Genomic DNA, 54612 nt, shown 5'->3' with positions numbered 1-54612 from the left:
GCGGCGCGGTAGGTCGGGATGCCGTCGCGGTCGGCGATCTCGTAGATGCGGGTCAGGTTGTGGTAGATCGTGCGCATCATGCGCATGGCGCGCTCGCGGTTGTAGCCGTCGAGCTCCAGCGCCACGTTCATCACGCCGCCCGCGTTCACCGCGTAGTCCGGCGCGTACAGGATGCCGCGCTTGACCACTTCGTCACCGATCTCGTTGTTGGCCAGCTGGTTGTTGGCCGAACCGCAGATCACCTTGAACTTGAAGCGCGGCAGGGTCTGCTCGTTCACGGTGCCGCCCAGCGCGCAGGGCGAATACACGTCGGCCGGCACGTCGTAGATCTCGTCCAGGCCCACTGCCTCGGCGCCGTACTCGGTCACCGCCTTGTCCACCAGCGCCTGGTTGATGTCGGTGACGAAGATCTTGGCGCCGCGTTCCTTCAGCAGCTTCACGTATTCCATGCCCACGTGGCCCAGGCCCTGCACGGCGTAGGAATACTTGCCCACGTCCTCGTCGCCGAACTTGCGGTTCAGGGTGGCCATCAGGCCCTGCAGGCTGCCGTAGGCGGTGAACGGCGACGGGTCGCCCGAGCCGCCGTGGACCTGGTGCACGCCGGTCACGTACTCGGTTTCGCGGTACACGTATTCCATGTCGTTGACGTCGATGCCGACGTCCTCGGCGGTGATGTAGCGGCCGCCCAGCGATTCCACGAACTGGCCGAACGCGCGGAACAGCGCCTCGGACTTGTCGGTGGCCGGGTTGCCGATGATCACCGCCTTGCCGCCGCCGATGTTCAGGCCGGCCACGGCGTTCTTGTAGGTCATGCCGCGCGACAGGCGCAGCACGTCGTTCAGCGCTTCCGCCTCGCTCTTGTACGGCCACATGCGGGTGCCGCCCAGGGCGGGGCCCAGCACGGTGTTGTGGATGGCGATGATCGCCTTCAGGCCAGCGTCCTTGTTGTGGCAGAACACGACCTGCTCGTGGCCGTAGATGTCGAGCGTTTCGAAGATCATTGCAAAAACTCCGGCCGGGGCCGCCGCACGCAGCGGAACCAGTGGCAGTAGGAAGGGAACGGGATTGGACTGCGGCCGGCCACGGCCGCCGCAGCCGGTCATTTTAGGCCATTCCTCCGGACGGGGCCTGCATACGCGGGGGTACGGCCGGGGTGATCCCCGTTCAGCCGGATGACGCCGGCGCCTTGAACCCCGCGCACGGGTCGGGCCGCGTGGTGGCCGGAATGCGTTGCACGGCGTCGAACGCGGCCGCCTCGGAGGTCGGTTCCAGGAAGCCCACCGCGCGCGGCGCCAGGCCGTCGCGCCGCAGCCAATAGGGCACCGCGATGTCGCCGCGCACGTGGCCGTTGCCGGCGACCAGCACCACGCCGCGGGCGGCGTGGGTGCGCAGGGTCTCGGCCATCACCACGTCGCGGGCGATCTGCGCCTTCGCCATCGGCGACACCAGTGATTCCGGCAGTGCGCCGCAGTGGCTGTCACGCACTTCCGTTTCCTGCGCGGCCAGCACCGCCGCCGGCAGCGCGTCCAACTGGTAGCGCGCGATGAGCGCCGCCGGCAGCGCGGCTGCGAAGCCGTCCTTCACCACTTTCGAAGCGTCCGCGCGCGACAGGTTGGCGGCCAGCAGGGGCAGCCTGTATTCCAGCGCCAGCGCGATCACCGGCTGGTAGAAATCCCAGTTCCAACCCGACTTCCCCGTCACCACGCGTGCCACCACGCAGGCTGCATCGCCGCATTCGGCCATCGCCGCGTCCAGCGCCGCCTGCTGGGCGGTGTCGAACTGCTCCATCGCGATCGCCGGCCGCCAGCCCGCCTCCAACTCCTTGCGCAGCAGCGCGGCGCGCGCGGCGTGGCCGGCGGCGCTGTCGTGGACCTCGCCCAGCAGCAGCAACCGCGAGGTCGCCGCCGCGGAGGGGGGCGGCGCGTGCTGGCAGGCGCCCAAGACAATGGTGAGGGCGAGGGCGGCGGGCAGCAGTGGCAGGCGAGGGCGCATGGGCAGGGCATCCGGTGGCGTTCTGGCCATCCTAACCCGCGCGTTACAATCGGGAATTGCCATTGAATATGTGGATGCAGCCCCATGAGCACCCCGGCCGAAACCCTTCCGCAGCAGCAGCCTGACGCCACCCCGCTGCGCTTCGTCACCGCGGCCAGCCTGTTCGACGGCCACGACGCCGCGATCAACATCATGCGCCGGCTGATCCAGGCGCAGGGCGCGGAAGTGGTGCACCTGGGCCATAACCGCAGCGTCGAGGACGTGGTGCGCGCGGCGTTGCAGGAAGACGCCGACGCCATCGCGCTGTCGTCCTATCAGGGCGGCCACGTCGAATACCTGAAGTACATGGTGGACATGCTGAAGGAGCGCGACGCTGCCCACATCCGCGTGTTCGCCGGCGGCGGCGGCACCATCACGCCCGAGGAAATCCGCGAGCTGGAAGCCTACGGCGTCGAGCGCATCTACCACCCCAACGACGGCATGCACATGGGGTTGGTGGCGATGATCGAGGACGTGGTCAAGCGCGCCGGGGCCGCGCGCCTGCCCGTCGACAAGCCGCACAAGGTTGAATTCGACAACGAGATCGAGATCGGCCGGATGCTCAGCGCCATCGAGGAGCAGGCGCTGGACGAGGCCGAGCTGGCCCACCTGCGCAAGGAATGGCAGCTGGCCGGCGGCAAGACCCCGGTGGTGGGCATCACCGGCACCGGCGGCGCCGGCAAGTCGTCGGTCACCGATGAGCTGCTGAACCGCTTCCTGGCCCACTTCCCGGACATGCACATCGCCGTGGTCAGCGTGGACCCCACCCGCCGCCGCACCGGCGGCGCGCTGCTGGGCGACCGCATCCGCATGAACTCGCTGCGTTCGCCGCGCGTGTTCATGCGCTCCATGGCCACCCGCCGCCAGCACGCGGCCACCAACGTGGTGCTGAAGGACTGCATCGCCTTCCTGAAGTCGCTGGGCTACGACCTCGTCATCGTGGAAACCGCCGGCATCGGCCAGAGCGACTCGGAGATCGTGGACCTGGTCGATTTCCCGATGTATGTGATGACCAGCGACTTCGGCGCGCCCAGCCAGCTCGAGAAGATCGACATGCTGGACTACGCGGAACTCGTGGTGCTCAACAAGTTCGACAAGCGCGGCGCCGAGGACGCCCTGCGCGACGTGCGCAAGCAGTGGAAGCGCAACCGCGTGGCGTTCCAGACCAAGGACGAGGACGTCCCGGTCTATCCCACCATCGCCAGCCAGTTCAACGACCCCGGCCTGAACTGGATGTTCGCCAACCTGTGCCGCCTGCTGCGCGAGAAGCTGTCGCTGCCGGCCGACGCCCTGCAGCCGGCCATCGACACCGCGCTGAAGGAACCCCGCGCCACCGTCCTCATCCCCGGCAACCGCGTCCGCTACCTGGCGGAGATCGCCGAGCAGGGCCGCAACATCAACGCCCGCATCGAATCGCAGGCGGAGATCGCCGACCGCGCGCAGTCGCTGTGGGACGCATTGAAGGAACTGGATGACGCGGCGCTGCCCAAGGCACTGGACCTGTACCCGGCCGAAGCCCTCGCCGACGGCGACGACCGCAGCCTGAAGACCCTACGCCAGCGCTACAACGACGCCATCCAGTCGCTGGATTCCGAGGCGCTGAAGCTGCTGCGCGACTGGCCGGCCCGCCTGAAATCCATCACCGAGCCGGTGAACGAATACCAGGTACGCGACAAGACCATCCGGGTGGAGAACTACCGCGAGTCGCTCAGCCACCAGCAGATCCCCAAGATCGCCGCGCCCACCTACAAGGCCTGGGGCGAGCTGCTGGTGTTCCTGCAGAAGGAAAACCTGCCCGGCTACTACCCCTACACCGGCGGCGTGTACCCGTACCGCCGCACCGGCGAGGACCCCATCCGCATGTTCGCGGGCGAGGGCACGCCGGAGCGCACCAACCGCCGCTTCCACTACCTCAGCCTGGGCCAGCCGGCCGCGCGCCTGTCCACCGCCTTCGACAGCGTGACCCTGTACGGCGAAGACCCGGCGCCGCGCCCGGATATCTACGGCAAGATCGGCAACTCCGGCGTCAACGTGCCCACGCTGGACGACATGAAGAAGCTGTATTCCGGCTTCGACCTGTGCGCGCCCACCACCAGCGTGTCGATGACCATCAACGGCCCGGCGCCGATCATCCTGGCGATGTTCATGAACACCGCCATCGACCAGCAGGTGGAGCAATACCTGAAGGCCGACCCGGCGCGCTGGGCCGATGCCCAGAAGAAGATCGACGCGCTGTTCGAAGGCAAGCCGCGCCCGCGCTACGAAGGCGAGCTGCCGCAGGGCAACAATGGCCTGGGCCTGGCGCTGCTGGGCGTGACCGGCGACCAGCTGGTGGACGCCGAGACCTACGCCCGCATCAAGGCGCAGACGCTGAAGACCGTGCGCGGCACCGTGCAGGCCGACATCCTGAAGGAAGACCAGGCGCAGAACACCTGCATCTTCAGCACCGAGTTCGCCCTGCGCATGATGGGCGACATCCAGCAGTACTTCGTGGACCACGCCGTCCGCAACTTCTACTCGGTGTCCATCTCCGGCTACCACATCGCCGAAGCCGGGGCGAACCCGATCAGCCAGTTGGCCTTCACCCTGAGCAACGGCTTCACCATCGTGGAGTACTACCTGGCGCGCGGGATGAAGATCGACGACTTCGCGCCCAACCTGAGCTTCTTCTTCAGCAACGGCATGGACCCGGAGTACACCGTCATCGGCCGCGTGGCCCGCCGCATCTGGGCCCGCGCCATGCGCGAGCGCTACGGCGCCAGCGCGCGCAGCCAGATGATGAAGTACCACATCCAGACCAGCGGGCGTTCATTGCACGCGCAGGAAATCCAGTTCAACGACATCCGCACCACGCTGCAGGCGCTGTACGCGCTGTTCGACAACTGCAACAGCCTGCACACCAACGCCTACGACGAGGCCATCACCACGCCCACGGAAGAGTCCGTGCGCCGCGCGGTGGCCATCCAGATGATCATCAACAAGGAGCTGGGGCTGAACTTCTGCGAGAACCCGTGGCAGGGCAGCTTCATCGTGGACAAGCTCACCGACATCGTGGAAGAGGCGGTGTACAAGGAGTTCGAGGCCATCAGCGAGCGCGGCGGCGTGCTCGGCGCGATGGACACCATGTACCAGCGCGGCAAGATCCAGGAAGAAAGCCTGTACTACGAGCACAAGAAGCACGATGGCAGCTTGCCGCTGGTGGGGGTCAACACCTTTCTGCCCAAGGAACACGGCGGCGACATCGTCACCGAGATCGAGCTGATCCGCTCCACGGAAGCGGAGAAGGGGCAGCAGATCGCGAACGTGGCGGGCTACCAGGGCAACCGGAATGGGTTTGCGTCAGACGGGCTGAAGGGCCTGCAGGCGACCGCGCGGGAACGGCGAAATGTGTTTGCCAGCCTGATGGAGGCGGTGAAGACGCACAGCCTCGGGCAGATCAGCCATGCGTTGTACGATGTGGGTGGGGAGTACAGGCGGAATATGTGACAGCAGGGGAGGGGGATGAAGAGCATCAAGGATCTGATCTCAACAATAGAAAAATTCAAGCCCGGAGCGCCGCTTCAGAAATATATCGGAAGCATTCGTTTTCCCAACTTTAAAAACATCGAGCCGGGGACGACGGTCGACTTTCCTTTCCCCCTAACAGTGCTTGTTGGCGCCAATGGAAGCGGGAAGAGCTCTATTCTTCATGCACTCTACGGCGCGCCGGACAAATACTCCCTAAAGGATTTCTGGTTCTCGACCGAGTTGGACCCGATTGTCGAAGGGAAGGGGCTCGGCGTGTCGCGCTTTATCTACGCCCACTGGAATTCGCACATTGGGGAGTTTGTTGAAACACGAAAGGCGCGCGTCCGAAGCGGGACGCGACTGGACTACTGGGAGCCAACGAAGATCGTCGTTGGCGATGGCATGAAGCCTCTCCCTGCCGGTGCTCCCGTCGGAGCCGCGTCTGATCGCTGGCTTCCGGTGGAGCGCGCTGTCGTACACATAAACTTTAAAGCTGAAATCAGCGCTTTCGATCGGTTCTTCTATTTCGAGACTGGGCAAAGTAAGGAAGAAAAGCACATTGCGATGCTGCGTGAGGCGCGGCGTCTGAAGTGTGTAATTGAGAAGGGGTACTCAACCTATCCCTTGTGGAATCGCGAGCGAGTTTTTGAGAATCGCGTGCTAACCCCTCAGGAGCTAGAGTGTGTTAAGCACATTCTGGGGCACCAATACATTTCCGCGACGATCGTACGACACACACTCTACCCCGGGTATCGGGGTCAGGACATTAGTGTTCTCTTTGAACGGCCGTCTCTCAAATACTCTGAGGCTTTCGCCGGCAGTGGTGAGGTGGCTGTCGTTAGTTCTGTCGTCAAGTTGCTAGCTGCCGATGCAGGTACTCTCGTGCTTCTAGACGAGCCCGAGACCTCGCTCCACCCTGGGGCGCAGCGGCGCTTTCTCCAATTTCTTCTTGACTGTATTGTCCAAAAAAAGATGCAGGTGGTTATCTCCACTCACTCACCAGAGTTCGTGGACGAGCTGCCAGATCGTGCGATTAAGGTGCTCGATCTCACCCCGAGCGGTCGGGTAACGGTCGTCAACAGTTCCTCTTCCTTGGTCGCGTTCAACAGGTTGGGCGCAAAAGCCCCGGGACGAATTCGCGTCATCGTCGAAGACGAGCTCGCATGCAAAGTCGTCGATATCGCCAAACGGGCACTACCCGCAGGCGAGCGCGAGCTTATCGATGCAGTCGTGGTTCCAGGCGGAGCGCCCATGATCTTGGCTCACTACATCCCATCCGCTATTGCGGGTAAGGACGCGACGTTTGCCCTATTGGACGGGGACCAAACGTTTAAGGCTCCTCTCCCCGACGTGGCGTCGGTCGCGCCTGCTGATGAAGGCTTGCTAGGCGACCGAATCCGAGCCTCGACGGGCGTAGATCCGTCGCTTTATCTGACCGGTGGGAATGACGCCGGGCTCCAAGCCAAAAAAATCGCGGCGCAAAAGGAATACATAACCTGGGTAACTGATCGCGTGCGATTTCTACCGCGGACTGTGCCGGAAGAGATTGTTGTACGCGCGGCGTTCCCGACGCTCGTACCTAGCTTGGACGGTACGGGCGACAAAGCGAAGATTCTGTTGTATGGCCAGATTGCAAACGATGTCCCAGACGCGTCAGCATCGCAGGTGATTGAGATCTCAGGTTATGAGCTATCCAAGCACGCGTCCGCTACCAATGACGTCCATGAAGTCAGCCAAATTCTTGCGGGATTCGTGGCGAAGTGGCGGGCTGAACATGGGTGACACTCGACCTTCGGCGATCGATCTGTTTTCCGGCTGTGGCGGCCTATCGCTCGGGCTTCGCTTAGCTGGATATCGTGTAGTGGCGGCGGTAGAGATTGATAGAAAGGCTGCGCAGACCTATCGCTTAAACCATCCAGACGTCGTTCTGATGGAGCAAGACATTACTAGGCTCGAGCCGCGTGAGCTGATGGAGCGCTGCGGCATCCGCCCTGGACAACTGAACCTGCTCGCAGGGTGTCCACCATGCCAAGGCTTCTCGAGAATTCGAACTCGCAACGGATCTTCAAGCAATGCGGATCCTCGAAATAACCTGGCAATGAGCTTTCTTGATTTCGCTGTAGCCCTGAAGCCCCGGCATTTGTTGCTGGAGAACGTTCCGGGGCTTCGCGCCCAGCCCCTATGGACCAAGCTGAAGCGCGAGTTGTCTGCTGCGGGCTATCGACTAGTTGAAGATGTTGTCGATGCGCACGACTTCGGTGTCCCGCAGCGAAGGAAGAGACTTCTTCTGCTTGGGACGTTCGGACGTCAGCCAAACGTTCCTGCGCGATGTGACAATCGACTTACGGTTGGTGATGCGCTTGCGCACGTCCCTGAAGACGATGAGTTGCACCGGCTGCGTGTCAACCATTCTGAGGCGGCGCTGCGCATCATCCGTGCTATTCCAAAAAATGGCGGTAGTCGTGGCCAGTTGCCGGATATGCTGAAGCTCGCCTGTCATGGGAAGACGAATGGATTTAGCGATGTATACGGAAGGATGAGTTGGGACCGGCCGGCGCCAACAATTACGAGTGGATGCCACAATCCATCTAAGGGACGGTTCCTACATCCTTTCGAAGACCGAGCGATCTCGCTACGAGAAGCTGCGTTGTTGCAAGGTTTTCCTCCGGACTACCAATTTGTTCTAGAGCACGGCAAGGAATCCATTGCGTTGATGATAGGAAACGCTTTGCCGCCGCCAATGATTCGCATACATGCGGAAGCACTTGTATCTTCGACGTAAACAGAAAAAAAGGTGTCAGGGACAATTTCTGCGCTCTGATTCCTCTTGCGCTCCACTCACTGCGACTTGCGGATATCCAACAGCTCGACCTGAAAACAGGGGTCAGAGTCGACTTTTTGAGAAAACGGGGTTGAGAAAACGGGGTCAGGTTCACTTATCCCGTTTCGGTGGTTGGAGCGGTCTTGTCCGCGGCGGCCTGACCAGCAGGTGCGTAAAACGGCTAAAACGGTAAAACGGGGTCAGGTTCACTTATCCCGTTTCAGTGATTGACTTGGTCTTGGCCGGTCGATGCGCGGGGCGCACGCCGGCGAAGCGTTGGGTCTTGGCTTCCACCATCGCGCGGAAGGCGTCGCGGCCGTAGGCGCGTTGTTGTTGCAGATAGAGGCGGAGGGTGGCGAGGTCGTCCTCGCTCAGGGCTTCGGCCAGCAGCGCCTGGTAGCCCTCGGCGCCCAGGGCGCGTTGCACGGTATGCGGCGCCAGCAGCGGGTCGTCGCGCAGGCCGCAAAGGCCGGGGCAGCTGGACCAGGCGAACGCGGTGGGGTCGTCGGTCATGCGGGCGCGCACCGGATTGAGGTCGATGTAGCGGGCGCAGCGCAGCAGGTACTCGGTGGTGTCGACCAGGCAGGCCTTGTAGCGGCCTTCCCACAGCGTGCCGGTGCGGCCGTGGCGGGCGTTGAACTGCCCGACGTACTGGCGGCCAAGGCGCTGCATCAGCTGGCCGATGGCGCCAGCGCGGGGCGGGGTCACCAGCAGGTGCACGTGGTTGTCCATCAGCACGTAGGCGTGCAGCCGGCAGTCGATGGCCAGCAGGGCTTCGCGCAAAAGTTGGCGATAGCGGGCGCGGTCCTCGTCGTCCAGGAAGCAGGGCAGGCGGTTGTTGCCGCGCTGCACGACGTGCTGCGGGATGCCGGGGAGGTCGATGCGGGGCAGGCGCGCCATGTCGGAAGCCTCGCCCGGGCGGCGCCCGTCGCCCATCGGCGAACGCAGGCGCTGCGGGTCGGCGAATGCGCCGCGTCCGTGTCAGAAGTGAACCTGACCCCGTTCTTAACCCCGTTCTTAACCGTGAGCCAACACCGTCTCGCGCAGCAGCTGGCGGCAGCGTGCAGGATCCTCGTCGTCCAGGAGGCATGAGAGGCGGTCAGGCGCTGAGATCGAGCTCTTCAAATTTCTCGTAGAGCACCGAGAGGCGTTGTCGAGGTATCCGGAATTGACTGCGCGCTTTGACTTTCGGGCGTGCCGTCGCGATTCCGTCGATCTTTGACCCGGGATCGAATACGACATGCCCCGCAACGAGGGCGCTGAGATACTTCGAGAAATCTGTCCGTTCTCCCAGCAGAACGGGATTCCGATAGCAGTAGGATGGATCGGCTCCGCTTTGCAGCTTGTATGGCACATACGCAGCCGAGGCGTGCTTGCGGTTCCAGTGCGTCAGCAGGTTGCTGTATGTCCACGTTGCAGCTTCATTGCCGCCCTGGTCCAGCAGGACGATGCTGCCACTTGCATCCGTGATGACACCTTTCGCATTGTCGAAGCCTGTCAGTCCAAGCGTCATGGCGGTTGTGGCGTCCGGTTTGCCGTAGTGGTGTCGGCCAGTGAAGTACATCTGGTCCTTGCCGGCGACGTGCCGGCCATAGCGCCGGACGAAAGCGCCGACGCCGTTGGCGCCGTAATAGCCTCCGTTCGGTTCCGGCGTCATCAGCGTGATATAGCTACCGCTGTACGCCTTGATCTCCCATCCGAGGTAGTCGGGTGCGGCGTCACCGTTCGGCGTTATCCCCAGCAACGCTTCCAGCGTGTAACCGCCACCGTTGAGCGCCTTGTAGGGAATGCGCTCGCCGTTCCTGTTGAGTCGCATTGAGGGAACGGGCCCGAGCTGCTGGATCTCGCGTAGGCGCATGAGCACCAGGGACTTCGAATTGCCCGCGGGTGTGCCGGGGACGGCCAGCTCCTTGAAGAGCCCCGCATCGATATGTGGCGCCAGCGCCGCCTCGAGCGCCAAGGACGATCCGCCCGGTGCCAAGTGGGCGAGTGTGAGGCCGTCCGCTGTGGTTCCGAAGAAAAGCAACCGGCCATCGACGCCGCGTCGCAGGTCTTTCGGGGTCGGCCGCAAGTGTTCATTGGGTGCGGTCCTGCAGCCGCGCAGGAAGCCTGAAAGTCTCACTTCGGGATAGCGTGAGTAAAGGATGAGCTGTGCGCCTGGAGCCTTTTCCCGGCTTGTCGGGCCGATCCAAAAAAAGTCGAGAGGTGCCTTGAAAGTCGGGTCTTTCAGCCCCGGCTCGGCTTGGACTTCTCCATACGGGAAGTAGGTCAGAACCTCGAAACTACCGCCGAGATACACCTGCTGCTTGCTGTTGTCGTTCTCGCTGAGGGGTTTGAAGAAGATGCGCGTGGCGCCAAGTTCGCGGAAACGGGCCACGAGGGCCTTAAGATCTTCGAAGGAATCCACGGTGTGCTCGCTGGACCGGACATGACGAGATTAGCATTGCCCTGTATCAGGGCTGCCGAGGCGAATGGGCCCTGATCCGCTCGCCCAAGGCGCTGATGGAACGAGATTTCTCCTCCGCCGTTGCGCCACGGAGTTGGCACTCCCAGATCGTTTCGACGTTCCATCCGAGTGCGCGCAATTCGGCCTCCTTGCGAGCGTCGCGCGCCCGATTGGTATCGATTTTCGTCTTCCAGAAGCCGGCACGGGTCTTCGGCAGTCGGAATAGAGGGCAGCCATGTCCGTGCCAGAAGCAGCCGTGTATGAAGACAGCCGTCTGATACTTCGGCAGCACAATATCCGGCCGGCCGGGCAGCCCTGCGCCGCCGAGTCGATAGCGGAATCCGAGACGATGCAGGCCCTTGCGTACCTGCACCTCGATGCCTGTGTCCTTGCCGCGTATCCGCGACATCAGCGCGGAGCGGCGCTCCGGGCTGATGATGTCCATCTCAGGCGGCCTTGGCTTTGCGAACCGGCTTCGCACCGATCGCATCAAGGTGGGGAACCATGATGCGTGCGACTTCGGCGATGACCGGCACGACCACGGAGTTGCCGAACTGCTTGTAGGCGCGTGTATCTGAAACCGGAATCAGGAAGGTGTCGTCGAAGCCCATGAGGCGGGCGCACTCGCGTGGTGTCAGGCGGCGCGGATTCCTGTGCGGGCCCTGATCAACCAGGATTTCGGAGCCATCCTTGTAGTAGCGGGCCGACAGTGTGCGCGCGGTATCCTTCTTTCCGACGAGGCCGAACCCGAAGCCGTTTCCCTTCTCCCGGTGTTTGGCCGCGTAGTCCTTGAGAAAGCTCCAGAGCTTGTCGGAGAGCGTGTATTTGTCGGACACCTTGCCGCGCTTGCCTTCGAGCCAGCGGGTGTCCAGCGGCTCGGTGCCATCCTGACGGTGAAGGATGCTGCCGAGCTTCGGGCCCTCGGCGATGGGCGGCAGCTCCAGGTCATCCCAGGAAAACGGGACCGGCTCGCGGAACCCGACAATGATGATGCGTTCGCGGTGCTGCGGCACGAAGTGCTTGCCGTTGATGACCTTTGTGTGGACGTCGTAGCCGAGGTCGTTGCGCAGCACCTCCAAGATGGTGGCGAAGGTGCGCCCCTTGTCGTGGTTCACCAGGTTCTTCACGTTTTCCAGCAGGAAGGCCTTTGGCTGTTTGGCTTCGATGATGCGTGCAACGTCGAAGAACAACGTGCCCTGCGTTTTGTCCAGGAAGCCGTGTGGCCGGCCCAGCGCGTTCTTCTTCGATACACCGGCAATCGAGAAAGGCTGGCAGGGGAATCCGGCCAGCAGAACGTCGTGATCCGGAACGTCCTGCGCATCCACCTCGGTGATGTCACTGGCAAAAACATGACCGCTGAGGTCAGGAAAGTTCGCAGCATAGGTCTTGCGTGCGTACTCGTCCCATTCGCTGGTGAACACGCAACGACCACCGTGCGCCTCGAAGGCTTTGCGGATCCCGCCGATCCCGGCGAACAGGTCGATGAATCGGAATGCTGCCGGCGCCGGTTCGCCGTCGGGGAACTTCAGCAGCCTCTGGCGGATCGCATCCGAGACGTAGGACGGCGGTTCGGTTTCCCGCGTGTGCCAGCGGCGGACGGTGCGGGCGTCAACGCCAAGGGCCAGACCGACTTCCTTCGGGCTGTAACGTTGAAGGGCAAGCTCGATTAGCGTCTGCGTATCCATGCGTTCTCTTCTGCTCAGGCGGGACGCCTGCGGACAGTATGTCCGAAAAAGTCCCGTGGGTGGTTGGCTGGCTGTGATTGAAGCAGAACCATGAATCACAGGCTGAGACTCGCCAGCACAACGGATCACGTCTACATGAGTGGGCAGGCGGTTGTTGCCGCGCTGCACGACGTGCTGCGGGATGCCGGGGAGGTTGATGCGGGGGTGTTGGGCCATGGCGGCAGTCTCGCCCGGGCGGCGCCGGTGGCCCATCGGTCAACGCAGGCGTGATGGGTCGGTGGGTATGCCGCAGTCGTGTGGGAAGTGAACCTGACCCCGTTCCCTCACTGGGCTTGGGCTTACACTGCACAGCATGATGCCTTCTCGCCGTGTCTTTGCCTTGTTGTTGATGCTGTGTGTGCCCGCTGTCTGGGCTGCGGAGCCAGTTTCCGAAGTGCCACCTCCGCACCAGTCGGTCGTGCTTGATTCGGCGGTGATGAAGGAGCAACGGAGAATCAATGTCTACCTGCCTTCAACGCTCCAGGAAGAGCGTCGCTACCCGGTGATCTACATGCCGGACGGTGGAGTGGCCGAGGACTTCCCGCATGTCGCCAACACCATTGATGCGGCGATCCGCGAAGGCCGGATGGCGCCGGTGATCCTGGTGGGGATCGAGAACACCCAGCGCCGCCGCGACATGACCGGGCCAACCACGGTGAAGAAGGATCGCAAGATCGCGCCGGTCGTGGGTGGGGCTGCCGAGTTCCGTAAGTTCATCGCCACCGAGCTGGTGCCGTGGGTGGAAGCGAACCATCCGGCAAGCGAGCGTCGCGGCATCATTGGCGAATCCGCGGCGGGGCTGTTCATCGTTGAAACGTTCTTCGAGATGCCGGGGTTGTTCGAGACCAGCATCGCCCTGGATCCCAGCCTGTGGTGGAACGCCGGCAAGCTGGCTAAGGACGCGGGAACCTGGTTTGTGGCGCACCCGGAGACGCGGGGGCGATTGTTCGTGGCGTGGGCGGAGCCGGAGACCATTGGCCCGAACGTGCGCATCCTGGAGGATGCATTGAAGCAGGCTGCGCCGAGCCAGTTGGAATGGAAGGTCGTTGCGCGACCGGATCTCAGTCACGGCACCATCTATCGCGCATTGGCACCGGTGGTGTTGCCGATGATGTATCCGCCGGAATGAAGCAGCTAAAGATGCGTCAAAGGCGTGTAACTGCGGAAGTTGCATGCTGAGGACGGGTAGATAATCGACTGCATTGGGAGGCGTATGTCCAGTTCACGAGCACGAGCAAGGCGTACGCTGCCTGGTGCATTTCTACTGGCGGCGACTGCCTTGACTGCGATGCCTGCATCGGCGCCTTAGAAAAAGGGGTCAGGTACATTTTCCCCCGGTTGCCCATGCGGCAGGAGCGCGCGTTGGGTTCGCCTGCGTTCGGGTCGATGGTGGCTAGGGCGCTGAATAGACCGGTGCAGGTGCGGCGTCAACGGCGGCCGCGCCGCAGTTCACGCGCAAATGTTCTCCGCCCCCTTTGGAGCGCCTAGAATCAGGAAATGCTCCCCCTCTCGATCCTCGATCTCGCGCCCGTTGCCGAGGGCAGCGCGCCCGCCGACACCTTCGCGCACATGCTTGACCTGGCCCGGCTGGGTGAAGCGCTGGGTTACCGCCGCTATTGGCTGGCCGAGCACCACAACATGCCGGGCATCGCCAGTGCGGCCACGGCGGTACTGATCGCGCACGTGGCCGCGGCCACGCGCACCATCCGCGTCGGCGCGGGCGGGGTGATGCTGCCCAACCATGCGCCGCTGCAGGTGGCCGAGCAGTTCGGCACGCTGGGCACCCTGCATCCGGGGCGCATCGACCTGGGGCTCGGCCGCGCGCCGGGCACCGACCAGGCCGCCACGCGGGCGCTGCGGCGCTACTACGCCGCGGCCGACGAATTCCCGGCTGACGTGGTCGAGCTGCTGTCGTATTTCCAACCGGTGCAGCCCGGCCAAGCCGTGCAGGCGGTGCCCGGTCCCGGCGTGGAACTGGAGGTCTGGATCCTGGGGTCTAGCCTGTTCGGGGCGCAATTGGCCGCCCGCCTGGGCTTGCCGTACGCCTTCGCCTCGCATTTCGCGCCCGCGCTACTGGAGCCGGCGGTGGCGGCGTACCGCGCCGGATTCCGGCCGTCTGCCCGCTTGGCGCAGCCGCGGGTGATGCTGGCGGTGAACGCGGTGGTGGCGGACACGGATGCGGACGCCGCGCGCCTGTTCACCACCCAGCAGCAGGCCTTCGCGAACCTGCGCAGCGGGCGGCCGGGCCTGGTGCCCCCGCCGCTGGCCTCCGCGGAGGCGTTGCGGTCCCGCTACGCGCCGCAGGTGCTGGCGGGCGTCGACGAGGCGCTGGCGTGCGCGGCGGTGGGATCGGTTGCCACTGTGCGCGCGCGGCTGTCGGATTTCGTGGCCCGCCACCGCCCGGACGAGTTGATCCTGACCGCGAACATCCACGATCCCGGCGCGCGCCTGCGTTCGTTTGAGCTCGCGATGGAGGCGGCGGGCGGAATGTAGGAAAAGGGGTCAGGTACATTTTTCCCCTGCCTCGGGGCGCCCGCGCGGACGGATGGTGTGCCCGGCACCGGGAACTGACACCATTTCGCGCGCGTGTAGTATTTCCGGATACTTTCCCGAGCCGCTAGAACATGCGTCCATCTTTCCTCGTGCTGGCGGTGGCAGTGGCAGCGGCCGTGGGCGGCTGCGGCGGCGATCGCAAGACGGCCGCCGAGGCTGCACGCGCAACCCCTGAGGCCGCAGCCGCGGGTGCGGATGCTGCGATTCCCGCCGGCGCCGCGGAGGTGATCGCAACGCCTGCGGCCGTTCCCGTCGCGCTTCCCGGATGGTTCCCGGCGGACGTCTACCTGCCCGCGGACCATGTGGTTGCCGAGGTCAATGAAGACGAGGGCGCGCATGCGGTCGAACTGCGGACCCGCGGCGAGGTGCTGAATCTTGCCGGGCAGGCGCAGGCCGCGATGCTGGCCGCAGGCTGGACAGAGATCCACTATTCGCCGGTCGACACGCGCGGAGGCGCGAGCATGTACTACCGCAAGGGCGACCGCAGCGCGACCCTGGCAATGGCCTGGGCCGGCGACGGCCAGGTCCGGCTGATGTACAACTTCGCCACCGTGGGCGGGGCGCAGAAGCAGGGTTCGGAAACAGGGCGGGATTCAGCGGCCCGATAGCGCCGGGTGACGGCGACAGACCAGAAGGGTCAGAGCGCATTTCCGTTTGAACGCGCTGCGTCTTGCGCATCCGTCGGGGCAGTACTTTCTGACTTCTTGATTCAGGCGGCTCACTGCTTGTCGGTGAACAAGGGGTGATCCCGCCGGAGGTGCGCTGCAGCCCGCGCTGCGGGCGGGGATCAGCGGAGTCGCGGGGTTCCCACGACGGCCGCGGTCATTTGCGGACGTCCAGCAGCTCCACCTCGAACACCAGCGAAGCGCCCGGCGGGATGACGCCGCCCGCGCCGTCCCGGCCATAGCCTAGGTCTGCGGGGATGCGGAGCTCGCGCTTGCCGCCCACCCGCATGCCGGCCACGCCTTCGTCCCAGCCGCGGATGACGCGCCCCGCGCCCAGCAGGAACACGAACGGCTGGCCCCGGTCGCGGGAGCTGTCGAACTTCTGGCCGCGCTTGTCGGCCGCGTTCTGGTCGTAGAGCCAACCGGTGTAGTGCACGCTGACCTCGTCACCGGCCGCGGCGACAGCGCCCTGTCCCATCGCCACGTCGATGCGCTGCAGGTCGGCGACGTCGCCACCGGTGTAGGGCAGCGGCTGGCTGCAGGCGGCAAGCAGCAGGACGGACAGCGTTGCGGTCAGGCGAAGTGCGGGAGAGGCCATGGCAGGGGTGCGGTGGACGGCGGGACAGCATACGTCGCAGGACAAGCAGAACAAAAACAAAAGCAAAAGGTGTCAGGGACAATTTCCCACGCGCGTTTGCGCAAGGCGCTGATCGACTGATGTCCCGATGGCGGGAGGTTGTGGCTGCCGCGCCGCGATGTGGCCGGCATCCGCCAGCACCCGGTGGTGGAGCGGGGCAACAATCGGTTGCCCGGCGTGATCGACTGGTCGGCCGCTTTCGCCAACGCGCGGCTTCACCTTCCTGACCCGGCGTGATCGGGCGCACGCATTCGGCATTCGGGGCGCCGCGGCCTTCATCCGCCGGCCCGGCGGCCGTTACCCTGGGGGACCGGGTTGCTTCCCATGCGGGCCATTCGCCTATGACGACACACGCATCCCGCCCAGCGCCGCTGACCGTTCCGTTCGGCGATCCGCTGGCGCTAGGGGCGATGCTGGAAGCACTGCTGCAATCTCCTTCGCTGCCTGCGCTGGCGAAAGGGATTGCCCACGCGCTGGCCGAGGCCGGCGCGGCGCCGGCGACGGTGGCATGGTGGATGGCGGATGGCACCAGCGGCACCGTGCCGGCCGGGCTGGCGCCGGCCGCGGATGCAGCGCTGCTGGCGATGCTGCAGGCCGGTGGCGACCCGGTTGCCGACGGCGCCGATGGCGGTCGGGGCGTGCGGTTGCTGGCGCGCGATGCCACCGGCGGCATCGCGCTCCTGCTGCCCGCCCATGCGGACGCGGCGTTGCTGGACCGCGCCTGCGCGCTGCTGGCGCCGGTGGCGGATGCGGTGCTGGAGCGCCGCCACCTCACCGGCTCGCTGCAGGCGCTGGCGCGATCCGAGCAGCTGCAGGCGGCGCTGTTCCAGATTGCCGACATGGCCAGCTCCGGCATGGACCTGAACGCGATGCTGCGAGAACTGCATGCCATCGTCGGGAGGTTCATGTATGCCGAGAACTTCTACATCGCCCTGTACGAAGAGAGCAGCGACGCGCTGCGCTTCATCTACCTGGTCGATACCGTCGATCCGGTCATCCGCAACGCCAACGAATTCATCTCGATGTCGGTGATGGAGCGCGGCCTGACCTGGTACTGCATCCGCGACCGGCGCCCGCTGATGGGCGCGCTGGACCAACTGCGCGCGCAGGTGTCCGGGCCCATGCGCGACATCGGCGAGGAATGCTTCGACTGGCTGGGCGTGCCGATCCTGGTGGGCGAGGCGGTGCGCGGCGTGCTGGTGGTGCAGAGCTACATCGAGCGGCCCCGTTACACCACCTCCGACCAGGCGCTGCTGTCCTACGTTGGCAGCCACATCCTCAATGCCGTGGACCGCAAGCTGCAGCAGGAGGAGTTGGAGCGGCGGGTGGCCGAGCGTACCCAGGCGCTCACCCTGGAAGTGCAGGAGCGGCAGCGGTCGGAACGCATCCAGGAGGCGCTGTACCGCATCGCCGAGCTGTCGCACACCGCCACCGATCCCGACGGGTTCTACCAGGCGGTGCACGGGATCGTCGGGCAGTTCCTGGATGCGCGCAATTTCTACATCGCGCTGCTCTCGGACGATGGCGAATGGCTGCACTTCCCGTACTACGTGGATGAAACCGGCGGCACCGCGGAAAGCCGGCGGGTGGGGCACGGCATCAGCGAATACGTGATCCGCCGGGGCAAGCCGCTGCTGGTGGACATGGAGGATCCGGCGGTCCGGGCGCAGTTCGAGGCGCTGCAGGCGTCCGGCGAGCTGGACGTGGTCGGGCAGCAGTCGATGGCGTGGCTGGGCGTGCCGCTGGTGGCGGGCGAACGCGTGCTGGGCCTGCTGGCGGTGCAGAACTACACCAGCGGCCACTGCTACAGCGCCAGCGAACGCGATCTGCTCACCTTCATCAGCTACCAGATCGCCAGCGGCCTGGAACGCCAGCGCGCCGCCGCGGAGCTGAAGGACGCCAACGCCGAACTGGAGCAGCGGGTGGAGGCGCGCACCGCCGAGCTGTCGGAGCAGATCCGCGTGCGCGAGGACGTGGAGCGCCAGCTCAAGTACCAGGTGCTGCACGATTCGCTCACCGGCCTGCCCAACCGCGCCTACCTGCGCGACCAGCTCCAGCGCGCGCTGGCGCACGGGCAGCGCGAGCAGGGCTACGGCTTCGCGGTCTTGTTCATGGACCTGGACCGGTTCAAGGTCATCAACGATTCGGTGGGGCACCTGGTCGGCGACGCGCTGCTCCAGGAAGTGGCGGCGCGCTTTTCGCGCTGCGTGCGCAGCGGCCGCGACATGGTGGCACGGTTGGGCGGCGACGAGTTCGCGATCCTGATGGAGGTGAACGGGCCCGACGCGGCGCTGCGCATGGGCCAACGCATCGTGAAGGCGATGGAGGCGCCGGTGCGGGTGCAGGGCAAGGAGCTGTACAGCAGCGTGAGCGTCGGCATCGCCCTGAGCGCGCCGCACTACACCCAGCCGGAAGAGCTGCTGCGCGATGCCGATATCGCGATGTACCGCGCCAAGGCGGGCGGACGCGACCGCATCGAAGTCTTCGACGAGGCGCTGCATGCGCGCGCGCTGCAGCTGCTGGAGGTGGAAAGCGACCTGCGGCGGGCGATGGAGCGCTGCGAACTGGTGCCGTGGTTCCAGCCCATCGTGCGGCTGTCCGACGGCGGGGTGGTGGGTTACGAGGCGCTGGCGCGCTGGCACCACCCGCATCGCGGGGTGCTCGCGCCCGCGGCGTTCCTGCCGGTGGCGGAGGGCAACGGCAGCCTGGAGGCGCTGGATTGGGCGGTGTTCACGCGCACGCTGGAGCTGCTGCCTTCGCTGCTGCGGCCGGAGCAGTACGTGAACGTCAACTTCTCGCCGCGGCATTTCGGCGCGCCGGGCCTGGTGGCGCGGCTGATGGCCCTGCTGCGGGCGCACCGCATCGCGCCTTCGCAGGTCCGCATCGAGGTGACCGAAGGCGCGCTGCTGGAGAACGCGGAAAAGATCGGCGAGGTGTTCCGCCAGCTCGCCGACTGCGGGGTGATGGTGGCGCTGGACGATTTCGGCACCGGCTATTCCTCGCTGAGCTACCTGCACCGTTTCCGGATGCACACCCTCAAGATCGACCGTTCGTTCATCTGCGACCTGTCGCCCGACGACGAAAGCGGCAGTACCGCGGTGGTGCGGGCGATCCTGGCGCTGTCGCGGGCGCAGCGCATGGAAGTGGTGGCCGAGGGCATCGAAACCGAGGCCCAGCGCCAGGCGCTGCTGGCGTTGGGCTGCGAGCTGGGGCAGGGCTATCTGTTTGCGCGGCCGGCGCCGTTGGGGGCGGGACCGGCGGACCGGTGACGCAAGGGGCGGGGCCGCGCGCCTGTGACCGCAGCCGGCGACTACGAAGCAGCGCCGCGCCGTTTGCGCTTGTCCTGGTACATCGCCTGGTCCGCGCGGGCCAGCTCCGTTTCCGCATCGCCTTCGCCAGCGCGGATCACGCCGATGCTGGGGCCGCTGTAGGCGATGCTGGCGCTGCCCAGCTCGAACTGCCCGCTGCAGGCCGCGCGCAGCCGCGCTTCCAGGGCCTGTTGGCAAGTGTCCGAGGCCGAGCAGACCGTGCCGATCACCACGAATTCGTCGCCCGCCAGGCGCCCGCAGAAATCGTCGGCGCGCATGCAGCCGGCCAGGGCGTGGCCGATGGCCGCGAGGAAACGGTCGCCGGCGTCGTGGCCGTGCACGTCGTTGATCCGCTTGAAGCCGTCGAGATCGATGAAGGCGATCAGCACCTCGGTGCCGGTGCGCTTGCGCAGCTGCAGGCGCCGCTGCAACTCCTCCATCAGCGCGCGGCGGTTGGCGAGGCCGGTCACCAGGTCCGTCATCGCGTTCCGATGCAGCTGCGCGTTGGTGGCCTTGAGGAGGTTGAGCAGGGCCTCGCGCTCGACCTGCTGGCTGATCAGGTGGGCGAACAGGCGCATGACCCGTTCGGCGTCGTCCTGGAGCGGCTGGCGCTGCCCGCTGGCAGCGCACAGGGTGCCGTAGAGGGCGCCTTCGGCGCCGTGGATGGGCACGCTGGCGTAGGTGGCGATGCCCAGCGCGCGCGCGGCATCGGAATCGCCCCAGCAACCTTCCACGTCGTCCGTGTAGTTGCGGCCCTCCTCGAGCGCGCGCTTGCACAGGGTGTCGTTCCAGGGCACCGACAGCCCTTCCGGAATCTGCAGGCGGTCCGAATTGCGGGCGAACAGGATGTGCTGGACGCCGGCCTGTTCGTCGATGGTGGTCATGTAGGTCGATTCCAGGCCGGTGGTCGCTTCCAGCAGTTCCAGCAGCGGCCTGACCAGCTCCTCGAGTGACCTGGCGTTCTCCAGCGACTCCGCAAGCGTTCCGATGAGGGTGCCTGGCGACAGCGTCGGGATGCGATCCATACGGCAATCCTTCTACAAAATGCGCCGCGGCGCCACCCGGTGCCCGGACACGCGCTGCCGGCGCTCCCGACCCGGCGCGGATGCCTCTGGCAAAATCGTGCCGGTCGACGTTCGACTTTGGAGCCCCGATGTCCCCGCTTGCCCACCACGTTCCCGCGCCCGCACAGGCGCCCGCCGGCACCACGCTGACCATCGCGCGCCCCGACGACTGGCACCTGCACCTGCGCGACGGCGTGCTGCTGGGGGCGGTGCTGCCGCACACGGCGGCGCAGTTCCGGCGCGCCATCGTGATGCCGAACCTGCGGCCGCCGGTGACCACCACCGCGCTGGCGGCGGCGTACCGGGAGCGGATCCTGGCGGCGCGGCCGGCGGGCTCGGACTTCGAGCCGCTGATGGCGCTGTACCTCACCGACAACACGCCGGCCGGGGAGATCCGCGCGGCCAGGGCCAGCGGCTTCGTGCACGCGGTGAAGCTGTACCCGGCGGGGGCGACCACCAATTCCGATTCCGGCGTCACCGACCTGCGCCACGCCCGCGGGGCGCTGGAGGCGATGCAGGAGACGGGCATGGTGCTGGCCATCCACGGCGAGGTGACCGACCGCGACATCGACGTGTTCGACCGCGAGAAGGTGTTCATCGAGGACATCCTCGTCCCGCTGCGCCGCGACTTCCCGGGCCTGCGCGTGGTGCTGGAGCACATCACCACCAAGGACGCGGCGGACTACGTGCGCGACGCCGGGGGCGAGATCGCCGCCACCATCACCGCGCACCACCTGCTGTACAACCGCAACGCGATCTTCAGCGGCGGCCTGCGCCCGCACTACTACTGCCTGCCGGTGCTGAAGCGCGAGGTCCACCGCCGGGCGCTGCTGGACGCCGCCACCGGCGGCAGCCCGCGCTTCTTCCTGGGCACCGATTCGGCCCCGCACGCGCGCGGCGACAAGGAAGCCGACTGCGGCTGCGCCGGCTGCTACACCGGCCTGCACGCGCTGGAGCTGTACGCCACCGCGTTCGAGGCCGCGGGCCGGCTGGACCGGCTGGAGGGCTTCGCCAGCCACTTCGGCGCCGACTTCTACCGGCTGCCGCGCAACCAAGGCACGGTGACGCTGCGCAAGCAGGAATGGGTCATCCCGGCCGAGCTGGCCTACGGCGAGCGCACCCTGGTGCCGCTGGCGCAGGGTGAAACGCTGGGCTGGCGCCTGGTCGGATAGGGCGCTTGCCGCCGCCGCTGCCGCGCGGGCCGGCATGCGCGCATGCAGGTGGCCCGGCGGACGGCGCGACGGCATCGGCTGGCCGCGAACATCGCGGCGGGGTGCCGAGTGGGCTGGCAGGAATTCCCGGCTGCCTGTCGCGGGCGGGTGGGCTCCGCGGTCGTTCGGTTACCGCGCCAGCCACAGCCGCAGGCGCAGCCCGTACTCGCTGGTCCAGCCGCTGGTGGCCAGGCGCATGCGGCCGTCGGAGACGATCGCGATGGTCGGGGTGACGCCCACGCCCAGTGCCTGGCTGATCGCGCCGTCGGGATCGTTGACCACCGGGAAGGTGAGCCCGTGCCGGCGCATGGTGGCGTGCACCTGCGCATCGTTGCCGGACTGCATGGCCACCGACACCACGCGGTGGCCGCTGCGGTGCAGGCGTTCGATGGCCGGCGAGGTGTGCCGGCAGTAGCCGCACCATTCCGCCCACACGTAAAGCACGGTCGGTTGGCGCTGCGCCTGGAAGTCCACCGGCGCGCCCTGGGTGGTGGCGAGGCGGGTCGCTGCCACCGCGCGCGCATCCGGTGCGCGATACCAGTCCAGCGCGGCAATCAGCGCCAGCAGCAACAGCAGGTTGATGGCCAGGCTGCGCAAGCGCGCGGGCCAGCGGCGTTCGGGTGGGGTGTTCATGCGGCGCAGTATCGGCGAACGCTGGGGTACAGCGGCGATCGCACCGGCGCTATCCAGGTGCCCGATGCCGGGTGCTCAACAGGTTCACGCAGGACGCCCGTGGCCGGTTTGGCGTGGCGGGGCGCGCGCTGGCATCGAAAACCGACGGGAATCCCCTTTTTGCGCTGGACTGGGCATTCGGGTTTCGGTGACCATGACCGTACATGCCCGCCCACGCCACGCCGCCCGGCCACCTGCTGCAGCTGCTGCCCGAGGCGGTGGTGCAGACCGACGCGCTTTGGGAGATCACCTATCTGAATCCGGCCTGGGCGAGGCTGACCGGGCATGCGGTGGCGGCGGCGCTTGGCCAGTCCCTGCTGGACTTCGTGCATGCCGACGACGTCGGCACCTTGCGCGCGGGCATGCCAGTGTTCCGCCTGCGTTTCGCCGATGCGGACTATCGCTGGGTGCGCCTGCAGCTGCATCCGGAAACGGATGCGGCGGGCAGGGTGATCAGCCGCCAGGGCGTGCTGATCGAGGTCACCGAGGTCACCGAGCAGATCCTGGTGGAAGTGCGCCAGCGTTTCCTGCGCCTGCTGGAAACCATCGACGGCGTGGTCTGGGAGGCCGAGCATGGCATCGGCAATACCTTCCTCAGCCCGCAGGTCGAGCGGTTGTTCGGCTACAGCGTGGAGGAGTGGCGCGCCGATCCGGGGTTCTGGCGGGCGCATGTGCATCCCGACGATCTGCCGGAGGCGCTGGCGATCGACGATGCCGCCTACAACGCCACCCACAGCTATGCCTATGAAATGAGTTACCGGCTGATCGCCAAGTCCGGCAAGGTGGTGTGGGTGCGGGATCTGTGCCGCGCCGTGGTCGAGCCCGGGCGACCGAACCGCATGATCGGCCTGATGATCGACGTGACCCGGCAGAAGCAGACGGAACTGGAGCTGCTGCGCTCCGACGACCGCTATGCGCTGGCCACCCGCGGTTCCAACGACGGCATCTGGGACTGGGACCTGCGCACGGATGTGCTGCACGTGTCGGAGCGCTTCCACGCAATCCTCGGGCTGGAGGAGGCCCCGCATGTGCATGACGGCGGCTGGCGCTTCCTGCAGCAGCGCATCGACCCCGACGATCGCGCCCGCGTGCAGGCAGCGTATCGCAGGCACCTGGCTGCGGAGACGCCGAATTTTTCGGTGGATTTCCGGGCGTTCCACGGATCGGGCCGGCTGGTATGGGTCAACTGGCGTGGGGTGGCCCAGTTCGAAGGTGGCGCGGCCGTGCGCATGGCCGGTTCGCTCAGCGATCTGGCGGAGCGCGGCAGTTCCTATGACACGCTCACGGACCTGCCGGGCCGGCCGCTGTTCCGCGAGCGCCTGGCGCATGCCATCGCGGCCTGTCGCCACAAGGCGGCAGCGGAGGACGGGGCGCCGGCACCGGGCGGTGCCCAGACGTTCGCCGTGCTGCTGCTGGACCTCAACCGCTTCAAGGCCGTCAACGATACCCTGGGGCACCATGCCGGCGACCAGCTGTTGCAGCAGGTGGCGCGCCGGCTGGAAACCTGCGTGCGCACCGGCGACCTGGTGGCACGCATGAGCGGCGACGAGTTCAACGTGCTGCTCGAAGCCATCGAGCCTGCCGAGGCGCTGCAGCGCGCCCGCGAGATTGCGGCCGTGCTTGGAGTGCCCTACGACATCGGCGGACACAGCGTGACCAGCGGCGCAAGCATCGGGCTGGTGACCAGCGTGCCCGGCCTCGCCACCGTCGACGATTACCTGCGCGCCGCGGACGCCGCCATGTATGAGGCCAAGAGCCGGGCGTCGGGGGTGTGCGTTTTTCCTGCCGGAGGAAGCGGGGGAACGCGGCCGGGTTGAAGGACTGCGTTCGATCGACGGGCGTTGCCGACGCGGGCGTTTCGGTCGAGGCGTTTCAGCCTTCGGCGTAGCGCCCGCCCATCAGTTCGCAGCTGGACTTCACGTCCGGCAGATCCTGCACGGGGCGCTTGTAGTAATAGGCCGTGAGCTTGGAGCCGTTCATGTGCACGCAGCGGCCCTGCGGGGCGGCCGGACAGCTGGCCAGCCAAGTGGTTTTGGGGGCCGGAATGCCCATGCCGGTGGCCATCTTCGAAATGGTGTCGCAGGCCTCCACCAGATTGGCGTGCGAGGCGCCGTCGTTCTGGATGCAGTCGGAGATGTCCATTTTCTGACCCATGAACTCGAACTTGCCTTCCATCAGGCAGGCGCGGGGCGCTGCTGCGGGCTTGGTCTGGGCGGAGGGCGAGAGCGGGACGGCAAGCAATCCGAAGGACAGCAGCAGGGCCAGCGGATATTCCATGGGCGTACTCCGATGCGTTGAAAGTCCCGGACAAGCGTAGGCAAGCGGGCGAGGGATGTCGAATGGATCGGAGTATCGCTCAGGCCGTCGAGGCCCCGGCGCCGCGTGTCCGCAACTGGCGTGCCAGGTCCAGTGCCAGGATGGCGAGCAAGGGCAGCGCAAAGGCCGCCGCCAGCAGCAACCCCGGCGGCCGCACGAAGCCGAACAATCCGGCCACCGCCGGATGCAGGATCGTCAGCGCCAGTACCGTGCCGGCGGCAACCGCCACGATCCAGAACGCGGCGTTGGGCGTGCGCAGTGCCCGCCAGATCGAGCCACCCGAACGGTGCAGCAGGATCAGGAACAGGTTGCCGGTCACGATCGCGGTGAACGACAGGGCCGCCAGCTGTGCATCCGCCAGCTCCGCGCGCATGCCCAGCAGGTAGGTCAGGGCGACCGCAAGGAACATCGCCAGCCCCTGGCCGAGCGAGGCGAGCAGGGTGGCCCGGTCGAGCAGCGGGTGATCGGCGGGGCGCGGTGGCCGCCGCATGATGTCGTCGGGCGGCGGCTCGCGCTCCAGCACCACCGAGCAGGCCGGGTCGATGATGAGTTCCAGCATCACCACGTGCAGCGGCATCAGCATCGGCGCGGAGCCGGTGAGCAGCGGCAGCAGCGCCATGCCGGTGATCGGCACGTGCACCGCCAGGATATAGCGCGCGGCGCGGGCGATGTTCTCGTAGATCGTGCGGCCCATCCGGATGGCGCGGACCACGCTGACGAAGTTGTCGTCCAGCAGCACGATGGACGCCGCCTCGCGGGCCACGTCGGTGCCGCGGCCGCCCATCGCGATGCCGACGTGCGCCGCCATCAGCGCGGGCGCGTCGTTGACCCCGTCGCCGGTCATCGCCACCACGCCGCCGCGCGCCTTCAACGCCTCCACCAGCCGCAGCTTGTGTTCCGGCCGCACCCGCGCGAACACGCTGGAGGAGGCGAGGCGTTCGGCCAGGGTGGCGTCGTCGCAGGCGTCCAGCGTGTCGCCGCGCACCACGCCCGCGTCGGTGTCGATGCCGATGCCCGCCTGCCGCGCGATCGCGCGGGCGGTGCCGGCGTGGTCGCCGGTCATCATGATCACGCGCACGCCGGCCGCGCGCGCCTCGGCCACGGCGTCGGGCACGGCGGCGCGCAGGGGATCGGCGAAACCGACCAGGCCCTGCCACTCCAGCGGGAACGTCGTCGGGTCCTCCGGCAGCGGCTCGCTGGCTGCATCGGGGATACGCGCAGCGGCAATCGCCAGTACCCGCAGGCCGCGCTGCGTCATCGCGGCCAGGTGCTGTTCCAGTTCCGCCTGCGTGGGCGCCGAGCCCTTGCACATCGCCGCGATGGTTTCCGGCGCGCCCTTGGCGGCGATGAAGAATTCACCTGCGTGCGTGCGCCATGTCTGGATGAAGGCCGGGCGCTGGCTGCTCAGCGGATAGTCGCGCAGGCGCTGCCAGCCGGGCGGCGACGCCGGCATCTGCCGTTGCGCGGCCGCATCCGCCAGTGCGCGGTCCATCGGGTCATGCGACAGCGGCGGGCAGGCCAGTCGCCCCGTTTCCAGCGCGCGGGCGGGATCCGCGGCGTCCAGTTCCGCCACCGCCATCCGGTTTTCGGTGAGGGTGCCGGTCTTGTCGGTGCAGAGGATGCCGATCGCGCCCAGCGCCTCGATCGCGGGCGCGCGCCGGACCAGCGCGTTGTGCCGCGCCATCCGCCATCCGCCCAGCGCCAGGAACACGCTGAGCACAACCGGAAACTCCTCGGGGATGTTGGCCATCGCCAGCGTGATGCCGGCCAGCACCCCTTCCAGCCAGTTGCCGCGGAGCAGGCCGTACAGGATCACGACCAGCAGGCAGGTGACGAAGCTGATGACCGCGAAGATCGTCACGATCCGGCGCATCTCGCGCTGCAGCGGCGTGCGCTCGCTGACAATCGACTGCAGCGAGTGGCCGATGCGGCCTACCGCGGTCTCCGCGCCCACCGCGATCACTTCGGCTGTGCCGCGCCCGCGCACCACCAGCGTGCTGGCGCGGACGATGCCGGCGTCGTCTTCGGCGCCGGCATGGCGCGCCACCGCGACGGACTCGCCGGTGAGCAGGGATTCGTCGACATGCAGGTCGGCGGCCTCCAGCACGCGCGCGTCGGCGGCCACGCGGTCGCCTTCCTCCAGCAGCAGCACGTCGCCAACCACCAGTTCCTGCGAGGCCACCACCGTTGCGGCGCCGTCGCGCAGCACGCGCGCGCGCGGGCTGCCGAGGTCGCGCAGCGCCTGCAGGGCGCGCTCGGACTTGTATTCCTGGTACAGCGTCAGGCCGATGACCAGCGCTACAGATGCAAGCAGCAGGGCCGCCTCGCCTGAGTCGCCCAGCAGCAGGTACACCAGCGCCGCGGCCAGCAGCAGCAACAGCATCGGTTCGCGCAGCACCTGGCCGGCAAGCGCCAGGCCGCCCTTCCGCCCCGGCTCCGGCAACACGTTGGGCCCGTTACGCGCCAGGCGCGCCGCGGCTTCGGCAGAGGTCAGTCCGGGCATGCGAGCCCCCTCGTCAGTTCGCGCGAGTATGCGGACAAAAGCGGGCCGGGCGCATGTCGACGGCGGGCGGAAGGCTTGGCCCCGCCGCGCCTGCCGCGCGCGCCTGCTTGCCGGCGACGTCGGCTGTCCGGCGCGCGCTCGCGGCTGCGCCAGCGCGCCCGTTGCTACCCTTGGCCCGGTTTCCGCAACGGGTTCAAGCATGGACAGAAGGCGATTCCTCGGCACCGCCGCGCTGACAGGCGCGATGTTGCCCCTGCTTGGCATGGGCAGGGCGACGGCGGCCACGCCCCGGCAGCTGCTGGCTGCGGGCCTGCGCAAGGGCGATACGGTGGGGCTGGTCAGTCCGTCGTCGGCGGTGAGCGAGCGGCTGGCGCTGCAGCTGGCGCAGGAGGCGATGGAGGCGTTGGGCCTGCGGGTCCGGACCGGCGCGCATTACGACGGCCGCTACGGGCACTTGGCGGGAACCGATGCCGAGCGCGCGGGCGACCTGAACGCGATGTTCGGCGACCGCGAGGTCAAGGCCATCGTGTGCGTGCGCGGCGGTTCCGGCGCGGCGCGGCTGCTGCCTCTGCTGGACTACGCGCTGATCCGCCGCAACCCCAAGGTGCTGCTGGGCTATTCGGACATCACCGCGTTGCACTGCGCGATCCACGCCAAGACCGGCCTGGTGACCTTCCACGGCCCGGTGGGGACGGGCAGCTGGAACCGCTTCAACGTCGACCAGTTCGAGCGGCTGTTCTTCCGGCGCGAGCTGATGCAGTACCAGAACAGCCGCGACGCCGGCGACGAGCTGGTGCCGCGCCGAAACCGCATCCAGACGCTGCGCGGCGGCAAGGCGCAGGGCGAACTGGTGGGCGGCAACCTGACCGTGCTCACCGCGCTGGCGGGCTCGTCCTACCTGCCGGATTTCAGCGGCAAGATCCTGTTCCTGGAGGATGTGGGCGAAGCGCCCTACCGCATCGACCGCATGTTCAGCACGCTGAAGCTGATGGGTGCGCTGGACAGGATCGCGGGCTTCGTCTTCGGCGACTGCAGCGACTGCAACCCGGGCGACGGCTATGGTTCGCTGACCCTGGACCAGATCTTCGACGACTACATCCTGCCGCTGAAGATCCCGGCCTACCGCGGCGCGATGATCGGCCACATCCGCGAGCAGTTCATCGTGCCGGTGGGCGGCAAGGTGGAGATGGACGCCGATGCGGGCAGCTTCCGCCTGCTGGCGCCGGTGCTGACCGGCGCGTGACCGATCGCCGCGCGGCCGCAGCGGCCGCGACGGCGTTCAGATCCCCGGCGCTTGGGTCACATCCGCGTGGCCGCCGGCAGCGCCTGGCCGCGGCGGCGCACCGGCAGCCGGGCGGCGGCGCCCGTAGCGTCCGGGCGCATCTGCAGGGTGGGGCGTACACCGCGACGGACGAGTGGGCGCCCGGATGCGGCAGGCGGCTTCTCTGGGTGCTTCGCCTTTCCTTTGCGGCGGCTTGCGTTATCTTCCGGTCCGGAGAGAAGCAGGTACCCCATGTGAAAGCCACCGTCGTCGGACTTGTTACCCCGCATGTTCTGCGCGTCCTGGATCTGGCCAAGATGGCCGAGACCGGCGTCAACGTGGACTGGCATCTCCGCGATGCCGTGACGAAGACCGTCGATGAGCTCGGCCAGCAGTTCAACGCACGTGACCTGTTGCAGGCCTATGTCGATGGCCTGCAGACCTTGGCTCGCGACATGGGGCAGGGCCGCAGGCTCTACGCCGGCATGCTGCAGGATGCGGTGGCCATGGCCACGCGGGAGCTTCAAAAGCTCGACTGAGCCGCCGCCGCAGTGCTTGCGACCTTCGCGGAGGGAAGCCCGCCGCAGCGGTTGCGCTGTTCGGCGCGGAGCTGCAGGGCGGGCAACACGCATGCGGTGCCGTGCGGCAGCGGACGTTGCGGTGCAACGGAGCAACGGCGGAAGGGTCTCCGCCGGGGCCGCCTCAGGTCGGTGCGAACGCCTTGGTCGCCTTCTTTTCCCTCTTCTCGGCCTTCTTTTCCTTCATCGTCTTGGCGGGCTTCTTCTTTTCTTGCTTCTTCTGGTCCATGCCCTTGCTCACGTGCCTCTCCTTGACGTTGCGGTTGCGCGGCTGCGGTTGCAGCCGGTCGCCGGAGTATGTACCCATGGGCGGAGCAGGCGACAAGCCGATCGACGTGCGGCGGATCGATGTGCCGCGGACCGATGTGCCGCCCTGGGGGACGGTCTAGAACCGCTCGCCCACCGGCAGGTAGCGCCACGTCCCCGCCGGCATCTTCGCCAGCGAGACCCTGCCGATCCGCAGGCGGCGGATCGACACCACTTCCAGTCCCACCTGCGCGCACATGTCGCGCAGCTGCCCACCCTGCACGCCCTTGAGCGCAAAGCGCAGGCGGACTTCGTTCTGCCAGCTGACCTTGCACGGCGGCAGCGGGCGGCCGTTGTAGTGCAGGCCGTGGTTGAGCTTGCGCAGGCCGTAGGGGGCAAGCTCGCCGCCGACTTCGACCACGAATTCCTGCTCGATCTCGTCGCCATCCTCGGTGAGCCGGCGCCACACCCGGCCGTCCTGGGTCAGCACCATCAGGCCGCTGGCGTCGGCATCCAGCGGGACCAGCGGGGTCAGGCGGTGGAAATGGCGGGCCAGCAGGCGCACGCCGGAAGGGTCTTCGGGCCAGCGGGTGTCCGGCTGCACCAGCGCTGCCGCCGGGTTGCGGCCGCTGATGGTGTCGTAGCCGGCCGGCTTGTGCAGCAGGATGGTGGCGGGCTCCACGGCTTCCAGCCGCGCCGCTTCATCCAGCGTCACCTCCTCGCCGGACACCGGCTGCGCAGGATCCTCGACCACCCGCCCATCCACCTGCACCCAGCCGTTCTTGATGTAGTGCTCGGCATCGCTGCGCGAGCAGGCGGCGAGCTCGGCCACGCGTTTGGCCAGTCGAATCGGGTCGGACATGCATCACTGCCGTGCAAGCGGGACAGCAGTGTAGCGATCAGGCACTCTGTCGGGCCGGATTTCCGCAAGCGGCGGCGCATCGTTGCCGCGCGACTCCCTCTCCCCTTCGAGATGACATGAAAACCCCCCCGGGCCTGCAGCCCCTGATCGACGACGGCGTGATCGACGAGGTGATGCGGCCGCTGAAGAGCGGCAAGGAAGCCGCCGTCTACGTGGTGCGCGCGGGCAACGAGGTCCGCTGCGCCAAGGTCTACAAGGACATGGCGCAGCGCAGCTTCCAGCAGCGCGTGCAGTACCAGGAAGGCCGCAAGGTGCGCGGCAGCCGCGAGGCGCGGGCGATCGGCAAGGCGACGAAGTACGGCCGCAAGCAGCAGGAAACCGCGTGGAAGAACACCGAGGTCGATGCGCTGTACCAGCTGCGCGATGCCGGCGTACGCGTGCCGGAGCCGTACGGCTACTTCCACGGCGTGCTGGTGATGGAGCTGGTGGTGGATGGCGACGGCCACTCCGCGCCGCGGCTGGGCGAAGTGGAGCTGTCGCCGGAGCAGGCCCGCGGCTTCCACCGTTTCCTCGTGCGTCAGGTGGTGAAGATGCTCTGCGTCGGCCTGATCCACGGCGACCTGTCCGAGTACAACGTGCTGGTCGCGCCCGATGGCCCGGTGATCATCGATTTCCCGCAGGTGGTCAGCGCCGCCGGCAACAACGCCGCGCGCGCCATGCTGCTGCGCGACGTCAACAACTTCACCGCCAGCCTCGGCGCGTGGGCCCCGGAGCTGCTGGACACCTGGTACGGCGAGGAGATGTGGGCGCTGTTCGAAGCGGGGGAGCTGCGCCCCGACAGCGAACTCACCGGCGTGTTCGACCACGACGAATCGGCGCCCGACCTCGACGGCGTGCGCCACGCCATCAACGACGCACGCGAGGAAGCGCTGATCCGCCAGCAGGGTCGCGAGGCGGCGGCCGAGCCGGATTAGCCGCGTAGCGCACCATCCAGCCTTCACGCCGCACCCGGCATGGTGAGAGGGTGTTCCAGCCACGGGCCATGCATGCCGAAGCGACGCAACCCCGGCAAGTCCCCAGCTTCGCCTGCCAAACGCGCGGTCAGGAAAGCCGCGACGCCTGCGAAACCAGGCAAGGTGGTGGAGAAGCTCGACCCCACCCAGCCCACGGCCTCGCGCGAGCGCAGCGGTGTTTCGACCCGCCGGCCCGCGGTGGAGGCATTCATCCGCAAGGCACGCGGCAGCCTGCCGATGGCGCTGCTGCGGCGCTTCATCGATGCCGACCTGATGTCGCAGGCGGCGGCGCTGGCGCTGTACGCGTTGCTGTCGCTGGCGCCGCTGCTGCTGATCCTGGTCTGGCTCACCACCTCGATCCTGCCGATCGCGCAGGAGGCGGTGATGCAGCAGATCGCGCTGCTGGTGGGCGCCGATGCGGAGCGGGTGGCGCGCACCATCGTCGCCAATGCCCGCGACCGGCCCGATACCGGCTCCATTGCCGGGTGGTGGAGCCTGGGCTTGCTGTTCGTCGGCGCCACCGCGGTGTTCGCGCAGCTGCAGGACGTGCTGAACAAGGTGTTCCGCACCGACGCGACCGCGCTGTCCGGCCCATTGGCGTGGCTGCGCAAGCGCGTGTTCTCGCTGGGACTGGTGCTGGCGCTGGGGTTCCTGCTGGTGGTGTCGCTGACCCTGAACACCGTGCTGGAACTGATGTTCGCGCGGGTGGACTGGGTGTTGCCGCTGATGGCGCAGGTGGCCGCGTGGCTGGTGTACATGCTCGCGTTCGCGCTGATGTACCACTATCTGCCGGATCGCCGGGTCGGCTGGAAGCGTGCCGTCGGCGGTGGTGCGGCCACCGCGGTGATGTTCCTGGTCGGGCGCGCGGCCATCGGTTGGTACCTGGGCCGCGCGGATCCCGGCTCGGCCTATGGCGCGATGGGCACGCTTGTGCTCGCCCTGGTGTGGATCTACTACGCCGCGCTGATCATCTTCGTCGGTGCGCTGTTCACCGCGGTGGTGGACGAGCGCGCCAGGGCCCGGGCGAAGGCGCGGGCGGCGAAAAAGCGCAGCGGCGGCAGCGGGGCGGTTTCCGGCGCAAAGACAGGCGGCGCCGCTACCGGTGGCCGGTAGCCGGCGGTTCCGCTATGGTCGGTGGCGGATCCCGCCATCGACACGAGACCTGCCATGCGCCTGCTTGCGATCTGACTGCTGTCCACCGCCGCGTGGTTCGCGCACGCCGGTTCCCTGTCCATCTATGGCAAACCGTTCGCCGACGGCGTGGCGGTGCCGGTATCGCGGGCCGTCGACGCGTTCGATGCCCATGCCGGCAAGCCCGGCCGCTTCAGCGGCCGGATCACAGAAGTCTGCCAGGCCAAGGGCTGCTGGATGGTGCTGGAACACGAGGGCCGGACGGCGCGGGTGATGTTCGGCAACGACGCCTTCTTCCTGCCCAGGGACGCCAGCGGCAGCGCGGTGGTCCACGGGGTGCTGGCGCGCAAGCAGCTGACCCCCGCGCAGGCCAGGCACCTCGGCGAGGATGGCGGCAAGGGCCTGCCGGTCGATCCGGTTGAATACCGGATCGTCGCGGACGGTGTGCGCGTGGTCGGCGCCCCCTAGCCGCCGCGCTGGCGCCTCCGAGGCGCCGGGAGGCGAGGCGGCGTGGCTTCCTGCTCGACCAGCGCGCGCAGGTGCTGGCCTGGATCGTGGACGGCGCCCGGGCCCGCACCGTGGGGGCTGAGGTGCTTTGCGTGGCGGACGGCGTCGGCGGGCGTGGCTGCTATCCTCGCGCCATGTCGAAACTGCTGATGAATCTGCGCAACGTGCCCGACGACGAGGCGGACGAAGTGCGTTCGCTGCTCGACCAGCACCGGATCGAATACTACGAAACCAAGCCCAGCCGCTGGGGAATCTCCTTCGGTGGGATCTGGCTTCGCGACGCGGCCGGCTACGCGGACGCGAAACAGCTGTTGGCCGACTACCAGCAGGCGCGCCAGCTGCGTGCCCGCGCCGAGCGCGAGGCCGCGGAGCGCGACGGCACCGCCGAGACGTTCTGGTCGGTGCTGCGCGCGGAGCCGGGGCGGGTGGCCCTGGTGGTCGCGGGCATCCTGCTCACGCTGGCCCTGTTCGCGCTGCCGATGCTCCTCCTGCGCGGCTGAGGCCGCGCCGGGCGCAGGCCCGGCCGGCACGGTCGATCAGCCGCGACGGGCGGCTTCGATCGCGGCGACGCCGATCTTCCGCATCGCCGTCAGCGCCTCGAATACGCGCGCCGCGACGGCAGGACCCGGGTCGGCGATGGCGTCCAGCCGCGGGCCAGCGGCGATCTGCCAGGCGATGCCCCATTTGTCCCGCCCCCATCCGCAGGCGCTTTCCTCGCCCGGTCTGGCGAGACGGAGGCCAGACCATGTAACATGGCCGGGTCATTGGGGAGTAGCCGCTCTTCGTCGCGAAGAGGCCCACGTCAACACACTTGGCCCAACGGCCATGGCGCGGGCAGTTTCCATGCCTGGCAAGACCTTTGACCACTGCGCCTCCGAGATGGCCGGGGATGCGCGGTGGTCATTCGTCCGTTGTCCGGCCTGGAACATCCATGGAATCACTGCTCGTCTCCACCGGGGTGGTCGCGCTCGCCGAAATCGGCGACAAGACCCAGCTCCTCGCCTTCATCCTCGCCGCGCGCTTCAAGAAGCCGCTGCCGATCATCCTCGGCATCCTGGTCGCCACCCTCTTCAACCACGGCCTGGCCGGCGCGCTGGGCGCCTGGATCACCGCCACGCTGACGCCCGAGGTGCTGCGCTGGGTGCTGGGCCTGTCGTTCATCGGCATGGCGATCTGGACCCTGATCCCCGACAAGATCGAGGAAGAGGAAACCCGCATCGCCGGCAGGTTCGGCGTGTTCGGCGCCACCCTGGTGACCTTCTTCCTGGCCGAAATGGGCGACAAGACCCAGGTCGCCACCGTGGCGATGGCCGCGCACTACGCCACGCCGCTGCTGGTCGTCATCGGCACCACCCTGGGCATGCTGATCGCGGACGTGCCGGCGGTGTTCGTCGGCGACAAGCTGGCGAACCGCATCCCGATGAAGCTGGTGCATTCGATCGCCGCGGGCATCTTTGCGCTGCTCGGCATCGCCACGCTGCTGGGGGCGGGCGCGAAGCTCGGGTTCTAGGTCGCTCGCTTGATCCTAGGGGCGGCGCGCATCGGCCTCGATCCGCCCGTCCACCAGGGTGATGGTGCGGTCGCAGGTCTCGGCCAGGCGCGGGTCGTGGGTGACCACCAGCACCGCGCAGCCGAACTGTTCGTTGAAGCGGCGCAGCAGGGCGAACACGTCGGCGGCGGTTTTCGTGTCGAGGTTGCCGGTGGGCTCGTCCGCCAGCAGCAGGGCCGGCCGCGTGACCAGCGCGCGCGCGATGGCCACACGCTGCTGCTGGCCGCCGGAGAGCTGGTCGGGCTTGCGGTCGGCCAGCGTCTCCAGCCCGACGTCGGCCAGCAGGCCGCGGGCGCGCTCCAGCGCCTCGCGGTCGGGCTTGCCGTGGGCCACCATCAGCGGCATCAGCACGTTTTCCAGCGCGGTGAACGCGCCGATCAGGTGGTGGAACTGGAATACGAAGCCGATGTGCTGGCCGCGCGCGGCGGTGCGCGCCTCGTCGTCCATGCTGCGGGTGGGCTGGCCCAGCAGGTACAGCTCGCCGGCGGTCGGCGAATCGAGCAGGCCGATCTGGTTGAGCAGGGTGCTCTTGCCGGAGCCCGAGGGGCCCACCAGCGCGGCGAAGTCGGCGCTGTCCAGCCGCAGGTCGAGGCCGTGCAGCACCTCCACCTCGTTCGGTTGGCCGATGTTGTAGGACTTGCGCAGGCCTTCCAGCCGCAGCACCTCGCGCAGCTCAGGCATGGCGGATGGCCTCCACCGGATCCAGCCTGGCCGCGCGCGAGGCTGGCACGGCCGCGGCCACCACGCCGGCGACCGTGGCCAGCGCCATCGCCGCCGGGATCAGCGCCGGCGGCAGCGGGATATAAAACAGCTTCGGGCCGAAGGTGTTGAACGCGCCCACCAGGCCGAGGCCCGCCAGCGCGCCGATCAGCGAGCCCACCAGGCCGAGCACCGCGCCCTGCACCAGGAACACGCGCAGCATCTGGCCGCGCCGCGTGCCCATCGCGCGCAGAATGCCGATCTCGCGGGTGCGCTGGGTCACGCTGACCGCGAGCACGCTGGCGATGCCCAGCGCCACCGACATCGCCACGAACACGCTGATCATCCGGGTGGACATGCTCTGCGAGCTCAGCGCGTTCATCAGCTGCGCGTTGGTCTCCATCCAGCTTTCCGCCTTCAGCCCGGTCAGCCCGCGGATGCGCGCGGCACTGCGGTCGGCGCCGAACAGGTCGGCCACGGTCACGTCGATGACGGTGATCCCGCCGGGCAGGGCCAGCAGCGATTGCGCCTGCTTGAGGTCGAGGTAGACGTAGCGCGCGTCCAGTTCGCGCACGCCCAGTTCGAAGATGCCGGCGATATTGACGATCGCCTCGCGGCCCTTGCCGGCGTCGATGCGCAGCTTGCCGCCGGTGCGCAGCCCGAGGTCCCTGGCCAGCTGGCGGCCGATCACCGCGTTGCCGGCGCCCAGGTCCAGGCGGCCTTCCACCATGTTGCGGTCCAGCGGAATCACCCGCAGGTAGCGCGACAGGTCGACGCCCACCAGCGCGACGGACTCCACTGCTTCGCCGCGGCGGCCGAACGCCGGGCCGGACGCCACCGGAGACACCGCTGTGATGCCGGGCAGGCGGTCCAGCACGTCGCCCACCTGCGGCCAGTTGACGATGGTACGCAGCACCTGCGCGCGGCGGTCCTCCAGCACCAGTTGCAGGGTGCCGGGCGGGGCGGGTGCGATGCGGTTCACTTCATCCGGCGCCTCCACCCGGATGTGCGCCTGCGTGCCCAGCGTACGCTCGATGATGTTGGACTGCAGGCCGGAAATCAGCGCGGTGACGAACACGATCACCGATACGCCCACGGCGATGCCGAACAGGATCAGCAGCGATTGCCCGCGCCCCTGGCGCAGGAACCGCATGGCGATGGTGGTCTCGATCCACATCGCTCAGTCGAACTTCACCGGCAGCTCGCGGCGGGTGGCGGAATCCGCGGCCGGCGGCGGCTGGGCCTCGATGCGCACGCGGTCGCCGTCGGCCGGCAGCGCGTCGGCGGCCAGGCCGCTGGCGGCCAGTACATGGTCGCCGGCGCGCAGGCCCGCGGTGACTTCGCTCATCGCCAGCCCGCGCAGGCCCAGCGTCACCACGGTGCGGCGCACGCGGCCGTCGCGCACGACGAGCACCGTGGCGCGGTCGCTGCCGTCGCGGGCTTCCAGCAGGGCATCGTTCGGCACCGCCAGCGCGCGCTCGCGCTGGCCGGTCAGCACGGTGGCGGTAACGGTCATGTCCTGGCGGACGAAGTCGGCCTGCGGGTCGATGCGCAGGCGCACGTCCACGGTGCCGCGCGCGGGGTCCACGCCCGGCGCGATGTGGTGCACGGTGGCGGCGAACGGCCGGCCGGGGAAGGCGTCGGCGATGCAGGCGGCGGATTGGCCCACGCGCAGGCGGGCGATGTTCTTTTCGTCCACCGGCAGCAGGATCTCGCCCGGTGCGTCGGCGGCGATTTCCAGCAGCACGTCGCCGGGGCGCACGGTGTCGCCGGGTTCCACGCCGCGGGTCAGCACGGTGCCGGCCACGGTGGCGCGGATCACCGCGCGCGCCAGCGCGGCGTCGGCGGCAGCCAGCTCCTCGCGCGCCTGCGCCTCGCGGGCACCGCCGCCGGCCAGCGCGTCCACCGCCAGCCGCGCCTGTTCGGCCGCGGCGCGCGCGGCGACCACGGCCTGCGCCGCCTGCTCCACGCTTTCGCGCGCCACCAGCTGGCGCTCGCCCAGGTCGCGCCGGCGCGCGTAATCGCGTTCGGCCTGGGCCAGCTGCGCCCGCGCCTGGCGCAGGCGGGCTTCGGCGTCGGGGCGTTCGGCCTGGCGCAGCGCGGCCAGCGCGGCGCGGGCCTGGTCGCGACGGGCTTCGAGGTCGCGTGCACGCAGCACCACCAGCACGTCGCCCGGCGCCACCCGGTCGCCGTCCATCACCCGGCGCTCCAGCACCAGCCCGGTGATCTCAGGGCCAACCTGCACCCGCGACGGCGCGGCCACGCGGCCGGTGGCCACCACGTTCTGCACCAGCGGGCCGGCCTGCACTGCGTAGCCGGGGAGCACGGGGCCGCGCAATTCCATCACGCCCCACAGTGCCACCAGCCCGATCGCGGCCACCGCAGCGGCGAGCCATCCGAGGCGGCGGGGCAGCGCGTGGGGCATGGCGGTCATCCGGTGGGCGGAAGCCGCCATTCTTGCCGAGGTGGGCAAGGGTGTCGATGGATCGCCCCGTTGTGCGCGCGTGCGGAGAGGCAGCAACGCTCCCGCGCGCCGCGCCGCGCGCCCAGCCGTGGAACCTGCGGGAGCGGGCTGCGAGCGGGCGCGTGCCGTGCAGGGTAGCGCCGGCGCGGAATGCATTCGCGGATGGCGGCCAAAGCGATGCTCACTGGCCCCGTCGGGCGTTGGCAGGCGGGCGGCCGCGGCCCCCGCGCGGAGAGGGAGCAAGGGCGGCTCGGGCCTGCAACGAAGAAGGGAACCGTCGATGCGGTTCCCTTCGGAAGATGCCGGGCTCAGCGCGCGGCGCGGGTCGTGGGTGGCGGTGTCGGGGGCTTGCGCTGGGCCGCGTTGGAGCGGAACGAGGTTGGCGTGTACTTGCGCAGCGGGGTGTTGCCGAGGACCTGGATGCGGCCGCCGCGGCGGCGGAACTCGGCGATATCGGCGGCGATGCTCTGGTGGGTGGCCTCTCGGGCGTCGACAGCGGGGGGCGTTGGCTTGCGCGCCATGCTTCTCCTTCTGTGGGGCGAGTGTCCGATAATTATATTCAAAATCAATGATTTAGTCAATTATCATGATGTCGGCCGCAAGGGCGGGCGGCGTGGCAGGGGCGCGCCCAGCCCAAGTTCCGGCATGCCCGGGGCCCGCCGCCGGGGAAGGCGCGCTGCCAAACCTGCCGGCCCGACCGGGGGCGTCGCGCTCAAAGCAGCGAGCCCGGGGCGGGGGCCTGGGCTTCGCTGGCGCGGTCGCGACCGGCCTTCTTCGCGGCGAAAAGCAGGCTGTCGGCCCGGCCGATCAGCGATTCAGGGGTGTCGCCCGGGTGGGCGCCGGCGATGCCGATGCTGACGGTCACCGGCCGATGCGGCCACTCGCGGGCGTGGAAGGCATCCAGCAGGCGTTGCGCCGCGCGGCGCGCGCCAAGCGCCCCGGTGTCCGGCAGCAGCACCGCGAACTCCTCGCCGCCGAACCGCGCCGCGATGTCCTGCGGCCGCAGGACCGCGGTCAGGATTTCGCCGGTGGCCTGCAGCGCGCGATCGCCCGCCAGGTGGCCGAAGTCGTCGTTGTAGTGCTTGAAGTGGTCGAGGTCGACCATCAGCAGCGAGAACGCGCGGTCCGACTCCCGGTGTCCCTGCAGGAACCGGTGGAGGGCCTCGTCGAAGCCGCGCCGGTTCACCAGTCCGGTCAGCGCATCGGTGTAGGCGGCGTCGTGGAACTGTTCGGATTCGCGGCGCTGGCGGTCCAGGTTGTGCAGCAGCCAGGCCATCGAAACCACCATGGTGAGCGCCCCCAGGCCGCTCAGATAGGCGACCGCGGCGATCACCTCGTCGTGGCTCCAGCCCAGTGCGGAGACGGGTGGAGTGCGGATTATGCGGGTTCACCCTGCCGGCAACGACCGCCGCGGCGGTCCGCCGGTGCGGGGATCCCCCGGGTCAGCGCCATCCCACGACGATGTTCAGGTGATCGGCCTCCCGCGCCAGGCGCAGCGGGCGCAGGGCGATCACCAGATCCTTGATGGCGAAGCCCAGCGCCAGCACGACGGCGACCAGCAGGCTCCAGCCCCAGTCCGGCATCGCCATCCGCCAGGCCTGTCCGCTGCCGAGGAAGACCAGCCCGGCCAGCACACCAGTGGCGCCCAGGGCCGATTCCAGGCACAGGCAGGGCATCCGCCGCGGCTGCGCCTCCGCGGCCAGGGCCCGGCGCCGCCACAGCAACCAGAGATCGCGCAGCAGACCCTGCAGCAGCAACAGCACCGCGCCCGCCAACAGCAGATCGCCAAGGCCGGGGGCGTCCGGCAGGCGCGCGGCCACGCCCCAGGCCGCCGCGGCGGCCAGCGGGATCAGTGCGAGTTCCAGGCGTTCGGCGCGGGTCATGGCTTCTTGTACGCAGGCGGCGGCCGGCAGGATGCAGGGCGCGGCCGCTCAGGGGTTGCAGTGGTCGCAATGGGCAGGATCCGCCTGCGTCCGCTTCGCCGGTTGCTCCGCTTCGTGCCCGCAGCCGTCGCAGCGCATGCGGTGGGCGCGCGGCAGCGCGGTGGGGCGCAGGCACCAACCGCACGGGAGGCCCGGCACCGCCACGGCCGGCACGAAGCCAGGCCGGCCGCAGGCCAAGCAGCGGCTTAGGCAGGCGCGGGCCAGCGCCAGCGCGGCGCGACGGATCCGGCGCATCCGCGGCGGGCAGCGGTGCGCGCGCAGGTCGGTTTCCAGCCACGCCTCGCCGCGCGCGGCCAGTTCATGGGCCACCGCCGCGTCCAGCGCCGTCGGGGTGTCGAGCGCCTTGTGCAGGCCGTGCCGCGGGGCCGGCGCGCCGTCGGCCATCGCCAATGCGATCAGCCTCTGTGCCGGAAATCCCATCCGCGCCGCAAGCGCATGTGCGGCTTCCAGCGACGTCACCCGCTCGCCGCGGGCATACGGTGCCGGCGCGCGATGCCAGCCGGCCAGCTCCAGCCCGTGCGTCCGATCGACCAGCAGCACCAGCTCGGTGCCCAGCGGCACGAACGGCAGCGCCGGATGCGGGCCGAAGCTGCCTTCGCTGGCAAGCCCGACGGTGGCGTCGGGCCGGCAGGCGAAGCCGGCGGCGATCTTGGCGCGTGCGGCGTCCAGCGCGCTGCCGGTGCGCGGTATGTCGCGGCTGAAGGTGCCGAAGCGGTCGCTGTCGAAGTCGTCGGGCACGACCACTTGCAGGCCGGTGAAGCGCGCCAGCACCGGCGCGATCGCGGCCTCCTTGCCGTGCATGGTGGCGAGCACCGCGGTGCGGCCGGCCCATGCGTCCGGTGGGGGCGACGACATGCGGGGGCGATCAATCGGTCGGGACGCTGCCCTGTCCGGCGGCGCGCAGCAGGCGGTCGCGCAGTGCTTCGGCGGGGCCGCCGCCTTCCGGCAGCTCCGCCACCACCACCTCGACGCCCAGGGCGTCAGCTTCGCGCAGCAGCCCGTACAGCCGCTGCATGCGGGCGTCGGGCGTATCGCCTGCCGCCAGCCAGACCAGCGATGGATGCGGTTGCGCGGGCGGCGCGGCCGACAGCTGCGCGGTCCGAAGGCCCGCTGCCAGATGGGCCGCGACCCGATCCGCCAGCGCGGCGGGCGCCGCGCATTCCACCCGCGCGCGCGGGCTGTAGTGGCGTTTCATCAGGCCGGGCGCGCGGGTGCCGGCGGCGGGGCGCAGGTCCACGGCGCGCTGCAGGCAGTCCGCGATCTGCGCGGCGCTGATCGCACCGGGGCGCAGCACGCGCGGCGTGCCGGTGGACAGGTCCACGATGGTGGATTCGATGCCGACCGTGCAGGCCCCCCCGTCCAGCACCAGCGGTAGCGCGTCGCCGAATTCCTCGCGCACGTGGGCGGCCGTGGTGGGGCTGACCCGCAGGTGGCGGTTGGCCGACGGCGCGGCGAGCCCGCGGCCGAGGCGGCGCAGCAGCGCCAGCGCCACCGGGTGCGCCGGCATCCGCAGGGCCACCGTGTCCAGTCCGCCGGTGACCACGCGCGGCACGTCGGGGCGGGCCGGCAGCACCATGGTCAGGGGGCCCGGCCAGAATGCGCGGGCCAGCGCCAGCGCGGCGGGCGGCACCTCGGCCGCCCAGGCCTGCAGTTCCTCCAGCGTGCCGATGTGGACGATCAGCGGATGGTCGGCGGGCCGCTGCTTGAGCGCGAAGATGGCCTGCACCGCGTCGGGGTTGCGGGCGTCGGCGGCCAGACCATAGACGGTTTCGGTGGGCAGGCCGACCAGGCGGCCCTGCATGAGCAGGGCCGCGGCGGCAGCGAGGTCGGCCTCGACGGAGGCGGGCAAGACAGGATCCATGCCCGCCATGGTGCCATCCGCCGGGCTCATTCGCCCTGTGCGACGGAGTAGCCGGGCTGGCCGTCGAAGCGGTACAGGTTTTCGGTTTTCACCGCCGGCAGGCCGGCTTCCAGCAGCCGCACCAGCAGCTCCGGCACCCCTTCTGGCGCCAGCGTGCCCGCCACCGCCTTGAAGCGGCAGCGCCAGTGGTCGGTGCAGAAGGTGTCCGGGTGGCCCTCCGGCCAGACCTTCACGCCGCGGTTGGTGACCACCGTGAGGCGCAGGCCTGCGGGTGCGGCGGCCTGCAGGCGGCGGGCCAGGGTGTTCGGGTCGCGGCCGGCCTCGTCCCAGTCGAGGAACACGTCCACGCCTTCCAGCACCTTGTCCTGGCGGGCGCGCGGCGCGGCGTCTTGCGGCGCCTGCACCGGGGTGGCCGGGGCCTGCCGGTAGTCCACCGCGGGCAGGTGCTGCGGCACCTGGCCGAGCCGCTCCACCACCGCGTGGGCGAACTCGCGGGTGCCCAGGCAGCGGCGGCTGGTGCGCTCGTTGAACAGGTCGCGGGTGTGCAGGCCTTCCTCCAGCGTGCGCAGCCACGCGTTGTGGATGTCGCGGGCGGCGTCGGCTTCGCCGATGTGCAGCAGCATCTGCACCGCGGCCAGCAGCAGCCCGGACGGGTTGGCGATGTTCTTGCCCGCGATGTCCGGGGCCGAGCCGTGCACCGCTTCGAACATCGCACCGTGCAAGCCGAGCCCGTGCGCCATCGCGTATTCGAACGCGTAGCGGACGATGCGCTCGCAGCCCGGGCGGGTGATCAGCTTGAGGCACTGCATGACCTCGTCGGTCTGGCGGTGCTCGATGCCGCCGTAGGTGTCCTCCTCGTTCTCGCGCACGATCACCACGTCCATGCCGGGATGCAGGGCGTCCACATAGGGGTGGTAGGCCACGCAGGGGCGCACGTTGGCGAACAGCCCCAGCGTCTTGCGCAGGGTCACGTCGATGCTCTTGTAGCCGCCGCCCTGCGGGGTGGTTATCGGGCCCTTCAGCAGCACCGGATGCTGGGCCAGCGCGTCCCAGGTCTGTGGGAGAATCCCGTTCATGTGGCCGCTGCGGCACCCCAACGAGGCGCACTGCACGGTGGGCATGCTGATCGCACGGTGGTCGGCAGCGAGTGAGGGAGGGAGGCCCTGCCGCGCCGTCGCAGTGCCCGGACAGCGGATAGCTGCCTTCGACTCCCGCACGAATGCGGAGGAAAAGGGGAGCGTGCCCTGCTGGCGGATGCCGGCGGGCGAGGCTAACTATCGCAGCTGCATCGCCAGTCTGAGGCATGCCCGCTGACCGACGGTCCGGCCGTCGTCGCCAACCGTCGCAGGTCCGGCCAGCGTGCGGCGAGCCCAAGGACTGATGCCCACCGCAGTGCCCGGGCGCGCCGGCCGCGGGCGGATTTCCATGGCTGCTGGAGCCGGCCACCGATGAACCGCCGGACCCGGCCCAGCGCGATGCGCGGAACCGCGTCTGTGATAATTCCGCCATGTCTCCCCCCGCATCCCCGTGGACCGGCCGCGCGCTGGTGCTCGCCGGCATCCTGTTGTCCGCCCTCAACCTGCGCACCGCGGTCACCTCGCTGACGCCGCTGCTGGACCTGCTGGGCAGCCGCTTCGGCTTCGGACCGGCCGTGGTCGGACTGTTCGGGATGCTGCCCACCGCCGCATTCGCCGCGTTCGGCGTGGCCACGCCGCGCATCGCCCATCGGATCGGGCTGGAGCAGGCGGCGCTGCTGTCGATGGGGCTTGCCGCGGCCGGGCTGGCGTCGCGTGCCTTCGCCGGCGGGGCGATCTCGCTGGCCGCCGGCTGCATCGTCGCGCTGGCCGGCATGGGCATGGGCAACGTGGTGCTGCCGCCGCTGGTGAAACGCTATTTCCCCCAGCGGGTGGGCACCGTCAGCACGCTGTACCTGACCGTGCTGCAGGTGGGCACCATCACGCCGGCGCTGCTGGCGGTGCCGCTGGCCGATGCCGCCGGCTGGCAGGTCTCGCTGGGCGTGTGGGCGCTGCCGGCGGTGGCCGCGGGACTGGTCTGGTGGGGCGTGCTGTGGCGCGAGCGGCGGGGCGATCCGGTGCTGGCGCCCCTGCATGACAACGCCGTGCGCGCGGGGGACGCGGCGCCGGAACTGGCGTCTCCCGATCTGCGCCTGCGGCCGTGGCGCTCGCCGCTGGCCTGGGGCATGGCGCTGATGTTCGGCATGACCTCGCTGATCACCTATTCGATGTTCACCTGGCTGCCCAAGCTGATGACCGAGGCTGGGGCGAGCCCGGCGTTCGGCGGCAGCATGGTCGCGCTGTTCGCGGCGCTGGGGCTGGGCAGCGCGCTCACCATGCCGGCGGTGGCGGTGCGCATGCGCAATCCGTTCCCGCTGGTGCTGGCCTGCACGCTGGCCTATGCGGTGGCGTTTCCCGGCCTGCTGTGGGCGCCGCTGGCCGCGCCGGTGCTTTGGGTGGTGCTGCTGGGCATCGGCCCGAGCACCTTCCCGCTGGCGCTGACCCTGATCAACCTGCGCACCCGCACGCCCGCCGGCTCGGCCAAGCTGTCCGGCTTCATGCAGGGCGTGGGCTATACCTTGAGCTGCGTCGGGCCGATCCTGTTCGGGCTGTTGCACGATGCCAGCGGCGGCTGGGGCCTGCCGTTCGTCTTCCTGGCGCTGTGCGCGCTGGTGATGGTGGCCGGCAGCTGGCAGGCCTGCCGCGAGCGCATGCTGGAAGACGAGGCGGGCTGAGGCGCACAGGGCTTCGCATCCGCTTCACCCGGCTGCCACGCTGCGCCCATCTCCGGATGGGACGCTGCGCGCCACCATCCACTCGTGACGCGGGAGCAGGGCGATGAGCGGAACGACGATGACCGGAACCGGCGGTACGCGCCGCAGGAACCGGCTGCGCCCGTTCGTGTGGGGCGGCGCGGCCTGCCTGTTGCTGCTGCCGGCGCTGGCGATGCGCTTGCGTCCGCAGTCCGGGGTGGACTGGTCGGCGCTGGATTTCGCGGTGATGGGCGTGCTGCTGGCCGCAGTCTGCGGACTGTACGAATTCGGTGCGCGGCGGGATGGATCGCCGGCCTATCGCGCAGGCTTCGGCACTGCGGTGCTGGCCGGGTTCCTGACGATCTGGGTCAACCTCGCGGTGGGCATGCTGGGCAGCGAGGGCAACGCGGCCAACCTGATGTTCGCGGGGGTGTTGGGCATCGCGGGGCTGGGCAGCCTGGTGGGGCGCTTCCGCGCAGCGGGCATGGCGAATGCGATGTTCGCCGCTGCCCTGGCGCAGTTGGCCGCGGTGGCCGTTGCGATGGCCGTCGGCGGCTTCCATGCGCGCGAACTGGCCTTGACGGCCTGTTTCGCGCTGCCGTGGCTGCTGGCCGGGGCGCTGTTCCGCTACGCGGCGCGCTGACCCCGGCCCGGCATCAGCTCAATCGGCAGGCTTGCGCAGGTGCACGCGCGGACCCGCCAGGGCTGGCGTCGATCCCGTCGGGACGGGCGGCGCGGCGGATTCCGCTGCTGACGCCGGCGGCGCCTCGGCGGCGCGCGCCTCGCGCTTGCGGGCGTCTTTTTCGTCCTGCTTCTTCTTCTTGGCCAGCTCGCGCTGGCGCTTCTCGAATGCGTAGTTTGGCTTGGCCAACGGGAACTCCTGTATCAGCGGGTGGATTTGCGGGCGCGCCCGGCGGCCGGGGCAACGACCGGTGCCGGCTCGGCTTCGGCCGGCAGGCCGATGTGCTGCAGGGATCGGGTGGTGCCCAGCACCTCGATTTTCCCGCCGGCCTTGCGGAAGGCGTCCATGTGTTCGGCGATGCGCTCCCGGGTCAGGGTGCCGCCACGTTCCGCAGGCTTGCGCCCCTGGAACAGGTGGCTGGTCTTGGTTGCGGGCAACGGCTGTTGCGGCTGGCTCTCGGTTGCTTTCCTGGGCCGTGCCATGCGGGCCTCCTGTGGGGTGACGGCGTGAGCGGGGTGCGCGGGCGTTCCGCTCGCGGCGTGGTGGAGGTGGGCGTCCGCGGCGGCAAGCAGGCTTGACGCACGGATACGCGCAGGACTTGCGGAGCCGCGCCGGCTGCGCGCGGCGGGCGCCCGCAGGGGCGGTCAGGTGCCGCCCCGCAGGCAGTGCGGGGCGGGTGAAAGGGAGCGAGGCGGGCGACGCGTGGGCGTCGGACGAAACGCGCGTGGCGCGGGGGCCTTGCGCCATCCTACGCGAATGTGGCAGGGACTGCCATGCATGGCCGGAAACCGCGGCGTGAAGGTGTGCCAGGGGCGGTCCGCCTGGAAGGCGCATACTCCAGCACCGCAAGGAGTGCCGCATGTCGAGCCATCAGATCGCGATGTTCACCTTCACGCTTGGAAAGGACGAAAGCATCGGACCGCATGCCTTGCGCCGGCTGTGGGCGCAGGCCAGCGGCACGGGCGACATCGGCGTGAGCCGGAAGGAGCCGGCCGAGGGCCAGCGCAACCGGCCCATCTACACCCTGTATGCCCCGCAGCAGCTGGCGGACCTGCGCGCGGTCGAGGCGCGGCTGCGGCACATGCTGGAAACCGCCCACCTGCACGCATCGCTGACCGCGCTGCACGCCTGAGCACGGCAGCGGGGCGCCACCGGCGCCTCAGGCCCAGGCCGACAGGGCGATCTGCAGCGCCGCGCGGAACCCTTTCGCCGACGCCAGCGGAATCGAGAACGCCGATGGCGCCTGCTGCGCGATGCCGATCGCCTTCCGGCCCAGCGCCAGCACCTCGGCACCCGTCTTCGGCCCGGTGGCCCAGTGCTCGTCGGCCCAGACGTAGCGCAGCTTCCATTCCCCGCCGTCCTGCTTGGCGAACAGCACCAGGGTGTTGCGGAACAGGTATTCGCCGGGGATGTGCTGTTTCAGGAACAGCGCGCCGTCGATCTCATAGCCGGCGTTGGACACTGCCAGCTCGATCGAGAACGCCACCTCGCTGCCGGCGGTGATCTTCGAGGTGTCCAGGAATACCGAGAACAGCGTGGGCGCGCGGGCGTTGCGGATCAGCTTGCCGTGGTTGTCGAACAATTCCGAGTACTGCCGCCGGACCGCGCTCTCCTGGCCCTTGGTGCGCGCGGTCAGGTCGTAGGTGTAGGCGCCGCGCGGGGCCACCGTGGCTTCGATGTAGTAGGACGATTCGATCTTCTTGCCGGCCTTGCGCGCGCGCTCGAGCTCCGGCGGGAAGGGCAGCGCCTCGATGTCGAGCCTGCCGGTGGCGCACAGATCGCCGAACAGGAAGCGGGCGAGATTCTGGTAGCCCTCCTCCGAATTGACGATGCCGAAATAGCCGCTGTGGCTGCGGTGCACGAACGCCCGCGGCGCGCCGGCGACATAGGCGTTCTCGATCCGCACCAGCCCGTCGCTCATCTGCCCGACCGCCAGCGAGGACAGGCCGTGCGCCACCGCGTAGTCGCGGCTGTTGGTGCCGACCAGGCAGAAGAAGCGCTCCGGCGGGAAGCCGGAATCGCCCAGCGTGTTCACCTTGTCCTTCGCCACCTTCAAGTACTTCGCCATCACCGGACGGCTGAAGTTGTTCATGTCGTTCATCGACAGGAAGCTCGGCACGTTGATGCCGCCCAGCTCGATGCCGTTGTGCGGGGTGGCGTAGGTGAACACCTTGTCCACCATCGCGCGCACTTCGGCGCTGGCGACCTCCGGGTTCTGCAGCAGGCAGCGGCAGATCAGACCGCCCATCGAATGCCCGACCAGGTACACGCGGAAGGCCTTGCGCGCCGCCGCGTCGCCGCCGCAGACGCTGTCGCGCAGCTGCGCGATCCTCCGGCCCAGCGCCGCCGCGGCATCGGGAATGGACGGTGCCTTGCCGGCGCCGAAGGCGGGATCCGCCTCGTCGTAATAACGGTGGATGACCACGCTGCGCGCCGGCAGCCGGTCGGCCTGTTCCGCGCCGGCGGCGTACACATCGCGGTAACCGTAGTCCTTCATCAGCCGCACCAGCGGTGACTCGAACACGAACTTGACGATGCTGCCGTCCTGGGCCTGGCGGATCTTGGTGGAACCGGCCTCGAAACCCATGTAGGGCGTCGAGGTGGTCTGCACGATCTCGTCGCGGGTCATCGCGTAGCCGCGGACGTAGATGATGGGGAAGAAAGGCCGTTCGATCCTGGGCATCGCGCGCTCCTGCGGTTTGGCCGGGTGGCCGCTGTGGATCCCCCGACAGGTGAACGCCTGCCCAATCCGCGACCGGCCAGCGACGGACGGTGCTTGACGCGCGCCGCCGGTGCGCGCGTAGTCTCGCCCACGGCCCGGCAAATCCATGGTGGCGACATGAAGACCTGCATTCCGATCGGCGCAGTGGTCCTGATGCTGGCGTGGCCGGCGGCGGCCAGCGGCCTCAACGGCATCAATGGGTCGATGCCGAACCGCATTTCGATGAACGTGACGGTGCCCCGGCAGACGCAGGGCGCGACCTTCGGCGAAAAGGTCAACGCCGGGCTGCACGCCGCAGGCGGCGCGCTGGCGCAGGGCGCGGCGTTGAAGATCGACATCGGCTGCGGCGGCGCCGCGTGCGTCATCGCCTTTCCCGGCGGTGACGGTGTGCGCGTGGACCTGGAGGCGCTGCGGATGACCCCGCTGGAGGGGGCGGGGCGGCAGGCGTTGCCGGGGGGCGCGCTGCCGGGCGGCGGCATCGTCTCGGCTGCGGTGTCGTCACTGGCGGGAGCTGGCGGCGGTGCGGCGGCTGCCTCCTACGCGGCCACCGGACGCACGGCCGCGGCTGCCGCACAATCGGGGCCGGCACCACTGCCCACCCGGCGAATTTCGGCAGGGGCCATCGAGGTGACCCGGCCGTTGACCGAGGGCGACTATCTGCTGGTGGTGGTCGCCGAGCGCGCCGGCAGCGGACTGAAGGACACGGTGAAGACGCAGGTACGGGCGGCAGCGCCGCGGGTGAGGGTTGAGCTGGCCTTCAGCGTCGAGGGTGGGGTGCTGAAGGCCAGGCACGACACCGCGAAGAACTCGGTCTCGAATATCCGTTGAAACGACCGTCAACGGGGCCTGCGGCTGGCGTACATCGCCTGGTCGGCGTGCGCGAGCAGTGCTTCCGGGGTCCGCCCATCGGCGGGGAAGGTGGCGGTGCCGATGCTGGCGTCCATCTGCAACGGGCCATCGCGCAGCGTGCAGGGCACGCGCAGCTGCTGGCGCAACTGCTGCGCCATGCCCCGGGCGTGTCCGGCATCGCAGCCTGCCAGCAGCACCACGAACTCGTCGCCGCCGATACGCGCCACCAGGTCGATCTGGCGCACGCCCTGCTGCAGCCGTTTCGCGACCTCGCAGAGAACGCGGTCGCCGGCCTCGTGGCCGCCGCGATCGTTGACCTGCTTGAAACCGGTCAGGTCCAGGTAGAGCAGCGACACCTGGCCGCCGCTTTCGGCAGCTTCCGCCAGGGCGTTGCGCAGCGCATGCTGCAGCCGCCGCCGATTGGCCAGGCCGGTCAGCGGGTCGTGGTTGGCATGGTGTTCCAGTTCGCGCTCGGCCCGCCGCAGTTCGCCGATTTCGCGCGCCACGCCGATGCGCAGGCGCTGCTCCGGCAGCCAGTGCGCCGACCACAGCAGCTCCACCACGTGGCCCTGCCGATGCAGGTAGCGGTTGCGGAAATGGCGCTCGCCGCCGCCTTGCATCAGCGCCTCCGCCTGTCGCTGGGACGTGGCGCGGTCGTCGGGATGGATGAAGTCGAACAGGATCCGGCCGCGGACCGCGTCCGCGGCATGACCCAGCAGGCGCTCGAAGGCGGCGTTGACGAACAGCAGGTGGCCGCCCTCGTCCACGATGCACACTGCATCGGGCAACAGGTCCAGCACTTGCGGAAGCGGGGGCAGGCGCGGGGCCATGGCGGTGGTATGGGGATGCAGGTCGTGGTCAGCCGACTGTAATCCATCTCCCGCTGTCGCGCGGGCGAACGATGAACTTGCCGCAGATCAAGGTCCGGCGCGGCCGCGCCGCCTAGACTGGCGGCGATCCGCAACCGGGCCTGCCATGTCCGCTACCGACCTGTTCCCCGCCGCGCGCGTGCTCGGCCTGCTCGACCTGACCAGCCTGGGCGAGGACGACACGCCCGCGCGCATCCGCACCCTGTGCGCTGCCGCGCGCAGCGCGCACGGCCTGCCGGCGGCGGTTTGCATCCATCCCGAGCACATCACCACCGCCCGCGAGGCGCTGGCCGGCACGGCCGTGAAGGTGGCCACGGTGGTGAACTTTCCCGAAGGCGCCGACGACCCGCAGCGGATCGCCCGTGAAACCCTTCGCGCCATCGCAGCCGGCGCCGACGAAATCGACATGGTGCTGCCGTGGCGCGCGCTGCAGGCCGGCGATGCGGCCCGCGCTCGCGCCGGCGTGGACGCCTGCCGCAGCGCCTGCGGGTCAGGCATCGCGCTGAAGCTGATCCTCGAGACCGGCGAGCTGGTTTCGCCGGCACTGATCCGCCAGGCCTGCGAACTGGGCCTGGACGCCGGGGTGGATTTCCTCAAGACCTCCACCGGCAAGGTGCCGGTGAACGCCACGCCCGAAGCGGCGGCGGTGATGCTGGATGCCATTGCCGCGCGCGGCGGGCGCTGCGGTTTCAAGGCCGCGGGCGGGATCCGCACGCTGGCCGATGCGCGGGTCTATCTGGCGCTGGCGCAGGAGCGGCTGGGCGCGGACTGGATCAATCCGGCGCGGTTCCGGATCGGCGCCAGTGCACTGTTCGACGCGCTGCTGGCCGAGTTGGACGGCTGAGCGGTGGCCCGCGCCCTCTGGCTGGTGCTGGATTCGCTGGGGATCGGTGGCGCTGTCGATGCCGCCGCCTACGGCGATGCCGGCGCCGATACCTTCGGCCATATCGCCGAGGCCTGCGCGCGCGCGCCGCGCGGCCCGCTGCGCATCCCCCACCTGGCCCGGCTCGGATTGCCGCAGGCGCATGCGTTGGCCAGCGGGTGCGCTGCTGCAGGTTTCGAGGCCATGCCCGCCACGCAGGCGCTGTGGGGCTGCATGGGCGAGCGCGCCCGCGGCAAGGACACGCCGTCCGGCCACTGGGAAAGCGCCGGGGTGACGCTGCACGAGCCGTTCGGATTGTTCGAGGCCACGCAGGACAGCTTCCCGCCGGCGCTGCTGGCGGCGCTGGTCGAGCAGGCCGGCTTGCCCGGCGTGCTGGGCAACTGCCACGCCTCGGGCACGGACATCATCGCGAAACTGGGGATGGAGCACATCGCCAGCGGAAAGCCGATCGTCTACACCTCGGCCGACTCGGTGTTCCAGATCGCCGCGCACGAGCAGGCGTTCGGGCTGGAGCGCCTGTACGAGGTGTGCCGGATCGCGCGCGCGCTGCTGGCGCCATACAACATCGGCCGGGTGATCGCGCGGCCTTTCATCGGCGATGGCCCCGGGGACTTCCGGCGTACCGGAAACCGCCACGACTACGCGCTGCCGCCGCCGCGGCCAACCCTGCTGGACGCGGTCTGCGCGCAGGGCGGCCAGGTGCACGCGGTCGGCAAGATCAGCGACATCTTTGCCGCGCAGGGCGTAAGCACGGTGCTGCTGGCCAGCGGCCACGATGCGCTGTTCGACGCCACGCTGGCGGCGCTGGCGCAGGCGGGCGAGGGCGATCTGGTCGCCACCAATTTCGTCGATTTCGACAGCGTGTACGGCCACCGCCGCGATCCGCTCGGTTATGCCGCGGCGCTGGAGCATTTCGACGCGCGCCTGCCGGAATTGCTGGGTGCGCTGCGCCCCGGCGACCTGCTGGTGCTCAGCGCCGACCACGGCTGCGATCCCAGCTGGGCGGGCAGCGACCACACCCGCGAGCGGGTGCCGCTGCTGGCCTGCGGTCCCGGCCTGGCGCCGCGCGCGCTGGGCCGGCGCGACAGCTTCGCCGACCTCGGGCAGGGCATCGCCACCCACCTCGGGCTGCCGCCGCTGGCGGAAGGCCGCTGTTTCCTTACAGGCTGATCCATGAGCACACCGCATATCGAAGCCGCCGTTGGCGCGATCGCCGACACCGTCGTGCTGCCCGGCGATCCGCTGCGCGCGCGCTTCCTCGCGCACGAACTTCTCGATGCGCCGGTGCAGGTGAACGCGCGCCGCAACATGCTGGGTTACACCGGCGGCTGGCACGGCCGGCCGGTGACGGTGATGGGCGGCGGCATGGGCATTCCGTCCACCGCGATCTACGTGACCGAGCTGGCGCGGACCTACGGCGTGCGCCGGATCATCCGTGTCGGCACCAGCGGCGGCGTGGGCGAGGTGGCCGTGGGCGACGTGCTGCTGGCGCAGTCCGGCAGCACCGATTCGCGCTTCAACCGGATGCAGTTCGGCGGCCACGACCTGTCCGCCTGCGCGGACTTCGGGCTGCTGCGCGCCGCGGTGGACGCCGCCGGCGCCCAGGGCATGCCGGCGCGGCTGGCGCATGTGTTCAGTACCGACTGCTTCTACGATGGCGACCCGCAGCTGCTGGCGCAGCTGCGCCGTCACCGCATCCACGGCATCGAAATGGAGACGGCCGGGTTGTATGGCCTGGCGATGCGCGAAGGGTTCGCCGCGCTGGCGATCCTGGCCGTCAGCGATCATCTCGACAGCGGCACCAGCATGCCGCCGGAGCAGCGCGAGCAGGGCCTGCTGGCGTTGGGGCGGCTGGCGCTGGCTGCGGCGGTGCCGCCTGGCAGCTGATTTGCCGGTGACGGACGATTGCGCGACGATCAAGGCTCCACACGCAATGGAGCATCCGGAATGGAGCCTTGGCTGAGCAGCCTGCAGACGGCAACCGCGCAGGAAGGATATGAACTGGCCCTCAAGCTGTCGCGCATGGGCGTCAAGTACACGCAGCCGTCCGCCGAGGCGCGCGATCGCCTGCGCCCGGCCTACGCCGAGGATGCCGGCGCGCTGATCGCGTCCTCGCAGGTGGTGGCGATCAATTTCCAGACCGTCGCCGCCGCCAACAACTACTGGCGCGCCTGAAGCGCCGCCGATCCGGGGTGTCCGGTGCCGCCCTGACACAGGTCAAGGCGGTGCGGAGTGCGCGGCGTAGCATGCCTCCTGTTCACTGCAAACAGGAGTCATTCCCGTGTCGATGCACCTCGATCCCGAGCCCAACGTCCACGTGTTCGATGCCCGTGGCATTGCCCGGCGCTTCCGCCATTCCGCGATCTTCGGCGCGCTGGGGGCGCTGCGCAACGGCGAGACCATGCGCTTCATCAATGATCATGATCCAATCCCGCTGCTGGGCCAGATCGGCCAGCGGTTCGGCGAACATGTCACGGTCGCCTACCGCCAGCGCGACCAGGCCGGCGTGGTGATCGATTTCGGTGTCACCGGCCTGCCGGAAGAATGACCACAGGAGCGTCCGTCCATGCATCTGCCCGCCTTCTATTCGCACGCGCCGCGGGTGCTGGTCCGCGACCCGCTGGCCGAGCTGCTGGGCGCGGCGGACGGCGGGCTGATCGAGTACGGCTATGCGGACGCGGTGCGGCTGACCGGGCATTCCTGCCCCACGGTGGCCGGCGCTTACCTGATGGCGCGCGCGGGCCTGCGCGCGTTGTACCCGGACACGCTGCCGGAACGCGGCGGCGTGGTGGTGACCATGGGCGCGGCGGAAGTGGAGGGCACCACCGGCGTCATCGCGCAGGTGTTCACCCTCGTCACCGGCGCCGCCGCCAACAACGGCTTCCACGGTATCGGCGGGCAGCATGCCCGCCACAACCTGCTGCGCTATGGCGGCGGCGACCGCAACAGCATCGCCGGTTTCCGGCGTGCCGACAACGGCGATAGCGTCCATCTGTCGCTGGATCTGTCCGCCATCCCGCCCGCGCCGCAGCTGCGCGAGCTGATGGTGCGCGCGCTGGCCGCCGACGCCACCGGCGAGGAGCGCGCGGCGTTCGGCTCGGTCTGGCAGGACCGGGTGCGCCGGCTGCTGCTGGAGCATGCCGACGACCCCAACGTGATCCGGGTCGAACGTCGCTGAAGCTCAGCGCTTTGCCGCCAGCACGCCGTCCAGCGCCAGTTCCGCCTTGAAACCGGCGGTTTCCAGCCGTTTCGCCACCTCGCGCGGCACGTCGCGCCCGCTGGTCAGTTTGTTGGGGCTGCCGGTGTAGTGGAACAGCCTTCCGCCCTTGCGCAGGACGCGCGCGAGTTGCTGGTAGAACGCCAGCGAATAGAGTTCGCCGGCAATGCCGAAGCGCGGCGGGTCGTGCAGGGCGGCATCGAAGGCCGCATCGGGCAGCGCCGCGATGGCCTGCGAGACGTCGGCATGTGCCAGCTGCAGCCGGCCGGCGCTTTCGTCGGGAGCGGGCGACCACGGATTGAGCGTGCGCAGCCACAGCACGTCCTCGTTCTTCTCGAACGAGCAGATGCGGGCCACCCCGGCGTCGAGGCAGCAGGCGGCGAAATAGCCCAGGCCCCCGCAGGTATCCAGCACGGTCTTTCCCGCCGGCTGCACCAGCGCCACCTTGCGGCGCGCGTCGTCCAGCGGCGATTCCTTCGCGGTGGGCAGCATCTTGATGCCATCGATCTCGAAGGTCGGGACGTCCCACCCGGTCGGCACCAGCTTGATCAGCTTGCCGGCGTAGCGCGACACCGGTGCGAACCCCTCGCCGTCCCACCAGTACAGGGTGCGGTCCTTGAGCTTGCCGGGGTAGGGGTAGGCGATGCCCTGCCAGTGCCAGTGCTCGCCGCCCAGTTGCGCCTCGCCATGGCTGCGCCCCAGGTCCAGCGATCCCTGCCAGGCGGCATGGCCGGCGGCGCGCGCGGCGGTCAGTGCGTCGCCCGTGGCGCGCGTGAGCAGGGGGCCGGCATGGCGCGGCGCGGTCGGCGTGGACATGCGCGCATGATACCGACGGGCAGAAATATCGCCGGATTTTCCGCGACAATGGATGCCTGTTCCGACGCCTTGGCCACCGATGCTGCCGTTCCGCCTCGCGCTGCTGTTCCTGCTGATCGCCACCAGCACCGTGCTGCACGTCATCCCGCTGCTCGCCATCGCGCTGCTGAAGGTGGTACTGCCGCTGCCGCGCCTGCGCACCGCCTGCAACCCGCTGCTGACCGGCCTTGCGGCA

The 54612-nt window shown here is 69.0% G+C and carries 54 protein-coding genes, 1 pseudogene and 1 riboswitch (2 of these 56 cut by a window edge); of the genes and pseudogenes, 27 read left to right on the top strand and 28 right to left on the bottom strand.

The window, feature by feature from the left end:
* A protein-coding gene (locus SPK54_RS01620; RefSeq protein ID WP_330946193.1) for a Glu/Leu/Phe/Val dehydrogenase dimerization domain-containing protein crosses the window boundary here: on the bottom strand, positions 1–1001 show its 5' portion. Its footprint begins 100 nt before the window's first position; the window shows 1001 of its 1101 coding nt (coding positions 1–1001); the start codon lies at positions 999–1001; its stop codon lies beyond the left edge, outside the window.
* Positions 1002–1164: 163 nt separating this feature from the next.
* Positions 1165–1992 (bottom strand): ChaN family lipoprotein, encoded by an 828-nt coding sequence (locus SPK54_RS01615; protein ID WP_330946192.1) that lies wholly within the window; start codon positions 1990–1992, stop codon positions 1165–1167.
* A gap of 84 nt (positions 1993–2076) precedes the next feature.
* On the opposite strand from SPK54_RS01615, the gene SPK54_RS01610 reads away from it, so the two are divergent.
* The 3 genes from SPK54_RS01610 to SPK54_RS01600 are packed head-to-tail and all read left to right on the top strand — an operon-like array spanning position 2077 to position 8320.
* Complete coding sequence (locus SPK54_RS01610; RefSeq protein WP_330946191.1) at positions 2077–5517, top strand: methylmalonyl-CoA mutase family protein; 3441 nt, start codon at positions 2077–2079, stop codon at positions 5515–5517.
* 15 nt (positions 5518–5532) lie between these two features.
* Positions 5533–7320, top strand: coding sequence for an AAA family ATPase (locus tag SPK54_RS01605; protein WP_330946190.1), 1788 nt, complete (start codon positions 5533–5535; stop codon positions 7318–7320).
* Complete coding sequence (locus SPK54_RS01600) at positions 7262–8320, top strand: DNA cytosine methyltransferase (protein ID WP_330946189.1); 1059 nt, start codon at positions 7262–7264, stop codon at positions 8318–8320. The genes SPK54_RS01605 and SPK54_RS01600 overlap by 59 nt, the downstream gene beginning before the upstream one ends.
* 249 nt (positions 8321–8569) lie before the next feature.
* Here SPK54_RS01600 and SPK54_RS01595 read toward each other — a convergent pair whose 3' ends face one another.
* The 4 genes from SPK54_RS01595 to dcm all read right to left on the bottom strand — a co-directional run bounded on the left by SPK54_RS01595 (position 8570) and on the right by dcm (position 12490).
* Complete coding sequence (locus tag SPK54_RS01595) at positions 8570–9259, bottom strand: transposase (protein WP_330946188.1); 690 nt, start codon at positions 9257–9259, stop codon at positions 8570–8572.
* Between the two features lie 199 nt (positions 9260–9458).
* The gene (locus SPK54_RS01590; protein ID WP_330946187.1) at positions 9459–10766 is read right to left on the bottom strand and encodes an MvaI/BcnI family restriction endonuclease; all 1308 of its coding nucleotides are present in this window, start codon (positions 10764–10766) and stop codon (positions 9459–9461) included.
* Between the two features lie 46 nt (positions 10767–10812).
* Positions 10813–11250 (bottom strand): very short patch repair endonuclease, encoded by a 438-nt coding sequence (locus SPK54_RS01585; RefSeq protein WP_330946186.1) that lies wholly within the window; start codon positions 11248–11250, stop codon positions 10813–10815.
* Between the two features lies 1 nt (position 11251).
* Entirely contained in the window at positions 11252–12490 is a 1239-nt protein-coding gene (gene dcm, locus SPK54_RS01580; protein WP_330946185.1) for a DNA (cytosine-5-)-methyltransferase, read from the bottom strand.
* Between the two features lie 457 nt (positions 12491–12947).
* On the opposite strand from dcm, the gene SPK54_RS01575 reads away from it, so the two are divergent.
* The 3 genes from SPK54_RS01575 to SPK54_RS01565 all read left to right on the top strand — a co-directional run bounded on the left by SPK54_RS01575 (position 12948) and on the right by SPK54_RS01565 (position 15690).
* On the top strand, positions 12948–13658 hold the full coding sequence (locus SPK54_RS01575) for an alpha/beta hydrolase-fold protein (RefSeq protein ID WP_330946184.1): 711 nt from the start codon (positions 12948–12950) through the stop codon (positions 13656–13658).
* Positions 13659–14026: 368 nt separating this feature from the next.
* Complete coding sequence (locus SPK54_RS01570) at positions 14027–15022, top strand: LLM class flavin-dependent oxidoreductase (protein WP_330946183.1); 996 nt, start codon at positions 14027–14029, stop codon at positions 15020–15022.
* A 131-nt stretch (positions 15023–15153) separates the two neighbouring features.
* Positions 15154–15690, top strand: a complete 537-nt coding sequence (locus tag SPK54_RS01565; protein WP_330946182.1) for a hypothetical protein — start codon at positions 15154–15156, stop codon at positions 15688–15690.
* Between the two features lie 214 nt (positions 15691–15904).
* Here SPK54_RS01565 and SPK54_RS01560 read toward each other — a convergent pair whose 3' ends face one another.
* The gene (locus SPK54_RS01560) at positions 15905–16345 is read right to left on the bottom strand and encodes an FKBP-type peptidyl-prolyl cis-trans isomerase (protein WP_330946181.1); all 441 of its coding nucleotides are present in this window, start codon (positions 16343–16345) and stop codon (positions 15905–15907) included.
* A gap of 380 nt (positions 16346–16725) precedes the next feature.
* Here SPK54_RS01560 and SPK54_RS01555 point away from each other — a divergent pair, with 380 nt between their 5' ends.
* Entirely contained in the window at positions 16726–19653 is a 2928-nt protein-coding gene (locus SPK54_RS01555; protein WP_330946180.1) for an EAL domain-containing protein, read from the top strand.
* A 41-nt stretch (positions 19654–19694) separates the two neighbouring features.
* Here the strand turns inward: SPK54_RS01555 and SPK54_RS01550 are convergent, their stop codons facing one another.
* Positions 19695–20717 carry a sensor domain-containing diguanylate cyclase gene (locus tag SPK54_RS01550; protein ID WP_330946179.1) on the bottom strand — a complete coding sequence of 341 codons (1023 nt, stop codon included), beginning with the start codon at positions 20715–20717 and terminating at the stop codon, positions 19695–19697.
* Between the two features lie 128 nt (positions 20718–20845).
* Between SPK54_RS01550 and pyrC the strand changes: the two genes are divergently transcribed.
* Entirely contained in the window at positions 20846–21928 is a 1083-nt protein-coding gene (pyrC, locus tag SPK54_RS01545; protein WP_330946178.1) for a dihydroorotase, read from the top strand.
* Between the two features lie 168 nt (positions 21929–22096).
* Here the strand turns inward: pyrC and SPK54_RS01540 are convergent, their stop codons facing one another.
* Complete coding sequence (locus SPK54_RS01540; RefSeq protein ID WP_330946177.1) at positions 22097–22600, bottom strand: protein disulfide oxidoreductase; 504 nt, start codon at positions 22598–22600, stop codon at positions 22097–22099.
* Positions 22601–22803: 203 nt separating this feature from the next.
* Here SPK54_RS01540 and SPK54_RS01535 point away from each other — a divergent pair, with 203 nt between their 5' ends.
* Entirely contained in the window at positions 22804–24456 is a 1653-nt protein-coding gene (locus SPK54_RS01535; protein WP_330946176.1) for a PAS domain-containing protein, read from the top strand.
* A gap of 55 nt (positions 24457–24511) precedes the next feature.
* Here SPK54_RS01535 and SPK54_RS01530 read toward each other — a convergent pair whose 3' ends face one another.
* Both SPK54_RS01530 and SPK54_RS01525 read right to left on the bottom strand, forming a co-directional pair.
* Positions 24512–24916, bottom strand: coding sequence for a hypothetical protein (locus tag SPK54_RS01530; RefSeq protein ID WP_330946175.1), 405 nt, complete (start codon positions 24914–24916; stop codon positions 24512–24514).
* 79 nt (positions 24917–24995) lie between these two features.
* Entirely contained in the window at positions 24996–27458 is a 2463-nt protein-coding gene (locus SPK54_RS01525) for a cation-translocating P-type ATPase (protein WP_330946174.1), read from the bottom strand.
* Positions 27459–27702: 244 nt separating this feature from the next.
* Between SPK54_RS01525 and SPK54_RS01520 the strand changes: the two genes are divergently transcribed.
* Positions 27703–28701 carry an LD-carboxypeptidase gene (locus SPK54_RS01520; protein WP_330946173.1) on the top strand — a complete coding sequence of 333 codons (999 nt, stop codon included), beginning with the start codon at positions 27703–27705 and terminating at the stop codon, positions 28699–28701.
* Positions 28698–29258: a hypothetical protein gene (locus tag SPK54_RS01515; RefSeq protein ID WP_330946172.1), complete on the top strand. Its 561-nt coding sequence runs from the start codon at positions 28698–28700 to the stop codon at positions 29256–29258. The genes SPK54_RS01520 and SPK54_RS01515 overlap by 4 nt, the downstream gene beginning before the upstream one ends.
* Before the next feature lie 163 nt (positions 29259–29421).
* On the opposite strand, the gene SPK54_RS01510 is transcribed toward SPK54_RS01515, so the two are convergent.
* Together SPK54_RS01510 and SPK54_RS01505 are read right to left on the bottom strand one after the other, a co-directional pair.
* Positions 29422–29604: a hypothetical protein gene (locus tag SPK54_RS01510; RefSeq protein WP_330946209.1), complete on the bottom strand. Its 183-nt coding sequence runs from the start codon at positions 29602–29604 to the stop codon at positions 29422–29424.
* A 78-nt stretch (positions 29605–29682) separates the two neighbouring features.
* Positions 29683–30405: an rRNA pseudouridine synthase gene (locus SPK54_RS01505; RefSeq protein ID WP_330946171.1), complete on the bottom strand. Its 723-nt coding sequence runs from the start codon at positions 30403–30405 to the stop codon at positions 29683–29685.
* Positions 30406–30521: 116 nt separating this feature from the next.
* Between SPK54_RS01505 and SPK54_RS01500 the strand changes: the two genes are divergently transcribed.
* From SPK54_RS01500 to SPK54_RS01485, 4 genes are all read left to right on the top strand, one after another.
* On the top strand, positions 30522–31379 hold the full coding sequence (locus tag SPK54_RS01500) for a PA4780 family RIO1-like protein kinase (RefSeq protein ID WP_330946170.1): 858 nt from the start codon (positions 30522–30524) through the stop codon (positions 31377–31379).
* A 72-nt stretch (positions 31380–31451) separates the two neighbouring features.
* Positions 31452–32531 carry a YihY/virulence factor BrkB family protein gene (locus SPK54_RS01495; RefSeq protein WP_330946169.1) on the top strand — a complete coding sequence of 360 codons (1080 nt, stop codon included), beginning with the start codon at positions 31452–31454 and terminating at the stop codon, positions 32529–32531.
* A 147-nt stretch (positions 32532–32678) separates the two neighbouring features.
* The gene (locus SPK54_RS01490; protein ID WP_330946168.1) at positions 32679–33017 is read left to right on the top strand and encodes a DUF4920 domain-containing protein; all 339 of its coding nucleotides are present in this window, start codon (positions 32679–32681) and stop codon (positions 33015–33017) included.
* A gap of 173 nt (positions 33018–33190) precedes the next feature.
* Positions 33191–33556 carry a DUF6164 family protein gene (locus SPK54_RS01485; protein WP_330946167.1) on the top strand — a complete coding sequence of 122 codons (366 nt, stop codon included), beginning with the start codon at positions 33191–33193 and terminating at the stop codon, positions 33554–33556.
* Between the two features lie 36 nt (positions 33557–33592).
* On the opposite strand, the pseudogene SPK54_RS01480 reads toward SPK54_RS01485, so the two are convergent.
* Positions 33593–33776 (bottom strand): annotated as a pseudogene (locus SPK54_RS01480) (VOC family protein); the annotation flags it as partial.
* 31 nt (positions 33777–33807) lie between these two features.
* Positions 33808–33985, top strand: a riboswitch (yybP-ykoY riboswitch).
* 2 nt (positions 33986–33987) lie between these two features.
* Here SPK54_RS01480 and SPK54_RS01475 point away from each other — a divergent pair.
* Positions 33988–34566, top strand: a complete 579-nt coding sequence (locus tag SPK54_RS01475; protein WP_330946166.1) for a TMEM165/GDT1 family protein — start codon at positions 33988–33990, stop codon at positions 34564–34566.
* A gap of 15 nt (positions 34567–34581) precedes the next feature.
* Here the strand turns inward: SPK54_RS01475 and SPK54_RS01470 are convergent, their stop codons facing one another.
* The 9 genes from SPK54_RS01470 to SPK54_RS01430 form a co-directional block, all read right to left on the bottom strand.
* Complete coding sequence (locus SPK54_RS01470) at positions 34582–35286, bottom strand: ABC transporter ATP-binding protein (protein WP_330946165.1); 705 nt, start codon at positions 35284–35286, stop codon at positions 34582–34584.
* The gene (locus tag SPK54_RS01465; RefSeq protein ID WP_330946164.1) at positions 35279–36481 is read right to left on the bottom strand and encodes an FtsX-like permease family protein; all 1203 of its coding nucleotides are present in this window, start codon (positions 36479–36481) and stop codon (positions 35279–35281) included. Before SPK54_RS01465 ends, SPK54_RS01470 begins: the two co-directional genes overlap by 8 nt.
* A gap of 3 nt (positions 36482–36484) precedes the next feature.
* The gene (locus SPK54_RS01460; protein WP_330946163.1) at positions 36485–37729 is read right to left on the bottom strand and encodes an efflux RND transporter periplasmic adaptor subunit; all 1245 of its coding nucleotides are present in this window, start codon (positions 37727–37729) and stop codon (positions 36485–36487) included.
* A 347-nt stretch (positions 37730–38076) separates the two neighbouring features.
* Positions 38077–38289 carry a hypothetical protein gene (locus SPK54_RS01455; protein WP_330946162.1) on the bottom strand — a complete coding sequence of 71 codons (213 nt, stop codon included), beginning with the start codon at positions 38287–38289 and terminating at the stop codon, positions 38077–38079.
* 191 nt (positions 38290–38480) lie between these two features.
* On the bottom strand, positions 38481–39101 hold the full coding sequence (locus SPK54_RS01450) for a GGDEF domain-containing protein (RefSeq protein WP_330946161.1): 621 nt from the start codon (positions 39099–39101) through the stop codon (positions 38481–38483).
* Positions 39102–39210: 109 nt separating this feature from the next.
* Positions 39211–39651: a hypothetical protein gene (locus SPK54_RS01445; protein ID WP_330946160.1), complete on the bottom strand. Its 441-nt coding sequence runs from the start codon at positions 39649–39651 to the stop codon at positions 39211–39213.
* 48 nt (positions 39652–39699) lie between these two features.
* Complete coding sequence (locus SPK54_RS01440; RefSeq protein WP_330946159.1) at positions 39700–40566, bottom strand: DUF6671 family protein; 867 nt, start codon at positions 40564–40566, stop codon at positions 39700–39702.
* A 10-nt stretch (positions 40567–40576) separates the two neighbouring features.
* Positions 40577–41572 (bottom strand): L-threonylcarbamoyladenylate synthase, encoded by a 996-nt coding sequence (locus SPK54_RS01435; RefSeq protein WP_330946158.1) that lies wholly within the window; start codon positions 41570–41572, stop codon positions 40577–40579.
* A 26-nt stretch (positions 41573–41598) separates the two neighbouring features.
* Entirely contained in the window at positions 41599–42648 is a 1050-nt protein-coding gene (locus tag SPK54_RS01430; protein ID WP_330946157.1) for an isocitrate/isopropylmalate family dehydrogenase, read from the bottom strand.
* A gap of 353 nt (positions 42649–43001) precedes the next feature.
* On the opposite strand from SPK54_RS01430, the gene SPK54_RS01425 reads away from it, so the two are divergent.
* Together SPK54_RS01425 and SPK54_RS01420 are read left to right on the top strand one after the other, a co-directional pair.
* Complete coding sequence (locus SPK54_RS01425; RefSeq protein WP_330946208.1) at positions 43002–44321, top strand: MFS transporter; 1320 nt, start codon at positions 43002–43004, stop codon at positions 44319–44321.
* A 118-nt stretch (positions 44322–44439) separates the two neighbouring features.
* Positions 44440–44982 (top strand): hypothetical protein, encoded by a 543-nt coding sequence (locus SPK54_RS01420; RefSeq protein ID WP_330946156.1) that lies wholly within the window; start codon positions 44440–44442, stop codon positions 44980–44982.
* A gap of 18 nt (positions 44983–45000) precedes the next feature.
* Here the strand turns inward: SPK54_RS01420 and SPK54_RS01415 are convergent, their stop codons facing one another.
* Together SPK54_RS01415 and SPK54_RS01410 are read right to left on the bottom strand one after the other, a co-directional pair.
* Positions 45001–45210 carry a hypothetical protein gene (locus SPK54_RS01415; protein ID WP_330946155.1) on the bottom strand — a complete coding sequence of 70 codons (210 nt, stop codon included), beginning with the start codon at positions 45208–45210 and terminating at the stop codon, positions 45001–45003.
* Positions 45211–45224: 14 nt separating this feature from the next.
* Entirely contained in the window at positions 45225–45503 is a 279-nt protein-coding gene (locus tag SPK54_RS01410) for a hypothetical protein (protein WP_330946154.1), read from the bottom strand.
* Positions 45504–45880: 377 nt separating this feature from the next.
* On the opposite strand from SPK54_RS01410, the gene SPK54_RS01405 reads away from it, so the two are divergent.
* Entirely contained in the window at positions 45881–46153 is a 273-nt protein-coding gene (locus tag SPK54_RS01405; RefSeq protein ID WP_330946153.1) for a hypothetical protein, read from the top strand.
* A 27-nt stretch (positions 46154–46180) separates the two neighbouring features.
* On the opposite strand, the gene SPK54_RS01400 is transcribed toward SPK54_RS01405, so the two are convergent.
* Positions 46181–47704 carry a hypothetical protein gene (locus SPK54_RS01400; protein ID WP_330946152.1) on the bottom strand — a complete coding sequence of 508 codons (1524 nt, stop codon included), beginning with the start codon at positions 47702–47704 and terminating at the stop codon, positions 46181–46183.
* A 93-nt stretch (positions 47705–47797) separates the two neighbouring features.
* Between SPK54_RS01400 and SPK54_RS01395 the strand changes: the two genes are divergently transcribed.
* Positions 47798–48571, top strand: coding sequence for a hypothetical protein (locus tag SPK54_RS01395; RefSeq protein ID WP_330946151.1), 774 nt, complete (start codon positions 47798–47800; stop codon positions 48569–48571).
* A gap of 8 nt (positions 48572–48579) precedes the next feature.
* Here SPK54_RS01395 and SPK54_RS01390 read toward each other — a convergent pair whose 3' ends face one another.
* Entirely contained in the window at positions 48580–49422 is an 843-nt protein-coding gene (locus SPK54_RS01390) for a sensor domain-containing diguanylate cyclase (protein ID WP_330946150.1), read from the bottom strand.
* A 145-nt stretch (positions 49423–49567) separates the two neighbouring features.
* On the opposite strand from SPK54_RS01390, the gene deoC reads away from it, so the two are divergent.
* The 6 genes from deoC (at position 49568) to SPK54_RS01360 (ending at position 53522) form a co-directional block, all read left to right on the top strand.
* Entirely contained in the window at positions 49568–50305 is a 738-nt protein-coding gene (gene deoC / locus SPK54_RS01385) for a deoxyribose-phosphate aldolase (RefSeq protein WP_330946149.1), read from the top strand.
* Positions 50306–50308: 3 nt separating this feature from the next.
* Complete coding sequence (locus SPK54_RS01380; protein ID WP_330946148.1) at positions 50309–51514, top strand: phosphopentomutase; 1206 nt, start codon at positions 50309–50311, stop codon at positions 51512–51514.
* Positions 51515–51517: 3 nt separating this feature from the next.
* Positions 51518–52231, top strand: coding sequence for a purine-nucleoside phosphorylase (deoD, locus tag SPK54_RS01375; protein ID WP_330946147.1), 714 nt, complete (start codon positions 51518–51520; stop codon positions 52229–52231).
* 60 nt (positions 52232–52291) lie between these two features.
* Entirely contained in the window at positions 52292–52519 is a 228-nt protein-coding gene (locus SPK54_RS01370; RefSeq protein WP_330946146.1) for a hexameric tyrosine-coordinated heme protein, read from the top strand.
* 112 nt (positions 52520–52631) lie between these two features.
* Positions 52632–52892, top strand: coding sequence for a DUF2249 domain-containing protein (locus SPK54_RS01365; protein WP_330946207.1), 261 nt, complete (start codon positions 52632–52634; stop codon positions 52890–52892).
* Positions 52893–52910: 18 nt separating this feature from the next.
* Positions 52911–53522, top strand: coding sequence for a hypothetical protein (locus SPK54_RS01360; RefSeq protein WP_330946145.1), 612 nt, complete (start codon positions 52911–52913; stop codon positions 53520–53522).
* A gap of 3 nt (positions 53523–53525) precedes the next feature.
* Here the strand turns inward: SPK54_RS01360 and SPK54_RS01355 are convergent, their stop codons facing one another.
* Entirely contained in the window at positions 53526–54377 is an 852-nt protein-coding gene (locus tag SPK54_RS01355) for an SAM-dependent methyltransferase (RefSeq protein ID WP_330946144.1), read from the bottom strand.
* Between the two features lie 79 nt (positions 54378–54456).
* On the opposite strand from SPK54_RS01355, the gene SPK54_RS01350 reads away from it, so the two are divergent.
* Positions 54457–54612: the 5' portion of an acyltransferase gene (locus SPK54_RS01350; protein WP_330946143.1), read on the top strand. Its footprint extends 756 nt past the window's final position; the window shows 156 of its 912 coding nt (coding positions 1–156); the start codon lies at positions 54457–54459; its stop codon lies off the right edge, out of view.

Origin of the sequence: Thermomonas sp. LB-4, assembly GCF_036409385.1 — a bacterium.
GTDB lineage: Bacteria > Pseudomonadota > Gammaproteobacteria > Xanthomonadales > Xanthomonadaceae > Thermomonas.
This window is presented reverse-complemented; position numbering and strand designations above follow the sequence as displayed.

Bases quoted from the DNA above. Each gene is read 5' to 3' on its own strand.
- SPK54_RS01615 (WP_330946192.1), bottom strand. From the start codon at position 1,992: ATGCGCCCTCGCCTGCCACTGCTGCCCGCCGCCCTCGCCCTCACCATT.
- SPK54_RS01610 (WP_330946191.1), top strand. From the start codon at position 2,077: ATGAGCACCCCGGCCGAAACCCTTCCGCAGCAGCAGCCTGACGCCACC.
- SPK54_RS01605 (WP_330946190.1), top strand. From the start codon at position 5,533: ATGAAGAGCATCAAGGATCTGATCTCAACAATAGAAAAATTCAAGCCC.
- SPK54_RS01600 (WP_330946189.1), top strand. From the start codon at position 7,262: ATGAAGTCAGCCAAATTCTTGCGGGATTCGTGGCGAAGTGGCGGGCTG.
- SPK54_RS01595 (WP_330946188.1), bottom strand. From the start codon at position 9,259: ATGGCGCGCCTGCCCCGCATCGACCTCCCCGGCATCCCGCAGCACGTC.
- SPK54_RS01585 (WP_330946186.1), bottom strand. From the start codon at position 11,250: ATGGACATCATCAGCCCGGAGCGCCGCTCCGCGCTGATGTCGCGGATA.
- dcm (WP_330946185.1), bottom strand. From the start codon at position 12,490: ATGGATACGCAGACGCTAATCGAGCTTGCCCTTCAACGTTACAGCCCG.
- SPK54_RS01570 (WP_330946183.1), top strand. From the start codon at position 14,027: ATGCTCCCCCTCTCGATCCTCGATCTCGCGCCCGTTGCCGAGGGCAGC.
- SPK54_RS01565 (WP_330946182.1), top strand. From the start codon at position 15,154: ATGCGTCCATCTTTCCTCGTGCTGGCGGTGGCAGTGGCAGCGGCCGTG.
- SPK54_RS01560 (WP_330946181.1), bottom strand. From the start codon at position 16,345: ATGGCCTCTCCCGCACTTCGCCTGACCGCAACGCTGTCCGTCCTGCTG.
- SPK54_RS01555 (WP_330946180.1), top strand. From the start codon at position 16,726: ATGACGACACACGCATCCCGCCCAGCGCCGCTGACCGTTCCGTTCGGC.
- SPK54_RS01550 (WP_330946179.1), bottom strand. From the start codon at position 20,717: ATGGATCGCATCCCGACGCTGTCGCCAGGCACCCTCATCGGAACGCTT.
- pyrC (WP_330946178.1), top strand. From the start codon at position 20,846: ATGTCCCCGCTTGCCCACCACGTTCCCGCGCCCGCACAGGCGCCCGCC.
- SPK54_RS01540 (WP_330946177.1), bottom strand. From the start codon at position 22,600: ATGAACACCCCACCCGAACGCCGCTGGCCCGCGCGCTTGCGCAGCCTG.
- SPK54_RS01535 (WP_330946176.1), top strand. From the start codon at position 22,804: ATGCCCGCCCACGCCACGCCGCCCGGCCACCTGCTGCAGCTGCTGCCC.
- SPK54_RS01530 (WP_330946175.1), bottom strand. From the start codon at position 24,916: ATGGAATATCCGCTGGCCCTGCTGCTGTCCTTCGGATTGCTTGCCGTC.
- SPK54_RS01525 (WP_330946174.1), bottom strand. From the start codon at position 27,458: ATGCCCGGACTGACCTCTGCCGAAGCCGCGGCGCGCCTGGCGCGTAAC.
- SPK54_RS01520 (WP_330946173.1), top strand. From the start codon at position 27,703: ATGTTGCCCCTGCTTGGCATGGGCAGGGCGACGGCGGCCACGCCCCGG.
- SPK54_RS01510 (WP_330946209.1), bottom strand. From the start codon at position 29,604: ATGGGTACATACTCCGGCGACCGGCTGCAACCGCAGCCGCGCAACCGC.
- SPK54_RS01505 (WP_330946171.1), bottom strand. From the start codon at position 30,405: ATGTCCGACCCGATTCGACTGGCCAAACGCGTGGCCGAGCTCGCCGCC.
- SPK54_RS01500 (WP_330946170.1), top strand. From the start codon at position 30,522: ATGAAAACCCCCCCGGGCCTGCAGCCCCTGATCGACGACGGCGTGATC.
- SPK54_RS01495 (WP_330946169.1), top strand. From the start codon at position 31,452: ATGCCGAAGCGACGCAACCCCGGCAAGTCCCCAGCTTCGCCTGCCAAA.
- SPK54_RS01485 (WP_330946167.1), top strand. From the start codon at position 33,191: ATGTCGAAACTGCTGATGAATCTGCGCAACGTGCCCGACGACGAGGCG.
- SPK54_RS01475 (WP_330946166.1), top strand. From the start codon at position 33,988: ATGGAATCACTGCTCGTCTCCACCGGGGTGGTCGCGCTCGCCGAAATC.
- SPK54_RS01470 (WP_330946165.1), bottom strand. From the start codon at position 35,286: ATGCCTGAGCTGCGCGAGGTGCTGCGGCTGGAAGGCCTGCGCAAGTCC.
- SPK54_RS01465 (WP_330946164.1), bottom strand. From the start codon at position 36,481: ATGTGGATCGAGACCACCATCGCCATGCGGTTCCTGCGCCAGGGGCGC.
- SPK54_RS01460 (WP_330946163.1), bottom strand. From the start codon at position 37,729: ATGCCCCACGCGCTGCCCCGCCGCCTCGGATGGCTCGCCGCTGCGGTG.
- SPK54_RS01455 (WP_330946162.1), bottom strand. From the start codon at position 38,289: ATGGCGCGCAAGCCAACGCCCCCCGCTGTCGACGCCCGAGAGGCCACC.
- SPK54_RS01445 (WP_330946160.1), bottom strand. From the start codon at position 39,651: ATGACCCGCGCCGAACGCCTGGAACTCGCACTGATCCCGCTGGCCGCC.
- SPK54_RS01440 (WP_330946159.1), bottom strand. From the start codon at position 40,566: ATGTCGTCGCCCCCACCGGACGCATGGGCCGGCCGCACCGCGGTGCTC.
- SPK54_RS01435 (WP_330946158.1), bottom strand. From the start codon at position 41,572: ATGGATCCTGTCTTGCCCGCCTCCGTCGAGGCCGACCTCGCTGCCGCC.
- SPK54_RS01430 (WP_330946157.1), bottom strand. From the start codon at position 42,648: ATGAACGGGATTCTCCCACAGACCTGGGACGCGCTGGCCCAGCATCCG.
- SPK54_RS01420 (WP_330946156.1), top strand. From the start codon at position 44,440: ATGACCGGAACCGGCGGTACGCGCCGCAGGAACCGGCTGCGCCCGTTC.
- SPK54_RS01410 (WP_330946154.1), bottom strand. From the start codon at position 45,503: ATGGCACGGCCCAGGAAAGCAACCGAGAGCCAGCCGCAACAGCCGTTG.
- SPK54_RS01405 (WP_330946153.1), top strand. From the start codon at position 45,881: ATGTCGAGCCATCAGATCGCGATGTTCACCTTCACGCTTGGAAAGGAC.
- SPK54_RS01400 (WP_330946152.1), bottom strand. From the start codon at position 47,704: ATGCCCAGGATCGAACGGCCTTTCTTCCCCATCATCTACGTCCGCGGC.
- SPK54_RS01390 (WP_330946150.1), bottom strand. From the start codon at position 49,422: ATGGCCCCGCGCCTGCCCCCGCTTCCGCAAGTGCTGGACCTGTTGCCC.
- deoC (WP_330946149.1), top strand. From the start codon at position 49,568: ATGTCCGCTACCGACCTGTTCCCCGCCGCGCGCGTGCTCGGCCTGCTC.
- deoD (WP_330946147.1), top strand. From the start codon at position 51,518: ATGAGCACACCGCATATCGAAGCCGCCGTTGGCGCGATCGCCGACACC.
- SPK54_RS01370 (WP_330946146.1), top strand. From the start codon at position 52,292: ATGGAGCCTTGGCTGAGCAGCCTGCAGACGGCAACCGCGCAGGAAGGA.
- SPK54_RS01365 (WP_330946207.1), top strand. From the start codon at position 52,632: ATGCACCTCGATCCCGAGCCCAACGTCCACGTGTTCGATGCCCGTGGC.
- SPK54_RS01360 (WP_330946145.1), top strand. From the start codon at position 52,911: ATGCATCTGCCCGCCTTCTATTCGCACGCGCCGCGGGTGCTGGTCCGC.
- SPK54_RS01355 (WP_330946144.1), bottom strand. From the start codon at position 54,377: ATGTCCACGCCGACCGCGCCGCGCCATGCCGGCCCCCTGCTCACGCGC.